This is a genomic window from Kitasatospora sp. NPDC008115 (assembly GCF_042957205.1).
Taxonomy (GTDB): domain Bacteria; phylum Actinomycetota; class Actinomycetes; order Streptomycetales; family Streptomycetaceae; genus Kitasatospora.
The window spans coordinates 57672-115342 of the sequence record NZ_JBIBHU010000021.1 but is presented as its reverse complement, the minus strand read 5'-3'; the positions used below and the strand labels follow the sequence as shown (position 1 = coordinate 115342).

At 73.7% G+C, this 57671-nt stretch carries 43 protein-coding genes and 1 pseudogene (2 of these 44 cut by a window edge); 12 read left to right on the top strand and 32 right to left on the bottom strand.

The window, feature by feature from the left end; genetic code table 11:
- Window positions 1-404: the start of a M16 family metallopeptidase gene (locus tag ACFZBX_RS25210; RefSeq protein ID WP_391536054.1), read on the bottom strand. The gene continues 952 nt to the left of window position 1, outside the view; only the first 404 of its 1356 coding nucleotides appear in the window; it begins with the start codon at window positions 402-404; its stop codon lies off the left edge, out of view.
- 261 nt (window positions 405-665) lie between these two features.
- Between ACFZBX_RS25210 and ACFZBX_RS25205 the strand changes: the two genes are divergently transcribed.
- The 6 genes from ACFZBX_RS25205 (at window position 666) to ACFZBX_RS25180 (ending at window position 7633) form a co-directional block, all read left to right on the top strand.
- Complete coding sequence (locus tag ACFZBX_RS25205) at window positions 666-3116, top strand: DNA topoisomerase (ATP-hydrolyzing) subunit A (protein WP_391536053.1); 2451 nt, start codon at window positions 666-668, stop codon at window positions 3114-3116.
- Between the two features lie 179 nt (window positions 3117-3295).
- On the top strand, window positions 3296-3589 hold the full coding sequence (locus tag ACFZBX_RS25200; protein WP_391536052.1) for a WXG100 family type VII secretion target: 294 nt from the start codon (window positions 3296-3298) through the stop codon (window positions 3587-3589).
- 33 nt (window positions 3590-3622) lie between these two features.
- The gene (locus tag ACFZBX_RS25195) at window positions 3623-4927 is read left to right on the top strand and encodes a hypothetical protein (RefSeq protein ID WP_391536051.1); all 1305 of its coding nucleotides are present in this window, start codon (window positions 3623-3625) and stop codon (window positions 4925-4927) included.
- Between the two features lie 10 nt (window positions 4928-4937).
- Entirely contained in the window at window positions 4938-5975 is a 1038-nt protein-coding gene (locus tag ACFZBX_RS25190; RefSeq protein ID WP_391536050.1) for a hypothetical protein, read from the top strand.
- 51 nt (window positions 5976-6026) lie between these two features.
- Window positions 6027-6701 carry a hypothetical protein gene (locus ACFZBX_RS25185; protein WP_391536049.1) on the top strand — a complete coding sequence of 225 codons (675 nt, stop codon included), beginning with the start codon at window positions 6027-6029 and terminating at the stop codon, window positions 6699-6701.
- 23 nt (window positions 6702-6724) lie between these two features.
- A complete protein-coding gene (locus tag ACFZBX_RS25180) occupies window positions 6725-7633 on the top strand; it encodes a sucrase ferredoxin (protein WP_391536048.1) in 909 nt (302 codons plus the stop codon).
- 59 nt (window positions 7634-7692) lie between these two features.
- Here the strand turns inward: ACFZBX_RS25180 and ACFZBX_RS25175 are convergent, their stop codons facing one another.
- The 4 genes and pseudogenes from ACFZBX_RS25175 to ACFZBX_RS25160 all read right to left on the bottom strand — a co-directional run bounded on the left by ACFZBX_RS25175 (window position 7693) and on the right by ACFZBX_RS25160 (window position 12693).
- Window positions 7693-9456: a cation acetate symporter gene (locus tag ACFZBX_RS25175; RefSeq protein WP_391536047.1), complete on the bottom strand. Its 1764-nt coding sequence runs from the start codon at window positions 9454-9456 to the stop codon at window positions 7693-7695.
- The gene (locus tag ACFZBX_RS25170) at window positions 9453-9779 is read right to left on the bottom strand and encodes a DUF485 domain-containing protein (RefSeq protein WP_391536046.1); all 327 of its coding nucleotides are present in this window, start codon (window positions 9777-9779) and stop codon (window positions 9453-9455) included. The genes ACFZBX_RS25175 and ACFZBX_RS25170 overlap by 4 nt, the downstream gene beginning before the upstream one ends.
- A gap of 288 nt (window positions 9780-10067) precedes the next feature.
- Window positions 10068-10541, bottom strand: a pseudogene (locus ACFZBX_RS25165) (response regulator); the annotation flags it as partial.
- Between the two features lie 40 nt (window positions 10542-10581).
- Window positions 10582-12693, bottom strand: a complete 2112-nt coding sequence (locus tag ACFZBX_RS25160) for a type IIA DNA topoisomerase subunit B (RefSeq protein WP_391536045.1) — start codon at window positions 12691-12693, stop codon at window positions 10582-10584.
- A gap of 539 nt (window positions 12694-13232) precedes the next feature.
- Here ACFZBX_RS25160 and ACFZBX_RS25155 point away from each other — a divergent pair.
- Window positions 13233-13466, top strand: a complete 234-nt coding sequence (locus ACFZBX_RS25155; RefSeq protein ID WP_391536044.1) for a hypothetical protein — start codon at window positions 13233-13235, stop codon at window positions 13464-13466.
- Between the two features lie 159 nt (window positions 13467-13625).
- Here the strand turns inward: ACFZBX_RS25155 and ACFZBX_RS25150 are convergent, their stop codons facing one another.
- From ACFZBX_RS25150 to ACFZBX_RS25120, 7 genes are all read right to left on the bottom strand, one after another.
- Window positions 13626-14435, bottom strand: coding sequence for a S1 family peptidase (locus ACFZBX_RS25150; RefSeq protein ID WP_391536105.1), 810 nt, complete (start codon window positions 14433-14435; stop codon window positions 13626-13628).
- A gap of 309 nt (window positions 14436-14744) precedes the next feature.
- Entirely contained in the window at window positions 14745-16397 is a 1653-nt protein-coding gene (locus tag ACFZBX_RS25145; protein ID WP_391536043.1) for an RNA polymerase sigma factor, read from the bottom strand.
- A 572-nt stretch (window positions 16398-16969) separates the two neighbouring features.
- A complete protein-coding gene (locus ACFZBX_RS25140) occupies window positions 16970-17848 on the bottom strand; it encodes a FadR/GntR family transcriptional regulator (protein WP_380750537.1) in 879 nt (292 codons plus the stop codon).
- Between the two features lie 163 nt (window positions 17849-18011).
- Complete coding sequence (locus ACFZBX_RS25135; RefSeq protein ID WP_391536042.1) at window positions 18012-18917, bottom strand: hypothetical protein; 906 nt, start codon at window positions 18915-18917, stop codon at window positions 18012-18014.
- A gap of 3 nt (window positions 18918-18920) precedes the next feature.
- Entirely contained in the window at window positions 18921-20582 is a 1662-nt protein-coding gene (locus tag ACFZBX_RS25130; RefSeq protein WP_391536041.1) for an ATP-binding cassette domain-containing protein, read from the bottom strand.
- A gap of 240 nt (window positions 20583-20822) precedes the next feature.
- Window positions 20823-21581, bottom strand: coding sequence for an NUDIX domain-containing protein (locus ACFZBX_RS25125; protein ID WP_391536040.1), 759 nt, complete (start codon window positions 21579-21581; stop codon window positions 20823-20825).
- 138 nt (window positions 21582-21719) lie between these two features.
- Entirely contained in the window at window positions 21720-23840 is a 2121-nt protein-coding gene (locus tag ACFZBX_RS25120; protein ID WP_391536104.1) for a glycogen debranching N-terminal domain-containing protein, read from the bottom strand.
- 620 nt (window positions 23841-24460) lie between these two features.
- Here ACFZBX_RS25120 and ACFZBX_RS25115 point away from each other — a divergent pair.
- Window positions 24461-25777, top strand: coding sequence for an alpha/beta fold hydrolase (locus ACFZBX_RS25115; protein ID WP_391536039.1), 1317 nt, complete (start codon window positions 24461-24463; stop codon window positions 25775-25777).
- Window positions 25778-25844: 67 nt separating this feature from the next.
- On the opposite strand, the gene ACFZBX_RS25110 is transcribed toward ACFZBX_RS25115, so the two are convergent.
- A complete protein-coding gene (locus ACFZBX_RS25110) occupies window positions 25845-27482 on the bottom strand; it encodes a DUF4192 domain-containing protein (RefSeq protein WP_391536038.1) in 1638 nt (545 codons plus the stop codon).
- A gap of 273 nt (window positions 27483-27755) precedes the next feature.
- On the opposite strand from ACFZBX_RS25110, the gene ACFZBX_RS25105 reads away from it, so the two are divergent.
- Both ACFZBX_RS25105 and ACFZBX_RS25100 read left to right on the top strand, forming a co-directional pair.
- The gene (locus ACFZBX_RS25105; RefSeq protein WP_391536037.1) at window positions 27756-29954 is read left to right on the top strand and encodes a RecQ family ATP-dependent DNA helicase; all 2199 of its coding nucleotides are present in this window, start codon (window positions 27756-27758) and stop codon (window positions 29952-29954) included.
- A gap of 326 nt (window positions 29955-30280) precedes the next feature.
- The gene (locus tag ACFZBX_RS25100) at window positions 30281-30955 is read left to right on the top strand and encodes a hypothetical protein (protein ID WP_391536036.1); all 675 of its coding nucleotides are present in this window, start codon (window positions 30281-30283) and stop codon (window positions 30953-30955) included.
- A gap of 189 nt (window positions 30956-31144) precedes the next feature.
- On the opposite strand, the gene ACFZBX_RS25095 is transcribed toward ACFZBX_RS25100, so the two are convergent.
- The 3 genes from ACFZBX_RS25095 to ACFZBX_RS25085 form a co-directional block, all read right to left on the bottom strand.
- Window positions 31145-31852, bottom strand: a complete 708-nt coding sequence (locus ACFZBX_RS25095) for a hypothetical protein (RefSeq protein ID WP_391536035.1) — start codon at window positions 31850-31852, stop codon at window positions 31145-31147.
- Between the two features lie 98 nt (window positions 31853-31950).
- Entirely contained in the window at window positions 31951-32661 is a 711-nt protein-coding gene (locus ACFZBX_RS25090) for a ribonuclease HII (protein WP_391536034.1), read from the bottom strand.
- Between the two features lie 166 nt (window positions 32662-32827).
- Window positions 32828-33532, bottom strand: a complete 705-nt coding sequence (locus ACFZBX_RS25085) for a TetR/AcrR family transcriptional regulator (protein ID WP_391536033.1) — start codon at window positions 33530-33532, stop codon at window positions 32828-32830.
- Window positions 33533-33693: 161 nt separating this feature from the next.
- Between ACFZBX_RS25085 and ACFZBX_RS25080 the strand changes: the two genes are divergently transcribed.
- Window positions 33694-35241 (top strand): MFS transporter, encoded by a 1548-nt coding sequence (locus tag ACFZBX_RS25080; protein ID WP_391536032.1) that lies wholly within the window; start codon window positions 33694-33696, stop codon window positions 35239-35241.
- Between the two features lie 128 nt (window positions 35242-35369).
- Here ACFZBX_RS25080 and ACFZBX_RS25075 read toward each other — a convergent pair whose 3' ends face one another.
- From ACFZBX_RS25075 to nrdR, 15 genes are all read right to left on the bottom strand, one after another.
- The gene (locus ACFZBX_RS25075; protein ID WP_391536031.1) at window positions 35370-37034 is read right to left on the bottom strand and encodes a DUF4153 domain-containing protein; all 1665 of its coding nucleotides are present in this window, start codon (window positions 37032-37034) and stop codon (window positions 35370-35372) included.
- 232 nt (window positions 37035-37266) lie between these two features.
- The gene (locus tag ACFZBX_RS25070) at window positions 37267-40437 is read right to left on the bottom strand and encodes an Ig-like domain-containing protein (RefSeq protein ID WP_391536030.1); all 3171 of its coding nucleotides are present in this window, start codon (window positions 40435-40437) and stop codon (window positions 37267-37269) included.
- Window positions 40438-40587: 150 nt separating this feature from the next.
- Window positions 40588-41505, bottom strand: a complete 918-nt coding sequence (locus ACFZBX_RS25065) for a carbohydrate ABC transporter permease (protein ID WP_391536029.1) — start codon at window positions 41503-41505, stop codon at window positions 40588-40590.
- On the bottom strand, window positions 41502-42494 hold the full coding sequence (locus tag ACFZBX_RS25060; RefSeq protein ID WP_391536028.1) for a carbohydrate ABC transporter permease: 993 nt from the start codon (window positions 42492-42494) through the stop codon (window positions 41502-41504). Before ACFZBX_RS25060 ends, ACFZBX_RS25065 begins: the two co-directional genes overlap by 4 nt.
- A 146-nt stretch (window positions 42495-42640) precedes the next feature.
- Window positions 42641-44056, bottom strand: coding sequence for an ABC transporter substrate-binding protein (locus tag ACFZBX_RS25055; protein ID WP_391536027.1), 1416 nt, complete (start codon window positions 44054-44056; stop codon window positions 42641-42643).
- 257 nt (window positions 44057-44313) lie between these two features.
- Window positions 44314-45525, bottom strand: a complete 1212-nt coding sequence (locus ACFZBX_RS25050; RefSeq protein ID WP_391536026.1) for a cytochrome P450 — start codon at window positions 45523-45525, stop codon at window positions 44314-44316.
- Window positions 45526-45647: 122 nt separating this feature from the next.
- Complete coding sequence (locus tag ACFZBX_RS25045; RefSeq protein ID WP_391536025.1) at window positions 45648-46892, bottom strand: cytochrome P450; 1245 nt, start codon at window positions 46890-46892, stop codon at window positions 45648-45650.
- A complete protein-coding gene (locus tag ACFZBX_RS25040; RefSeq protein ID WP_391536024.1) occupies window positions 46889-47566 on the bottom strand; it encodes an ATP/GTP-binding protein in 678 nt (225 codons plus the stop codon). The genes ACFZBX_RS25045 and ACFZBX_RS25040 overlap by 4 nt, the downstream gene beginning before the upstream one ends.
- Window positions 47547-47897: a DUF742 domain-containing protein gene (locus ACFZBX_RS25035; RefSeq protein WP_391536103.1), complete on the bottom strand. Its 351-nt coding sequence runs from the start codon at window positions 47895-47897 to the stop codon at window positions 47547-47549. The genes ACFZBX_RS25040 and ACFZBX_RS25035 overlap by 20 nt, the downstream gene beginning before the upstream one ends.
- A gap of 35 nt (window positions 47898-47932) precedes the next feature.
- Window positions 47933-48379, bottom strand: a complete 447-nt coding sequence (locus tag ACFZBX_RS25030) for a roadblock/LC7 domain-containing protein (protein WP_391536023.1) — start codon at window positions 48377-48379, stop codon at window positions 47933-47935.
- On the bottom strand, window positions 48379-50049 hold the full coding sequence (locus tag ACFZBX_RS25025) for a sensor histidine kinase (RefSeq protein ID WP_391536022.1): 1671 nt from the start codon (window positions 50047-50049) through the stop codon (window positions 48379-48381). The genes ACFZBX_RS25030 and ACFZBX_RS25025 overlap by 1 nt, the downstream gene beginning before the upstream one ends.
- A gap of 188 nt (window positions 50050-50237) precedes the next feature.
- Window positions 50238-50411 (bottom strand): Clp protease N-terminal domain-containing protein, encoded by a 174-nt coding sequence (locus ACFZBX_RS25020; RefSeq protein WP_391536021.1) that lies wholly within the window; start codon window positions 50409-50411, stop codon window positions 50238-50240.
- Window positions 50412-50630: 219 nt separating this feature from the next.
- Window positions 50631-50774, bottom strand: coding sequence for a hypothetical protein (locus ACFZBX_RS25015; protein WP_391536020.1), 144 nt, complete (start codon window positions 50772-50774; stop codon window positions 50631-50633).
- A gap of 308 nt (window positions 50775-51082) precedes the next feature.
- Window positions 51083-53965 carry a vitamin B12-dependent ribonucleotide reductase gene (locus tag ACFZBX_RS25010; protein WP_391536019.1) on the bottom strand — a complete coding sequence of 961 codons (2883 nt, stop codon included), beginning with the start codon at window positions 53963-53965 and terminating at the stop codon, window positions 51083-51085.
- Between the two features lie 214 nt (window positions 53966-54179).
- Complete coding sequence (gene nrdR / locus ACFZBX_RS25005) at window positions 54180-54677, bottom strand: transcriptional regulator NrdR (RefSeq protein WP_344345707.1); 498 nt, start codon at window positions 54675-54677, stop codon at window positions 54180-54182.
- 344 nt (window positions 54678-55021) lie between these two features.
- Between nrdR and lexA the strand changes: the two genes are divergently transcribed.
- Window positions 55022-55903: a transcriptional repressor LexA gene (gene lexA / locus ACFZBX_RS25000; protein ID WP_391536018.1), complete on the top strand. Its 882-nt coding sequence runs from the start codon at window positions 55022-55024 to the stop codon at window positions 55901-55903.
- Between the two features lie 128 nt (window positions 55904-56031).
- On the opposite strand, the gene ACFZBX_RS24995 is transcribed toward lexA, so the two are convergent.
- On the bottom strand, window positions 56032-57671 hold the 3' portion of the coding sequence (locus ACFZBX_RS24995; protein WP_391536017.1) for an ATP-dependent DNA helicase. The gene runs 493 nt beyond the window's last position; only the last 1640 of its 2133 coding nucleotides appear in the window; its start codon lies off the right edge, out of view; its stop codon occupies window positions 56032-56034.

Here is a 57671-nt window from a genome sequence, read left to right as displayed (position 1 = left end):
TCGCGCTGGTTCTCCATCGACGTCTCGTCGAGGGCCGCCAGCAGCGAGCCCATCCGGTCCGCCTCCAGCCAGAGCGCGAGCTCCAACTGGTGGGCCGGCATGGTCTCGAAGTAGTTGGTGCGCTCGAAGCTGGTGGTGCCGTTGAGCGAACCGCCGGCGCCCTGGACCAGCTCGAAGTGCCCGTTGTTGGAGACGTTGGCGGAGCCCTGGAACATCAGGTGCTCGAACAGGTGGGCCAGCCCGGTGCGGCCCTTCACCTCGTGCCGGGAGCCGACGTCGTACCAGAGGCAGACCGCGGCCACCGGGGTCAGGTGGTCCTCGGAGAGGACGACGCGCAGGCCGTTGGCCAGGCGGTGCTCGGTGATGGCGATGCCTCGCTGGGAGGCGGGGGCCGGGTTGGCCATGCGCTCGGGTCCTTCCCGTCGTCGATGTCGGGGTTCGTGTGGCGTCCCCCATTGTGGTGCAACGCGCGAACACGGCGGATGTGTCCGCGCGGACGGGGCGTTCGCCAGGGGCGGAAGAGGGGCGCTGGCCGGGGCTGTCGGCGGGAGGGTCCACAATGGGGGCGCCGAGCCCTGTTGACAGAACCGCCGACAGCCCCGGCCACAACCGCGCCGACGAGACGTGGACGAGACGCAAGCGAGACGTAAGGGAGCCCCGCCGCGATGGCCCGCCGCAGTTCGCAGACCCCGCCCCCCGGAGACTTCGAGGAGCGCATCCTCGACGTCGACGTCGTGGACGAGATGCAGGGCTCGTTCCTCGAGTACGCCTACTCGGTCATCTACTCCCGGGCCCTGCCGGACGCCCGGGACGGCCTCAAGCCGGTCCACCGACGCATCCTGTACCAGGCCAACGAGATGGGCCTGCGCCCGGAGCGCGGCCACGTCAAGTGCGCCCGGCTGGTCGGCGAGGTGATGGGCCGGCTGCACCCGCACGGCGACGCCTCCATCTACGACTCGGTCGTCCGGATGGCCCAGCCGTTCTCGATGCGGCTTCCGCTGATCGACGGCCACGGCAACTTCGGCTCGCTCGGCAACGACGACCCGCCGGCCGCGATGCGCTACACCGAGTCCCGGCTCACCGCCGCCTCGATGGCCCTGGTCGAGTCGATCCACGAGGAGACCGTCGACTTCGGGCCCAACTACGACGGCAGCGAGCAGGAGCCGCTCGCGCTCCCGGCCGCCTTCCCCAACCTGCTGGTCAACGGCGCCACCGGGATCGCCGTCGGCATGGCCACCAACATGCCGCCGCACAACCTCTCCGAGGTCGTCGCCGCCGCCCGCCACCTGATCAAGCACCCGAACGCCGACCTCGACACCCTCATGCGGTTCGTCCCCGGCCCGGACCTGCCCACCGGCGGACGGATCGTCGGCCTCTCCGGCATCCGGGACGCCTACGAGTCCGGCCGCGGCACCTTCAAGATCCGCGCCACCACGACCATCGAGGCGGTCACCGCCCGCCGCAAGGGCATCGTGGTCACCGAGCTGCCGTACAACGTCGGCCCGGAGAAGGTCATCTCCAAGATCAAGGACCTGGTCAACGCGAAGAAGCTCCAGGGCATCGCGGACGTCAAGGACCTCACCGACCGCGAGCACGGCCTGCGCCTGGTCATCGAGGTCAAGAACGGCTTCGTGCCCGAGGCGCTGCTGGAGCAGCTCTACAAGCTGACGCCGATGGAGGAGACCTTCGGCATCAACAACGTGGCGCTGGTCGACGGCCAGCCGCTCACCCTGGGCCTCAAGGAGCTGCTGGAGGTCTACGTCGACCACCGCTTCGAGGTGGTCCGCCGGCGCAGCGACTTCCGCCGCCGCAAGCGCCAGGAGCGGCTGCACCTGGTCGAGGGCCTGCTGGTCGCGCTGGTCGACATCGACGAGGTCATCGCGATCATCCGCTCCAGCGACAACGCCGCCCAGGCCAAGGAGCGCCTGATGGAGCGCTTCTCGCTGTCGGAGACGCAGACCGCGTACATCCTCGACACCCCGCTGCGCCGGCTCACCCGCTTCGACCGGGTCGAGCTGGAGCAGGAGCAGGCCAAGCTGACCTCCGAGATCGCCGACCTGACCGAGATCCTGGAGTCCGACAACAAGCTGCGCAGCGTCGTCTCCAACGAACTCGGCGCCGTCGCCAAGCAGTTCGGCACCGAGCGGCGCACCGTCCTGCTGGAGGCCGGCGCCGCGCCGGCCGCCTCGCTGGCCGTCCCGCTGGAGGTCGCCGACGACCCGTGCCGGGTGCTGCTCTCCTCCACCGGCCTACTCGCCCGCACCGCCGACGGCGAGCCGTTCGAGCTGTCCGAGAAGCGCGCCAAGCACGATGTGATCGTCTCCGCGGTGCCGACCACCGCCCGCGCCGACGTCGGCGTGGTCACCTCGGCCGGCCGGGTCCTGCGGCTTGCGGTCATCGACCTGCCGGGCCTGCCGCCCACCCCCTCGCCGACGCTGGCCGGCGGCGCCGCCGTCACCGAGTTCCTCCGTCTGGAGGCCGACGAGCGGGTCCTCGCGCTGACCACCCTGGACGAGTCCTCCCCCGGCCTGGCGCTGGGCACCGCGCAGGGCGTCGTCAAGCGGGTGGTCCCCGAATGGCCCGCCAACAAGGACGAGTTCGAGGTGATCGCGCTCAAGGACGGCGACGAGGTGGTCGGCGCGGTCGAGCTGCGCACCGGCGAGGAGGACCTCGTCTTCATCGCCTCCGACGCCCAACTGCTGCGCTACCCCGCCGGACAGGTCCGCCCGCAGGGCCGCCCGGCCGGCGGCATGGCCGGCATCAAGCTCGCCGACGGCGCCCGGGTGCTCTCCTTCACCGCCGTCGACCCGGCCGCCGACGCGGTGGTCGTCTCGGTGGCCGGCGCCTCCGGCACCCTGACCGGCGAGGCCCAGTCCTCCTGGAAGGTCACCCCCTTCGAGCAGTACCCCCGCAAGGGCCGCGCCACCGGCGGCGTCCGCTGCCAGCGCTTCCTGCGCGGCGAGGACGCCCTCGCCTTCGCCTGGGCCGGCCCCGCACCCGCCCGCGCCGCCACCGCCAAGGGCGCCCCGGTCGACCTCCCCGACCGCGACCCCCGCCGCGACGGCTCCGGCACCCCCGTCACCACCCCCATCACCACCGTCGCCGGCCCCGCCTGACCCGCCTGACCCGCACCACCCCGCAGGGGCGCCGGACCCACGTCCGGCGCCCCTGCGCCATTCACCCCAACCGGAATCCCCGCGTCAACTTCCCCGAACCGGATAACCGTTCGACCTCAATGGGTTAGGTTCGCACCAGAAGTGCCCACCCACCACCGAGCCCGAACGGAGACGGACCGTTGCCCGACGACTTCAGGATCGACCTGGCCCGCATGCGCACGGTCTCCAGCCGGCTCGGCGAATGCGGCAACCGCATGAGTTCCGTCGCCAAGCGACTGGAGAACCTGGGCAAGGGCCGACAGATGGGCACCGCGCGACTCGACTCCGCCTGCAAGCAGTTCGAGGACGAGTGGCACGGCGGCATCGGCCGGATGGCCAAGCTGGCCTCCGGGCTGCGCGACGGCCTCGATGTCACGCTCAAGAACTACAGAGACCACGAGCAGGGTGTCGCCAAGGGATTCGGCGCCACCTGACGCTGACGCGCCACCGACGGGGGAACAACCACCATGAGCGACCAGAACTGGCCGGGCCTCGGCTTCTGCCCGGCCCCCGGCGATCTCGGCGCGATCGCCCAGATGTACACCGACATCGACGCGGTGGCCCGCGAACTGGAGGAGCTCCGCACCTCCCTGGCCGGCATCGGCAGCACCGGCGGCGCCTGGGAGGGCGAAGCCGCCCGCGAGTTCGCCAAGAAGCTGGGCGAACTACCGAAGTACCTGGACAAGGGCCACAAGTCGATGGCCGCCTGCTCCCTGGCCCTGAAGACCTGGCACACCCAGCTCTCCGCCATGGTCACGGCCGGCCAGGGCATGGAGACCGAGGCCGCCGAGCTGCGCCGCCGCCTGGAGTGGCAGGACAAACAGGCCGCCGACCTCGGCCGTTCCCTGGACGCCCTCGTCCGACCCGGTGCCCAGCCCCCGGCCGCCGATGTCCTGGAACGCACCCAGGCCCGGTTCGACGCCGCCCACGAGGCCAGCCTCCGCGGCCACCAGCAGCTCGACGAGGTGATCGCCCGCGCCCGCAAACAGCTCGACGACCACCGCCAGAAGGCCGAGACCGCCGCCCGCGCCGTCCAGGAGGCCTCGAAGAACCACCCGCCGGACCCCAACGTGTTCAAACGCCTGCTGGACGGCGTGCAGCACGCCTGGCAGAACTCCATCGACTTCCTGGTGGACCACGCCGACCTGCTCTCCAAGATCTCGGCCGGCCTGGCGATAGCCGCCCTGGCGATCTCCTGGATCCCCGTCATCGGCCAGGTCGGCGGAGTCGTGCTGGGAGGCGCCGCGGTGCTCACGAGCGCCGGCGCGCTGATCGGACACAGCGTCGGCAAGTCCCGCGGCAAGGACGTGTCGTGGGCGGACATCGGCCTCGACTCGCTCGGGGTCATCCCCGGTGTCGGCGCGGTCCGGGGCTTCGCCACCGCCAGCCGCACGACCACCAAGGTCCTGGGCTCGGGCGCGGTCAACAAACTGGTCCGGGCACCACTGAAGAACTTCATCGATCCCATCAAGGCGAGCAAGGGCGCCTCGGCCTCCGAGCGGGTCACGGCCGCGGGCGGCAGCCTCTTCGGCATGACCTCCAACCCGCTGACGACCAAGGGCATCGTCGCCGGCCTGACCAAGCTGGGCCATCCGGTCGACCCGCGCCTGGTCACCATCCCGGTCAAGGCCACCGGCCTCGGCTACGGGCTGTACCACCGACTGACCCGGGACGACGACGGACCTTCCACTCCGCCGCCGCCGTACGTCGGCCCAGTGCCGCAACCCGCCCCGCGCCCCTCGCCCACGCCCTTCCTCGCCGCGGTCGCCTGACGGAGATCTCATGCCCGACTACCTCTACGTCACCCTCCCCGTCTCGGGAAGCCAACTGGCGCGCGTGCCCGAGGCCGTCGAAGCGGCAGAACGGGCCAAGGCGCTCTACGGGGTCAACCTGCTGGACGACGAGGTGGCCCGCCAGGTGGTCACCGATCACCTGGCGGCCCGTCGACGCGTCGACCTGGAGTGGCACACCGAGGTCGGCGCGCTGCTCGTGCTGGGCGGGATCGTGGTGGCGGCCGTGATCGGCAGCTCCCTTGCTTCGCCGGTCCAGGCGAAGCAGGTGGCCGCGCTGGTGGCGGCGGTCCTGGCGGTTCCGGTCGGCATCACGGTCTGGGCCGTCGGGGCCGGGAAGGGGGCGAAGAAGCAGCGGAACTCCGTCCACTTCACCACCTACACCGCACTGCTGGCACGGGCCCGGAGCGCCGGGCTGGACATCCGGATCCCCGACGAGTGGTTCGACGCGGCCGATCCCGCTCCGGCTCCGGCCCTCCGCCCGCCCTCGTCCCCGGCCGTGGCACCGGCAGCGACGTCGGCCATGGCGGCGCCGGTCGACACGCCGCCGGCGCCGTCCGAGGCCGAAGGCCTCCTGGTCGTGCCCATGGGAGAACTCACCGGAAACCCGGCCCTGGTCCGCATGGCGCGCGCCCTCGGCGCGGAGCACCGGATCGACCTCCTGGACGGGCGGGCCGTGCAGGCGATGCTGACCGCGCAGCGCCGGGCCGTCCGACGCTGGAGCATCTGGGCGGGGCTCGCCATCCTGGCCGTGGTGGCGGCCGGGACCACGGCCGCCATCGGCGCGACGCTCGCCCCCGGCTCACCGGAACGCTCCTCGACGTTCGCGGCGGCCGGAGCCCTGGCGGTGGCCGCCGTCCTCGCCACCGGACCGCTCCTGCTGGCGCTCCGTTCCTGGCGGCGAAGCGGGGTCCGGTCCCAGGCCGCGGCCTATCTCGACCTCCTGGTCGAGGCCCGCCGGCACGGCGTCCTCGTCCCCGCGCCCCCCAGTTGGCTGGACACCGGCAACCGGCTCCGGAAACCGTACTGACCCACAGGCCGCCCGGCCCCGGCTCACCTGACTCCCGAAAGCCCGAACACCATGACGGACACCCTCCAGATCCGATTCGTCGTCCCACCCGCCTTCCACGACCTCCCCGTGCTCGGCACCGAGGAGCAGGTCGCCGAGCAGCTCTGGGAGGTGGTCTGCGAAGTGCTGGCCTCCGAGGGCGACGACCTGCGCGCCCAGTGGGCGACCGTGCTCGCCGAAATGATTCCGTCGATGGCCGAGGCCGGAACGATCTACGCGGGGCTCTGCCTGCTGGACGTCGAGGGCCGGCCCAGCACCGCCTCGGTCGTCGCCACCCTGTCACCACTCGGCGGGCTCGCCGCCGCGCAGGCGGTGGACGGCCTGCGGGACGGGCTCTCCCGGGCGCGGCCGCAGGCCACCGTGACCGAGCTGGCACTGCCCGCCGGGCGGGCGGTGGCGGTGATCGACGGGGTCTCCACGACGGCCGGGGAGACAACCCTGGTCACCTCGGTCATCCAGGTCCACCTGCCGCTCCCGAACGAGTCGCAGCTGCTCTCGCTGGAGCTGAGCACGCCGTGTGCCGAGGACTGGGAACTGTACTCGGAGGTCTTCGCCGGGATCGTCCGCAGTGTCCACCTGGAGTTCGCCGACCTCCCGCTGTCGGACCCCTCCCCGGACCCCTTCCCGGCTCCCGTATCCGCCCCGGCCCCCGAGATCGAGTCGAGGATACGGGCCGCCTTCGGTTGAGCGGCAAGGGTAGCCTTACCGGGGTGAGCACCTGTGCGACGTTGTCGCGTGAACTGTCCGAGCCGCTGGCCGCCACGGCCGCGACGGCGACCACCTGGTTGCTGATCGAGCAGAACGGGCCGTGGGGGGCCAAGGCGCTCGGGGAGAGCCATCTGGATCCGGCGGTCGGGCGGGCGCTGGACGGGGCGGCGGCCGGGACCGGGGTGCGGGTGGCGTTGATCCGCCGGCCCGGGCGGCACGCGGACTGCCTGCCGACGGCGCGGCACGAGGTGATCGTGGCGCACACCGTGCCGGCCCCCGGCCGCAGCTGGGTGCGCCGCCACGAGGTGTCGGACCCTGCGGAGCTGTCGGCCCTCGACTTCGCGGCGCTGGGCGCCGGCGACCACGGGGGCCTCGGCGCGCCGCACGTCGGCGGCCCGATCGCCCTGGTGTGCACCAACGGCCGGCGGGACCGCTGCTGCGCCCTGCTGGGCCGCCCCCTGGCGGCCGACCTGGCCGCCGCCGGGCACAGCGAGGTGTGGGAGGTGACCCACCTGGGCGGCCACCGCTTCTCCCCCACCATGCTGGTGCTGCCGTACGGCTACGCGTACGGCCGGCTGACCGCCGAGTCCGCCAAGGAGGTGCTGGCGGCGACCGCGTCCGGCCACATGGTGCCGGAGTGGTCGCGCGGCTGTTCCGGCTGGGAGCGCCCCGGCCAGGCGGCCGACCACGCGGTGCGGCTGGCCACCGGCGAGACCAGGGCCGACGCGCTCACCGTGGCCCAGCACCCGGACGGCGCGGGCCGCTGGCGGGTCGGGGTCCGGCACGAGGACGGCCGGAGCTGGGAGGTCCGGGTGGTCGAGGGGGTCAGCGAGCCGCCCCGCCCGGAGAGTTGCGGCAAGGCGGCGGGCTCCCCGTCCCGGATGGAGGTCGCCTCCCTCCGGGAGCTGTGACGTGACGTGCGACGACCCCCGGCGGATGCCCGCCGGGGGTCGTTCGTCACCGGGGTCGCTCAGACCGCCCCGGCTCCGGTCAGCGCACGGACCTCCAGCTCGGCGTACCGGTCCGGGTCGGCCGGCTCGGGCGAGGTGAGGGTGCCGATCCAGCCGGCCAGGAAGCCGAGCGGGATGGAGACGACACCCGGGTTCTCCAGCGGGAACCAGTGGAAGTCCATCCCGGGGAACAGCGCGACCTTGGTACCGGAGACCACCGGCGAGAAGGTCACCAGCACCACCGCCGGGATCAGCCCGCCGTACACCGACCAGACCGCGCCGCGGGCGGTGAACCGCCGCCAGAACAGGCTGTAGAGCAGCACCGGCAGGTTGGCGGAGGCCGCGACGGCGAAGGCCAGGCCGACCAGGAAGGCGACGTTCAACTGCTGGGCGAAGAGGCTGAGCACGATCGCCACCGCGCCGATCCCGACCGCCGCGATCCGCGCGACCAGGACCTCGTCGTGCTCGGCGACCGTCGGCGCGCCGTCGCCCCCCGTCCGGGCGTCCGCCTCGGCGCGCGCCCGCCGGGAGGCCGGCACCACGGACCGCCGCCCGCGCGCACCCCGGCCGTCGTGCGAGTCACGCGTACCACGTGAACCGCGCGGCCCCCGCGGCCGGCCCCGCCAGGCGCCCGCCCAGATGTCATGGGCGAACGCCGCCGAGGAGGCCAGGGTGAGCCCGGCGACCACGGCGAGGATGGTCGCGAAGGCGATCGCCGAGATCAGCGCGAACAGCACCACCCCACCGGTCGAGCCGTTGCCGCCGCCGAGCACCAGGGCGAGCAGCGGAACGGCGGTGTTGCCGGCCGAGTTGGCCTGCCGGACCTCCGCCGAGCCGATCAGCGCGGTGGCGCCGAGGCCCAGCGCGATCGCCATCAGGTAGAAGCCGCCGACCAGTCCGATCGCCCACATCGTCGAACGGCGGGCGGCCCGCGCGGTGGGCACCGTGTAGAAGCGGGACAGGATGTGCGGCAGCCCGGCGGTGCCCAGCACCAGGGCCAGGCCCAGGCTGAAGAAGTCCAGCCGGCTGGTGAAGCTCTTGCCGTACTTCAGCCCGGGCTCCAGGTAGCGCTGCCCGGCGCCGCTGTGCTGGGCCGCCTGCCGCATCAGCTCGGCGACGTCCCCGTGGAAGCGGACCGCCAGCAGCACGGTCAGCACCACCGAGCCGGCCACCAGCAGGAACGCCTTGACGATCTGGATCCAGGTGGTGGCCCGCATCCCGCCGATGGTGACGTAGACGATCATCAGACCGCCCACCGCCACGATCGTCCAGGTCCGGGCCTGGGCGCTGTTGGTACCGAGCAGCAGGGCGACCAGGCTGCCCGCGCCGACCATCTGGGCGACCAGGTAGAACAGCGTGACGACCACGCTGGCGCCGCCGGCCGCCGCCCGGACCTTGCGCCGGCGCAACCGCAGCGCCAGCACGTCGGCCAGGGTGTACCGGCCGGCGTTGCGGACCAGTTCGGCGACCAGCATCAGCACCACCAGCCAGGCGACCAGGAAGCCGATGCTGTAGAGCACGCCGTCGTACCCGTACAGCGCGATCAGCCCGGCGACGCCGAGGAAGGAGGCGGCGGAGAGGTAGTCGCCGGAGAGCGCGAAACCGTTCTGCAGCGGTGTGAAGTCACGGCCGCCGGCGTAGAAGTCCTCGGCCGCGCCGCCGCCGCGGCGGCCGGCCCAGAAGGTGATCGCCAGGGTGACCAGGACGACGACGGCGAAGAGCACCACGGCCAGGCCGTGGTGGTCCCCGGTGGGGGCGACGGGGGGCGGGGTGGCGGCCCTCATCGCAGCTGGTCCTGGGTGTCCCAGCGCAACGACAGGGCGGCCCGGTCGCGCTTGGTGCGGGCGTTGCGGGCGTACAGCCAGGCCAGCAGGAAGGTGGTGGCGAACTGCAGCAGGCCGAGCAGCCAGGCGACGTTGACCGGGCCGGCGACCGGTCGGCGCATCAGCGCGGGGGCGGCCGCCTGGGCGGCCACGTAGAGCAGGTACCAGGCGAGGAAGACGCCGCTGACCGGGAAGACGAACGTCCGGTAGCTGTGGCGGATCCGCTGGAAGGCCGCACTCCGCTGGACGGCCCGGTACACCTCGGTGCTGTCGACCTCGGGCATCTCCTCCGGCACGGTCCGGGACACCGGTGCGGGGGCCGGTACCGGCAGCGGTTCCGGCAGTGGCGCGGACGCCGGCACGGATGCCGCTGCGGGCTCCGGTTCCGGTGCCCACCAGTCCAGTTGCCCTCCCGGCTCCGGGTTTCTCGTCTGCTGTTGTGGCACGGCTGCTCCTGGGCCGGGGGGTTGTGACCCGACCCATGATGGGGTCGCCCGAACCCCCCAAACTCCCAACGCAGATACGTTCACTCGATGAGGTGATCGATCATCCGACAGACGCTCATCCGACTACTACGGAGACCCGGTGATTCCGTTTCGGAAGGCGTACGCGACCGCTTGCGCCCGGTCCCCCACGCCGGTCCTGGCGAACAGGTCGTTGATGTGGGTCTTCACGGTGGCCGGGCCGACGTAGAGCCGCCGGGCGATCTCGGTGTTGGAGAGCCCCTGCGCGATCAGCCCCAGCACCTCCGCCTCCCGCGCGGTCAGCCCGTCCGGCGGCTCCCCGGCCGGCCCCGCTGTCGCCCCCGACCGGACGTCGGCGATCGCCCGGGCGATCTCCTCGGCGCCCGCGTCCTTGGTGAGGTAGCCGCGCGCCCCGGCCCGCAGCGCGGGGAACAGCGACTCGTCGTCGGCGTAGGTGGTGAGCACCACCACCTCGGTGCCCGGGTGCCCGGCGCGGATCCGCCGGGTCGCCTCGGCCCCGTCGCAGCGCGGCATCCGCAGGTCCATCAGCACCACGTCCGGCCGGTGCCGGGCGAGGGCCCTCCACCCACGGGTGGAGGGCCCTCGTCGCGCGGCGAACGGCTCAGGCGTCGATGCGCGAGCGGTCCAGGGTGGCCGCCGAGTCCACGATGAACTCCTTGCGCGGCGCCACGTCATTGCCCATCAGCAGGTCGAAGACCTTCTCGGCCTGTTCCAGGTCGCCCAGGTTGATCCGGCGCAGCGTGCGGTGGCGCGGGTCCATGGTGGTCTCGGCCAGCTGGTCGGCGTCCATCTCGCCCAGGCCCTTGTACCGCTGGACCGGGTCCTTCCAGCGCAGGTTCTTGCGCTGGAACTCCAGCAGCGTGGAGCGCAGCTCGGCGTCCGAGTAGGTGTAGTGGTACTTCTCCTGCCCGCGCTTGGGGTTGGTGAGCTCGATCCGGTGCAGCGGCGGCACGGCCGCGAAGACCCGGCCCTGCTCGACCATCGGCCGCATGTAGCGCTGAAACAGCGTCAGCAGCAGGCAGCGGATGTGCGAGCCGTCGACGTCGGCGTCGGCCATGAAGATGACCCGGCCGTAGCGGGCCTGGTCGATGTCGAAGGTGCGGCCCGAACCGGCCCCTATCACCTGGATGATCGCCGCGCACTCGGCGTTCTTGAGCATGTCGCTCACGGACGCCTTCTGGACGTTGAGGATCTTGCCCCGGATCGGGAGCAGGGCCTGGAACTCGGAGTTGCGGGCCAGCTTGGCGGTGCCGAGCGCGGAGTCGCCCTCGACGATGAAGAGTTCGCTGCGGTCCACGTCGTCGCTGCGGCAGTCGGCCAGCTTGGCCGGCAGCGAGCTGGTCTCCAGCGCGGTCTTCCGGCGCTGGGCCTCCTTGTGCTGGCGGGCGGCGACCCGGGTGCGGGCGGCCGCCACCACCTTCTCCAGCACCGCCCGGGCCTGGACCTTCTCGTCCTTCTTGCCGGAGGTGAGGAAGGCCTTGAGCTCCTTGGCGACGACGGCCGCGACGATCCGGTTGGCCGCCGAGGTGCCGAGCACCTCCTTGGTCTGGCCCTCGAACTGCGGCTCGGCGAGCCGGACGGTGACCACGGCGGTGAGGCCCTCGGTGGCGTCGTCCTTGGTGATGTCGTCCTCGGCGACGCGCAGCAGCTTGCCCGCGCGCAGCGCCTCGTTGACGGTCTTGGCCAGCGAGCGCTCGAAGCCGGTGATGTGGGTGCCGCCCTTGGGGGTGGCGATGATGTTGACGAAGGAGCGCAGCGTGGTGTCGTAGCCGGCGCCCCAGCGCAGCGCGATGTCCACCCCGAGGTGCCGGGTGACCTCGGTGGGCGTCATGTGCCCGAGGTCGTCCAGGACCGGCACGGTCTCCTTGAAGGTGCCCTCGCCGTGCAGCCGCAGCACGTCGCAGATCGGCTTGTCGGGGGCCAGGAACTCGCAGAACTCGGCGATGCCGCCGTCGTAGCGGAAGGTGCTCTCCTCGACCCGGTCGCTCTCAGTGAGCCGCTCGTCGCGCACGACGATGGTCAGGCCGGGCACCAGGAAGGCGGTCTGCCGGGCCCGGGCGTGCAGGTTCTCCAGCGAGAGCCGGGCGTCCTTGAGGAAGATCTGCCGGTCGGCCCAGTACCTGATCCGGGTGCCGGTGCGGGTCTTGGGCACCTTGCGGACCTTGGCCAGGCCGTTGGCCGGCTCGAACGGCGCGTCCGGGCTGGTCTCGGTGAAGATGCCGGGGGTGCCGCGGCGGAAGCTGATCGCGTGGGTGTGGCCGCCGCGGTCGACCTCGACGTCCAGGCGGGCGGAGAGCGCGTTGACGACGGAGGCGCCGACGCCGTGCAGACCGCCGGAGGCCGCGTACGAGCCGCCGCCGAACTTGCCGCCGGCGTGCAGCTTGGTCATCACGACCTCGACGCCGGACAGCCCGGTCTTCGGTTCGACGTCCACCGGGATGCCGCGCCCGTTGTCGCGGACCTCGACCGAGGCGTCGTCGTGCAGCACGACCTCGATCCGGTCGCAGTAGCCGCCCAGCGCCTCGTCGACGGAGTTGTCGATGATCTCCCAGAGGCAGTGCATGAGGCCTCGGCTGTCGGTCGAGCCGATGTACATGCCGGGGCGCTTGCGGACCGCCTCCAGCCCCTCCAGGACGAGCAGGTGCCGAGCGGTGTAGTTGGAACCGTCGTCGCCGGCCAGCAGAGCGGACGGCACGGTCGTTTCGGCACTCACGCGGCACTCTCCTCGGTCAAGTTCTGTCTCATCGGTCACATCCGGACGTGTCCGGAACGCCCGCCAGTGCAGCACATCGCACCGACAGCCGTTACCCCTGTGTGTGCGCACCCTTCCGCTGGGTGCACAGCACGGCGGGCCGGTCCCGCGCAGCTTGTACGCGCTGCGCGAACAAGGGCCGTGCCGGATTCGGGGCGCCGGGGCTCCATCTCCTCCCGGTACCACCGTTCCTGGCGGACCGTGGGACCGGTCACAGGCTCCGGAACTGCCGTTATGCAGGCTACCGGGGCCCGGGGCGGGGCTTATGCTCCAACCCAGCAGAGGATTATGCTACGCGGACTCCCACATCCGGTTCCGATCGGGCGTTCGAGCGACGGGCGGATCCTGGGATTCGGTACGCATGAACCACCGGCCCCCGGGGCACGTCCTCATCAACACAGCAGAATCCTCAGAGAAGAAAAGCCACGAGCGGGAACGTTTTCGGCCTGGTTGGATGTTGACCCTGGTACGACAGCTCGTCGAGCTAGAGAAGAGGCGACGTGACTACTGTTCTGACACCTGCGAGCCCGCTCACCGCGGCTGACCGCTGCGACCGCTGCGGCGCCCAGGCCTACCTGCGCGTCGTACTCGCCAGCGGCGGAGAGCTGCTCTTCTGCGCCCACCACGGCCGGAAGTTCGAGCCGGAGCTCAAGAAGATCGCCGTGGAGATACAGGACGAGAGCGGCCGCCTGGGCAGCACGACGTCCGCCACGGCCAACGACGACGAGCGCTGATTCCGGGCGCCCCAACAGGCCCAGCGTCGAGCTGTGTGTCCGGCCGCGCACCGCGCGTGACCGGGTGAGCCGGGTGACCGCCCCTTCGGGGGCCGGTCGCCCGGCTTCGTCGTTCCCGGACCGGCCCCTGCGGGCGGCCGGCACCGGGTGTTCGGCCGGCTACAGGACGGCGCGCACCGCGTCGGAGACCGAGGCGATCCGGGTGTAGACGCCCGGGTGGCCCGCCTCGGCGCAGCCCGTCCCCCAGGAGACCAGCCCGGCGAGCCGGCCGGCGACCACCAGCGGTCCTCCGCTGTCCCCCTGGCAGGCGTCCTTGCCGCCCTGCTGCTCACCCGCGCACACCATGCCCCGGGCGTCGAAGCGCCCGTCCGGGCCGCCCGGGTAGGCCTGGGCGCAGGTCTGGTCGGGGACGACCGCCAAGTCCACGCCGCGCAGTGCGGGCGAGTAGTCGCCGCGGCCCGTGGTGTCCCCCCAGCCGTACACCTGCGCCCGGTTCCCCGGCCGGTACGGCTCGGTCTCGCCCTGGCCGACCAGGTCGATCACCGGCCGGCTCCCCTGCGACTCGCCGAGGGTGACCACCGCGACGTCGTTCATGTTGGTGCTGAAGGAGTAGGCGGGGTGGACCCAGACGCCGCGCACCGCCACCTCGCGCCCCGCCGAGCCGCGCAGGTCGTCCCGGCCGACCACCACCCGCAGGCCGGGCCGGTCCACCGGGCGCCCGCTGGACTCGTCGTAGAAGCAGTGCGCCGCGGTCACCACCTTGGTCGGGGTGACCAGCGCTCCCCCGCAGAACTGCCCCGAGCGGCCCGGGCCGAACTGCTGGCGGCTGGCCAGCGCGACCACCCACGGGTGGTCGCCCGTGCTCACCGTCCCGCCGCCGACGATCCGGCCCTGCGGCCGGGCCTGGGCGGCCGGGGCCGCCGGGCCGAGGGCGAGCAGCGGCGCGGGCAGCGCGGCCAGCAGCGCCACGGCGGCGACCCGGCGCCGCCGGGACACCGGGCGGACGGCCCCGGGGGCGGCGACGGGTGCGACGGCGGGGGCGGGGGTCGGCAGGTCGGCGCGGGTGGGCGGCACCGTGTCTCCAGATGGCTCGGCAGCAGGCAACCGGCACAGCGTAGGCGCTCTGCTACGTTCCGCGACCGCTCACCGCCGCGCCGCCACCCGGAAGAGCGACATCGGCCACCCGGATGCTGACGCCCACCGGCTCCGAACGGCCGGAAGGCCCGGAGCACGGGGCTCCGGGCCTTCCGATCGGTACCGGCGGGCCGGTACCGGGGATCAGTCCAGGTAGTCGCGCAGCACCTGGGAACGCGACGGGTGGCGCAGCTTGGACATGGTCTTCGACTCGATCTGGCGGATGCGCTCACGGGTGACCCCGTACACCTTGCCGATCTCGTCCAGCGTCTTCGGCTGACCGTCCGTCAGGCCGAAGCGCATCGACACCACGCCCGCCTCGCGCTCGGACAGGGTGTCCAGCACCGAGTGCAGCTGCTCCTGGAGCAGGGTGAAGGAGACCGCGTCGGCCGGAACGACCGCCTCGGAGTCCTCGATGAGGTCACCGAACTCGCTGTCGCCGTCCTCGCCGAGCGGGGTGTGCAGCGAGATGGGCTCGCGGCCGTACTTCTGGACCTCGATGACCTTCTCCGGGGTCATGTCGAGTTCCTTGGCCAGCTCCTCCGGGGTGGGCTCGCGGCCCAGGTCCTGGAGCATCTGGCGCTGGACGCGGGCCAGCTTGTTGATGACCTCGACCATGTGCACCGGGATGCGGATGGTACGGGCCTGGTCGGCCATCGCGCGGGTGATCGCCTGGCGGATCCACCAGGTCGCGTAGGTCGAGAACTTGTAGCCCTTGGTGTAGTCGAACTTCTCGACCGCACGGATCAGACCGAGGTTGCCCTCCTGGATGAGGTCCAGGAAGAGCATGCCGCGGCCGGTGTAGCGCTTGGCCAGCGAGACGACCAGACGGAGGTTGGCCTCCAGCAGGTGGTTCTTGGCGCGGCGGCCGTCCTCGGCGATGATCTCCAGCTCGCGCTTGAGCTTGGGGGCGAGCTTGTCGGCGGCCGAGAGCTTGTCCTCGGCGAACAGGCCGGCCTCGATCCGCTTGGCGAGCTCGACCTCCTGCTCGGCGTTGAGCAGCGGGACCTTGCCGATCTGCTTCAGGTAGTCCTTGACCGGGTCGGCGGTGGCACCAGCGACGGCCACCTGCTGGGCCGGCGCGTCGTCCTCGTCGTCGTCGGAGAGGACGAAGCCCTCCGACTCCTCCTCGGGGGCGTCGCCCTCGGTACCGGGCTTGTCGCCCGGCAGGGCCGTCTCCTCGAGCAGCTCCTCCTCGCCGAGCAGCTCCTCGTCGCCCTTGGCCGTCTTGCCGGCCGCGGTCTTCTTGGCGGCGGCCTTCTTCGCCGGCGCGGCGGTCTTCTTGGCGGCGGCCTTCTTGGCCGGGGCGGCCTTCTTCGCCGGAGCCGCCTTCACCTCGGCGGCGGCCGGAGCCGTCGCCTCGGCGGTGATCTCGGCGGACACCGTGCTGACCGGCGCGGCGGCGGCCGCGACGGCCGGGGTGGAGATGGTCGCACCGGGCGCGATGCGCACGGGCGGCTTGGTCGGGGCCGACGACGCGGCCGGGGTCCGGGTGGTGACCGCCTTGGTCGCCGTGCGCTTGGCGGGGCTCTTGGCGGCAACGCTCTTGCGCTTGGCGCCGGCCGGTTCGGCCGCGCTGACCATGAGATCCACCCCCTCCTCAATCAGCACCTGGTTGAGGCTGCGCATGACGTTCTTCCACTTGGTGACCGGGATCTGGTCCGCCTCGAACGCCTGGCGCACGTCGTCACCGGCGATCTGCCCCTGGGCCTTGCCCCGCTCGATGAGCGCCAGCAGAGCCGCGGACTCGGCGATCTCGGGGGGAAGCGAACGGGATGTGCTGGCCGACACGAACAACCTCTCGGACGATGAGTGGACTCGAACCCGTACCGGCCGCCCGAGCGGGCGGGGAAGGAGATCGCGCGTCGGGCACGCGGTGTCGATTCCGACCGACTCGGGCTTGAGGACTGGGTTTGCAGGACGGCAGCAGCGCCGCAGACCAACACAGCATTCTGACATGTTGGGGTATTCCGGAGCTGCTTCCGCTCAGGACACATCGCTGCTACTCGTCAAGTGTTACGCATGGCCTTCGTGTCGCGGGTCACACCGGACGGCGGCCGCGGCCCGGGGCCGGCTTCCATCATCCCCCACCCGCGCCGAAGTCGTTCACCATGAGCACGACATTCCGAGTCGCGGTCCGGTCCGCTCCGCTCCGCTCCGGTCGGCACCGGTGCGCACCCGCAGGCGGGCGCCCGGCCCTGGACACGCGGAGGCCCCCCGGCTGCACCGTGGCGGCAGCCGGAGGGCCCGGGTCGCGGAGGAGGCGGCGGAAGGCCGCGGGACGGTCTCGGTCGGACGGATCATGACGGGGCGGTCCGTGGACGGGTCGCGGGGCGGGGGCTGCGGCGCCCGGACGCCGAACGGCCCGCTCAGTGCTCCCGGGGAGCCGGGACGGAGGGCTCGATCTCGGGGTGGACGGTGAGCAGCGCCCGCATCGCGGTCTCGGCGGCGGTGCCGTCGCCGGTACCGAGTGCGTCCACCAGCCGGGCGTGCAGCCCGACCGAGGGCTCCGAGGGCCGCTCGCAGGAGGTGGCCGGACCACCGGACACCTGGAGCGCGCAGGCGACGATCCCGGAGAGGTGCTCCAGCATCCGGTTGCCCGCGAGCTGGAGGACCAGACCGTGCAGCTCGGCGTCGGCCCGGGCGTAGGTGGCGAGGTCCGCCTGGGCGCAGGCGTGCCCCAGGATCTCGACCAGCTCGGCCAGCCGCTGCTGGACGTCCTCCCGGCCGTGGCCGGCGGCCAGCCGGGAGGCCAGCGGCTCGATCGCCCAGCGCAGCTCGAACAGCTCCCGGCGCTGCTCGTCGCGCTGCGGACCGAAGGCGCGCCACTCGATGATGTCCGGGTCCAGCAGGTTCCAGTCGCTGACCGGGCGGACCCGGGTGCCGACGTTGGGGCGGGCGCTGACCAGGCCCTTGGCCTCCAGCACCCGCAGCGATTCGCGGACGACCGTGCGGGAGACCTCGAAGCGCTGGCCGATCTCCTCGGGGACCAGCGGCCGGTCGGCGCCGAGGTCTCCGGAGACGATCATCTGGCCGAGCTGCTGGACGAGCTGGCCGTGCAGGCCGCGGCCGCGGCTGCTGGTGGTCTTGCGGCCGACCCGGGCGAGGTCCGACTCGGCGCCCTCCCAGCGGGGCGCCGGCGGGGTGGGCCGGTCGGCGTAGGCGAAGCGGTCCAGGTCGGCGGGGCCGGGGATGGCCCCGTCGGCGGAACGGGCGGGGGTCATGGTGGGGTGCGCAAGGGTGTTCACAGCTCCTTTGTCGGCGATCGGCGGGCGCAGCTTGAGAATTCTCGTGAAAAGCACACGAAAGGGTGATCGACCGTGACTGGATAATTGACTTCTTATCAGGGCGAAGCACGCATTGCGGTCACCCTTGGTCGATCTTGACGAACCGCCCCCGCCGGGCGGCGGCTCACAGCGCCCGGCGCCTGACCTGCACCGCCAGGGTGACCAGGAGCAACACGAGGCCCGGAGCCGCCAGCGCGGCCAGCAGCACCGGATCGGTCAGCACCGAGCCGCCGTCCGCAACCTGGCGGTCCCCGCCGTACACCCATCCGTACGCCCACTCGACCCCGGACCGGAACGGCAGCAGCTCCGCCGCCCGGGCCGGCCAGGCCGTACCGGTCCCCCGCAGCAGCAGCACCACCCCGGACTCCAGCAGCGGCGGCAGCGCGCAGAGCAGCAGCACCCCGGCGAGCGCGCTGCGGGTCAGCGCGGCGGTCAGCACCCCGGTGCAGCCCGCCGCGACCACCAGCAGGACGAACGCCAGCAGCGCGGCCGGCGCGCCGTGCCCGGCCCCCAGGGCCAGCGGCGCCAGCGCGTCCGGCAGCTCCCCGGGCCCGCCCAGGACGGTGGCGGCCAGGGCCCGCGCGACCCGCCCGGACAGCTCGGACGGGTCCGACCAGGCCGCGGCCGTCACCCCGGCGGGCAGCGCGAGGTGCACGGTCACCGCGTCGACCAGCAGGCTCACCAGGGCCAGCAGCGCCCCGGCCGCGCCGGTCACCAGCAGCTTGCCCGCCAGCAGCCGTACCCGGCGCGGATAGCCCACCTGCGAGGCCGCCAGCCCCGGGTGCCGCACCTCGTGCGCGTACGACAGCGCGCCCAGCACCCCGGCGCCCAGGGCCGCGAACGGCAGCGGCACCAGGGGCACCGCCGCCGTCAGCAGCCGCACCGCCGCCGGTCCGCCCAGGGCGCCGTCGGCCGATTGGGCCGCCAGCACGCCGGCGGCCACGGCGTCGCCGAGCACCACCAGACCGAGCAGCAGCCAGGTCGAACGCAGGCCGCGCATCCGGCGCAGCTCATAAGCCAGGACTCGCACGGTTCACTCGCTCCGAAGGTCAGAGGTCACGGGAACGACAACCCCGCCCCGGTCCGCCCCGGCGGGCCCGGCGGCGTCACCCGCGCCCTTCCGGGCGGCGGGCGGGACCTCGGCGGGCGGAGGCCCGACGGGCGGGTGGGCGACGGGCGGGTGCTCGGCGGGGTGCTCGGCGGGCCGGTGGGTGATCCGGCCCAGGCGGACGGTGTCGTCGGCCCTCAGGTCGGCGGCCTCGCCGGGGCGGCCCTCCACCGGGCGGACCAGGCCGGTCAGCCCGTCCCTGAAGAGCCGGTCCACGGCGACGGTCGGCGAGGGCGCCTCCTCCGGCCGACCGCCGTCCCGGGGCCGGCCCGCCCCGGTCGCTCCGGCCCCGGTTCCGTTCCGGCGGGGGACGGTCCGGATCCCGCTGCGGGCGGTGAGCGCGGACAGCGCGGTCGCGGCGGAGAGGCCGGCCGCAGCGGAGAGGCCGGCCGCGGCGGCGACCGGAAGCGCGAGGGTCGGCGCGGGGTCCCGCTCCCGGTCGGCGCCGGCCGGCCGGACCACCGTCCGCGCCGACGCCGCGTTCTCCGCCGCCGGTGCCTGAGCCGGTGCCGGTGCCTGAGCCGGTGCCGGTGCCTGCCCGGCCGTCACCGTCGCCGGCACCCGTTCCCCCGGGTGCTCCTCCGCCCGCTCCTTCGCCCCGTCCCCCGCCGGGCGGGCCTTCGACAGGCGGACCGGCCCGGGACCGGTCTGCACCTGGACCCGGCCCGACCGCCCGGAACCCGTCGGCAGGGCGGCCCGGGGGGCGGGCTGCTCGACCACCCGGTCGGCGAGTTCGTGCAGCAGGATGCCGTGCCGGTAGGCGAGTTCGCCGATCTCGGTCCGCCCGAGCCCGGTCACCGCGAGCTCCGTCCCGCCGCCCCGGCGGACCTGGGCGCCCTGGCCGGTCAGCAGGTCGGCGAGCCGGGCCATCTGCGGTCCCCGGACGGCGACTTCGGGCGTCAGCCGGGTCTGCCGGAACTCCGCCACCGGCTGGTCGGCCGCCATCCGGCCCTCGTCCAGGGTGATCACGCGGTCGGCGAACCGCGCGGCCTCCTGCGGGGAACGGGTGGTGACCAGCACCGTGCCGCCGGCGGCGCCGAACGAGCGCAGGAAGGAGTGGAACCACTCCACGTTGCGCGGGGAGAGCCCCTCGGTGGGCGCGTCCAGGAGCAGCGTGGGCGGCTCGCCGAGCAGCGCGGCGGCGAGCGCGAGCCGGCGGTGCATCCCGGGCGAGAAGGTGCGCAGCCGCTGGTCGGCGACCGCCGCGAGCCGGATCTGTTCCAGGAGTTCGTCGGCCCGCTGGGCCGGCACCCCGACCGCCGCGGCCAGCATCCTGAGGTGGCCCCTGGCCTTGCGCCCCGGGTGTCCGGCGCTGTCCGCCGCGCCGTTCGGGCCGCCCGGTCCGGCGAGGACCACACCGACCTCGCGCTCCGGGCGCCGCAGCCGGCGGTAGGTGCGGCCGGCGAACAATGTGACGCCCCGGCCGCGTTCGAGCTCCAGCATCAGCCGCAGCGCGGTCGTCTTGCCCGCCCCCTCGGGGCCGATCAGCGCCGTCACGGTGCCCGGGCGGGCCTCGAAGGTCAGATCCAGCACCGCCGGTGGAACGCCCCGTCGGTAGACCTTGGTCAGTCCGGTGATCTGGATCATCGCTGGCTGCTCCCATGCCCTCGGCCGGCCTGGTCCGTGCGGCGCAGGGTCGCGCCCGCACGGTTCCGCGCCAGCACATTAGGGGTCCGCGGCGGCGATTCCGGGCATTACGGGAGCGGCACGGGCACACCGCGCACACACCTCACCCGATCAGGGGACAATCCGATCCTGCGACCGAGACGCGGGAGCGGGTGTCGCGGCCGGGGCCGGGGCCGGGGTCGGGCCGTCGGCCGCGACGGCTCAGGACTCCGGGCGCAGCATCGGCGGGTTGAGCACATTGGCGCCGCCCGAGGTGAACAGCTGGGCCGGGCGCCCGCCCTGACGGGTCGTCGTCCCGCCGGAGGGCAGCAGGAAGCCCGGGGTGCCGGTCACCTTGCGGTGGAAGTTCCGCGGGTCCAGGACCACGCCCCAGACCGCCTCGTAGACCCGGCGCAGCTCGCCGACGGTGAACTCGGCCGAGCAGAAGGCCGTCGCGAGCGAGGAGTACTCGATCTTGGAGCGGGCGCGCTCCACCCCGTCCGCCAGGATCAGTCCGTGGTCGAAGGCGAGCGGGACGCCGTCGACCTGGTCGGGGTCGAGGAGTTCGGTCACCGGGGCCCAGCGGGCGCCGCTGGCGTCGCCGCCGGCGCGCGGGGTCGGCAGGTCGGGCGCGAGCACCAGGTAGGCCACGCTGACCACCCGCATCCGGGGGTCGCGCTGGGGGTGGCCGTAGGTGGCGAGCTGTTCGAGGTGGGCGCCGGCGGTGCCGGGTCCGACCGCGTCGTGGCCGGGGGTGGTGTGGGCGCGCAGGCCGGTCTCCTCGGCCAGCTCCCGCGAGGCGGCCTCGGCGAGCCCCTCGTCGGGGCGCACGAATCCCCCGGGGAGTGCCCAGTAGCCCTGGTAGGGCGGCTCGCCCCGGCGGACCAGCAGGGCACAGAGCGCGTGCTCGCGCACCGTCAGCACGACCAGGTCGACCGTGACTGCGAACGGGGGGAAGGCCGACGGGTCATAACGCGACATGGCGACGATCATAGTCGTCTCTCTGACGATAAGCACAGGCCCGCGTACGGACCGTGCTGTGGCGGCCCTTCCCGCCGACCGCCCCACGCGGGCCGGTGGAGTCCGGCCCGCGCGGGGCGGCGGGGGCGGAGGAGGGCGTCAGCGGGCCACCAGTTGGAGTTCGGCGGACGCCTCCTCGACCATCGCCACGCCGATCCGGCTGACCCGCACCGAGAACGGCTCGCCGGCCACCCGCAGGCCCGTCAGTTCCAGTTCCCCGAGCGGCGCGGTGCTGGCCGGGCGCACCAGCACCCGCCCGCCGGGGACGTCCGGCCGGACGCCGGCGAGCGCGAACACCGCGTGCGCGGCGCCGGCGGCCGAGACCGCCGCCGGCCGGCAGGCCCCCGGGTGCGGCACCGGCGGGCAACCGGGCGTCCACTGCTCCCCCGCGTACATCTCGGGCAGCCGGCCCTCGAAGTGGGCGGCGGCACCGAGCAGGCCCTCCAGCAGGGCCCCGGCCTCGTTCTCGTGGCCGGTCTCCGCGAGCCCGGCGATGGCGAGGGCGGTCTCGTGGACGCGCACCGCCCCGCTGCGGTGGCCCAGCGGGTTGAAGCGGGGCGACTTGGCGCTGAGCGTGCGCAGCCCCCAGCCGCTGTCGAGCTCGGGCGCGGCCAGCCGCTGGGCGAGCAGCCTGGTCTGCTCGCGGTCCAGCAGGCTCTCGTGCCGGCCGCCGTCGGCGGACAGGCCCGGGTCGAGGAGGTGGACCAGGGCGGCGGCGACGGCGGGCAGCGGCTGGCCGCCCGGGGCGAGCGCGGCGGCGGGGCGGCCGCCGGAGAGGTCGTCCACCCAGAACCGTTCGCGGAACCGTCGGCGCAGGGCGGCCGCCCAGCCGCGCCACTCCTCGGCGCCGGGCCGTCCGAAGGCCTCCAGGAGGTCGGCGCCGTGCAGGGCGGCCCGGTGCGCCTGGGCCTGCACCTCGGCCCGGGCCGGCACCGGCTGGGCCGACCGCTCCTCGACGGGGCGGCTCAGGTCGGTGACGAAGCCGTCCACCAGGCCCTCGCGCAGCGCGCCGAGCGCGCGCTCGGCGGCCGGGAGGAGTTCGGTCACCTCGGCCCGGGACAGGCCCCAGCGCCAGGCCTCGGCCAGCACGGTGACGAAGAGCAGGGTGGCCTCGGTGGCGGTGCAGGTCGGCGGCAGTTCGGGGCCGCCGTGCCGCAGCGCGCCGGGCAGCAGTCCCTCCGGCCGGCGCGGGCCCTGGCCGGGTGCGGCGGCCGGCTGCTGACGGCGGGCCAGGGCGCGCAGGGTGCCGGCGGCGAGCCGGGTGCCGAGCGGCAGGGTCAGCCGGGCCGCCCAGAGCGCGTCGGCCGGGGCGAGCCCGAACCGCCAGGGCGCGCCGGAGGCCAGGTAGAGGTCGGTGGGCCGGTCGGGGTCGGCGAACAGCAGCCCGCCGAGGGCGTCCAGGGAGCGCGACACCACCAGCGCCGCACGGGGGTCGTCGCAGCGCACCTCGGGCTCCGCCCACGGGAGCGGGACGCCGGTGCCGCGGCCGCCGGGCGGGCGCGGGCCGGGCGCCGTGGTCTCCAGCGCGGCCCGCAGCTCGACCGACCAGCGCGCGCCCGGCTGGACCTCCAGGTCCCAGCGCAGCACGCCGGCTCCGGCCAGCACCGCGTGCGGCGAGGGCAGGGCGCTGACCGTGGCGCTGTGCGTGGGGCCCGCCCAGCGCAGCCCGGCGGACTGCACCTGGCCGGGCAGGTCCGGGGGCCGGTGGCCGGCGGCGATCTCGCCGACCGGGCCGAGGTCGGTGGCGAGCGCGATCTCCAGCGGCAGCCGGGCCGTGCGGCTGCCGGCGTTGCGCACCGTGACCGTCTCCACGCCGTCGGCGTGGCGCAGCCGCTCCACGGTCAGCGCCGGGTCCGGGTCGAGGTCGCCGGGCAGGCGGACGGCGCCCAGGAAGCGGGCCTGGGCCGCCGAGGTCTGGGTGCCCTGGAGCGGGAGCGGCTCGACCCCGCCGAGGCGCAGCTCCATCCGGGCCACCACCCGGAGGCCGGAGCGGTAGAAGCCGTGCAGGCCGTGGCCGCGCAGCTGGCCGTCGGGGCCAGAGGCGGCCATCGCCGGCGCGTTCACGCACAGCACCTCGTGGTGGGTGGCGGCCGGCTGCGGGCGCGGCGGCGCGGGCCGGGCGTGGCCGCCGGGACCGGCCGGCTGGGCCTGGTCCGGTCGGCCGGCCGGTCTCGGCGCGCCGACCACGCTCTCGGCGTGCGCGGCCTGTGGTGGCCTCATCGCGGTCACCGGACTCTCCTCCCCTCGGCGGTCCGGTGGCCGGTCAGGGCCGATGGGCCGCGAGCATGTTCGATCGCGTGCGTGCTGGTTCCGGGCCGGCGGAAACCCCGCCGGCCGCTGTGCCGTGTCTGGCCGTACCCGGTACCGGGCCGTACCAAGCGGTGCCCCGCACCGAGTCGGCACCGGCCCCGCGTCGTTCCTTCCCGGACGTCGTCGCGCCCGGGTCCCGCCGTGCCCTCCGGCGCACCGCCGGGCCCGCGGCCCGCCCGCGCCGGTGACGGCGCGGTGCCGGGTGCGGCACGGCGTCCCGTCCCCCGAGGGCGGTCGGCGCCCGGGCGCAGGGCCCCCGGGGTGAACGCCGGAGACCGGCGACAGGTCACGCCCACCGGGCACCCGGGCCCGGTTCCCGTCCGAGTGCCGCGACCGCCGTCCGAACGGCTGCCGCTGCCGGTCCGTCGTGCCCGGCCGCACGGACCCGCCGGGTGGGCGGTCGCGGGCGGTGGCCGTCGGGGCGGCCCCGGGCCGCGGTCAGGATACGGTGCGGGGGTCGCGGCCCCGCCACCGGCAACCCCGGCCGGGGCCGACGCGACCGCTGTGACCAGCAGATACCGAGGAGTTGTATGTCCACCGCCAGCCGGCTGCCCGGGATTGCCTTCACCGACCACGTCTTCCGGGTGCCGCTCGACCACGCCGCCCCGGAGGGCGAGCAGATCGAGGTGTACGCCCGTGAGGTGGTCGCCTCGGGCCGTTCCGAGGACGCCGGCCTGCCGTGGCTGCTCTTCCTCCAGGGCGGCCCGGGCGGCAAGGCCGGCCGCCCGCTCGGCCGGGACGGCTGGCTGGAGCGCGCGCTCGACGACTACCGGGTGCTCCTGCTCGACCAGCGCGGCACCGGGCGGTCCACCCCCGCCACCCGGCAGACGCTGGCGCGGCGGGGCGGCGCCAAGGAGCAGGCGGAGTACCTGGCGCACTTCCGGGCGGACTCGATCGTGCGGGACGCCGAGCTGATCCGCCGCCGGCTGCTCGGCGAGGACCGGCGCTGGAGCGTGCTCGGTCAGAGCTTCGGCGGCTTCTGCACCCTCACCTACCTCTCGGTCGCTCCCGAAGGACTCGACCAGGCCTTCGTCACCGGCGGGCTGGCCGGCCTGCGCAGCTCCGCCGACGACGTCTACCGGGCCGCCTACCCGCGCGTCGTCCGCAAGAACGAGGGCCACTACGCGCGCTTCCCGCAGGACGTCGAGGCGGTGCGGCGGATCGCCGCGCACCTCGCCGACGCCCCCGCCGTCCTGCCCGACGGCGGGCGGCTCACCGTCGAGGCGTTCCAGGCGCTCGGGCTGCTGCTCGGCGGCGGCAGCGGCTCCGGGACCCTCCACTACCTGCTGGAGGAGGCCTGGGTGGAGGGCCCGGACGGCCCCGAGCTCTCCGACACCTTCCTCGCCGGCGCCCAGGCGCAGCTCTCCTTCGCCCAGGGCCCGCTCTACGCCGTCCTGCACGAGTCGATCTACGGCCAGCGCTCGGTCGACCCGGCCGGCACCGGCTGGTCCGCCGAGCGCGTCCGCACGGAGTTCCCGGAGTTCGACGCCCGGGCCGCGCTGGAGTCCGGTGCGCCGGTGCTGTTCACCGGGGAGATGATCTACCCCTGGATGTTCGACACCGACCCGGCGCTGCGCCCGCTGAAGGAGACCGCGGAACTGCTGGCCGCCCGCACCGACTGGGCCGACCTCTACGACCCGGCCCGGCTGGCCGCCAACGAGGTGCCGGTGGTGGCGGCGGTGTACCACGACGACATGTACGTCGACACCGCCGATTCGCTGGAGACCGCGCGGGCCGTGCGGGGGCTGCGGACGTGGGTCACCAACGAGTGGGAGCACGACGGCCTGCGGGTCAGCGGGGGCAAGGTGCTGGACCGTCTGATCGCGATGGCGCGCGGCGAGGCGTAGCCCGCCACCGGCAGCGGGGGCCGGGCGGGCCGGGCCCGGCCGCCCGCCCGCCGCGGCCGTGCGGACGTCACCGCGCATGACGCCCCACCGCCGCGCTGCCCGCGCCCCGCAGCCGGCCCCGACCGCAGCCGCCCGCCGGGAAGGGCTGCGGCCAGGACGCCGGGCGGGCGGTCCGTGCCGTGCGCAGGACCCGTCGGCGCTCCGGCGCCCGGCACCCGGCCGCCGGAGCGGTGCCGGCACGGGCGCCGACGGCCCCCGTGCACCGCGTCCGTACGGCGGTGGGCCCGGGGCGACCGCCATCGCCGGGAACGCCACCGGTGCCGTCCCGCCCGAACGGCTCCCGAGCCGGGCGGTCGGGCCGCTCGGCCCAGTCGATCGCCGTACCCTCCTCACCCGCCGCCGTGGCCGGACGGCCGCGCCGCCGACGGGCCCGGCGACGCGCCCTCCCGGCAGCCGGCCCGTCGGCGGCGGGGACCGGCGCCGGGGGCGGACCCGACGCCGGCCCGGAATCCGGCTCCCGGTCCCCGGCCGCTCCCCCGGCCGCCCCCTCGACCGTGCCCTCGGCCTGCTCTTCGGCCGCCGCCTCCCGTTCCTCCCGCTCCGTGCGGCGGCGGCGCTCCTCCGCCACGCTCGCCAGCAGCGCGTCCGGTGCGAAGCCGGCGTTCAGCGTCTCGTACAGCAGCTGCGCCAGCAGGTAGGAGGGGTGGCGGCGCAGCGTGTGGCCGAGCACCACCCGCGCGGTCGCGGTGTCGCCCGCGACCCACGAGGCCCAGGCCAGCAGGGTGAGCGGCGGCGCGGCGCAGCTCTCGTACGGCGCCACGCAGCGGGTGGCCAGGAACCGCCAGAGCCGCTGGGCGGGCGCGAGCTCGGCCGGCCTGGCGTACTCGGCCGCGCGGTCCCTGATGATCCGGTCCTGGAGCGCCAGCATCAGCCGCGCCGTCCGGTCCTCGTCGAGCGTCGTGGCCCCGGCCATGAACTCGGCCACGGCCGCGTCGAGCAGCGCGGCGTGCTCCCGCCGGTCGAGCGACAGCCGCCGCCCCGGCGACGGCCCTGCCCCGGCCCGGGCGAAGGCGGCCCGCAGGGCGTCCGCCCCGGGCGGGCCGACCGGGGCCAGCCCGGCCAGGATCTCCCTGCGGCTGCCGCGCGGCGCCAGGCCAGCGACGGTCGCCGCCACCGCGACCGGGCCGGGGCCGGGCGTCCGCCGGATCGGATGGCCCACCGGGTCGCAGCAGCCCTCCCGCGTGCAGAGGTAGGACCACCAGCGGCCCGCCGAGACGCACAGCGACTCCTTCACCCGCACCCCGCGGCCCTCGAAGGCCCGGTGCAACCACTCCGCCAGCGGACGCAGCCGCTCGGCCACCGGCGGTCCGTGCTCCCCGCCGGGCCGCGGCCCGGCGGGATCCTGGCAGAGGTAGAGGAGGACCTGGACCGGCCGCCGGTCCTCCCGCTCGGAGAGCCGGACGAGGAGGTCGGCCGTCTCCTCCGCGGCGGCCCGCCACTCCTCGGCCGACTCGGGGATGTCCAGCCGGATCACCCCGCCCTGGTGCAGTCCGGGCGGCTGGAGGCCGACCGCGACAATGCTGTCGTCGGGGTAGAAGCCGAGCAGGTACGGCAGGACCTCGGCCATGTCGGCCGGGCCCCGCATGGTGATCGGACGGCCGTCGGGGCCGTCGCCGAAGGGAAGGGAGATGCGTTCGTCGGTCATGGCGGGAAGGCTGCCGCAATTCTCCGAAGCCCCCGGAAAATTCCTCCAGGCCTGTGGATAAACCCGGCCTGTGAATAACTCCTCCCCCGATCGGCGTATCGCCGAGCCACTCTCCCGAGGGAAAAACTGCCGCCGTTCAGCAGACGAACGGATGAAACGACTCCCGGCCTCGCACTGTCCTCTCCCCCTCCTCACCCCGGCCTCACCCCCTCCGCGCCCCGTCCTCACCCCCGCCGTTCGCCCGTTGTCGGCTCCTCGGGGTTACATGGGGCCATGCAGCAGCCGAAGACCCACTCCACCGCCACCGCCGCCGACCGTGCCGAGGTCCGGGCGCGGGCCGAGGCCGTCCTGCGCGAGCTGGCCGGCCCCGGGGCCACCCTCCGCGAGGACCAGTGGACCGCCATCGAGGCCCTGGTCGTCGACCACCGCCGGGCCCTGGTGGTGCAGCGCACCGGCTGGGGCAAGTCCGCCGTCTACTTCATCGCCACCGCCCTCTTGCGGGCCCGCGGCGCCGGTCCGACGGTGATCGTCTCGCCGCTGCTCGCCCTGATGCGCAACCAGGTGGACTCGGCCGCCCGGGCCGGCATCCACGCCCGCACCATCAACTCCGCCAACACCGACGAGTGGGACGCCGTCCAGGCCGAGGTCGCCGCCGGGCAGGTGGACGTCCTGCTGGTCAGCCCCGAGCGGCTGAACAACCCCGACTTCCGCGACCACGTGCTCCCCAAGCTCGCCGCCTCCACCGGCCTGCTGGTGGTCGACGAGGCCCACTGCATCTCCGACTGGGGCCACGACTTCCGCCCCGACTACCGCCGGCTGCGCACCATGCTCGCCGAGCTCCAGCCGGGCGTCCCGGTGCTGGCCACCACCGCCACCGCCAACTCCCGGGTGACCGCCGACGTCGCCGAGCAGCTCGGCACCGGCGCGGGCGACGAGCACGCGCTGGTGCTGCGCGGCCCGCTCGACCGCGAGAGCCTCACCCTCGGCGTGCTGACCCTGTCCGACCCGGCGCACCGGCTGGCCTGGCTCGCCGACCACCTCGACCGGCTGCCCGGCTCCGGCATCGTCTACACCCTCACGGTCGCCGCCGCCGACGAGGTGACGGCCTTCCTGCGCGAGCGAGGCTTCACGGTGGCCTCCTACTCCGGCCGCACCGAGGACGCCGAGCGCCGCACCGCCGAGGCCGACCTGCTGGCCAACCGGGTCAAGGCGCTGGTCGCCACCTCGGCCCTCGGCATGGGCTTCGACAAGCCCGACCTCGGCTTCGTCGTCCACCTCGGCTCCCCCAGCTCCCCGATCGCCTACTACCAGCAGGTCGGCCGGGCCGGGCGCGGGGTCGACCGGGCCGAGGTGCTGCTGCTGCCCGGCCGCGAGGACGAGGCGATCTGGCGCTACTTCGCCTCGCTCGCCTTCCCGCCCGAGGAGCAGGTGCGCCGGACCATCGGCGCCCTCGCCGAGGCCGGCCGGCCGCTCTCCACCGCCGCGCTGGAGCCCCGGGTGGACCTGCGCCGCACCAGGCTGGAGACCATGCTCAAGGTCCTCGACGTGGACGGCGCCGTCCGGCGGGTCAAGGGCGGCTGGACGGCCACCGGCCGGAGCTGGGAGTACGACACCGCCCGCTACGCCAAGGTGGCCGCCTCCCGGGAGGCCGAACAGCGGGCGATGCGCGAGTACGCGTCCTCCACCGGCTGCCGGATGGAGTTCCTGCGCCGGCAGCTGGACGACGACCAGGCGGCGCCGTGCGGCCGGTGCGACAACTGCGCCGGGCCGCTGCACGGGCCGGAGGTCTCGGCGGAGGCCCTGGAGGCCGCCCGCGCCGCCCTCGGCCGACCGGGCGTCGGCGTCGAGCCGCGCCGGCTCTGGCCGACCGGCATGGACGCGCTGGGCATCCCGCTCAAGGGCCGCATCCCGGCGGGCGAGCAGGCCGAGACCGGCCGCGCGCTCGGCCGGCTCTCGGACATCGGCTGGGGCACCCGGCTGCGCTCGCTGCTCGCCGACCAGGCCCCGGACCGGCCCGTTCCCGGCGAGGTGGTGGACGCCCTGGTCACCGTGCTGGCCGACTGGGCGCGCGGCCCCGGCGGCTGGGCCGGCCCGGCGACGGCCGACGGCACCCGGCTGGAGCGGCCGGTCGGCGTGGTGACGATGGCCTCCGCCACCAGGCCGCAGCTGGTCGGCAGCCTCGGCGCCAGGATCGCCGAGATCGGGCGGCTGCCACTGCTCGGGCAGTTCGCGTACGCGACCGGGCAGCCGCCGCACGGGTCGCGCAGCAACAGCGCCCAGCGGCTGAACTCGGTGGCGGGCGCGCTGGTCCTGCCGCCGGAGACGGCCGCGGCGGTGGCGGCGGCGGGCGGCCCGGTGCTGCTGGTGGACGACCTGGTGGACTCCGGGTGGACGGTCACGGTGGCCGCCCGGCTGCTGCGCCGCGCGGGGGCGGGCGCGGTGCTGCCGCTGGTGCTGGGGCTCCAGGGCTGACCGCCGCCCCGCACCGCCGCCCGGCACAGCCCGGCCGACCCGACCGACCGCACCCGACCGACCGACCGCACCCGAACGGAGTAGTCACGGCCTCCGGGACGTCTCCGCGCCCGGCCGGGCCGCGGTCCGGCGGCGGCCGGGCCGGTTCCGGGCGGACGTGGAATATATCCGGCAGAATGTTGGCTTTCGGGCGGCGTTCATCATTTCATCGTTGCCGCTCCACCCCATCTGCCCTGAGAATTGGACCGTACCCCGAGCCCGGTCCCTTGGACCATGCCTCCGGCGTACGCAGGCACCCGCGCGTCCGTGGGTCGGGAAGGAGGGTCGTGATCAGCGGCATCGACCGAGGTCGTTATCCCCTCGCCCGGAGTTCGGCCCCCAGACGGGTGCTCGATCTGGAGACCTGGACGGACTTGGGGATCCCGCTGCTCCGCGACCCCCGCGAGTTCGTCCTGGAACTGCACCGGCTCCACCTGCCCCAGCCCGGCACGGTGGTGGTCGCCGTCCTGGACGCGCTGCACCGGGTGACCGCCTCGGCCTCGTTCGCGCCCTGGCCGCACGACGCGGACGGCTGGCTGCACCGCAACGCGATCCTCTCCCACCTGCGCCAGGTCACCGCGCACGACCTGCGGCTGCCCAGCCCGAGGCGGACGGCCGTCCTGCTGCGCTGCCGCGAGGGCGCGACCGGCTGGACGGAGCCGGACGGCGCCTGGATGTGGGCCCTGCGGGACGCGGCCGGCCTGCACGGGCTGCGCTGCGGGGCGTACGTCGCGCTGACCCCGGCCGGCTGGCAGATCCTCGGCGACGGACGGAGCGGACGCAATCCGCACGCGGGTTCGTGGGCGCAGGGGCCGGTCCACACCGTGACGGAGCTGGCGCCCCGCACGGCGCGGGACACCCCGCGCGGCCAGCGGTCACCGCGCTCCCGCCAGGCCGAGCGTCCATGGGGACCCGCCCGGGTCGCGGCGATCGAACCGGCCCGGCGCACCGGCACCCGCTGAGCGTCCGGCCACCGCCCGACCGCGCAGGGCGGCTCCGGGCCCGTCCCGCCAACGCCGACTCGACCACCAACGCCAACTCGACCGCCAGGGCCCGGATCCCGCACCCGGAGACCGGCGTGGGGCAGCGAAGAGGAAACGCCCCGGCCCGGTACCGGAAGGGGTACCGGGCCGGGGCGGCCGTCAGGGCTCTCAGGCAGGCATGCCGCGCGGGACCGGGGCCCCGGCGGCCGCGAGCGGCGCACCGGCCGGGGCGGGGCCGCCGCAGACCACCAGCAGCTCCTCCGCGCGCCGAAGCGCCTCGGCGTACGCCGCAGCGGCGCGGTCGGCCGGACCGCCGTTGACGACCAGCACGACCACCGGCCGGCGGACCGGGCGGGTCAGCCCGGCGTCCGCGTAGAACACGTCGCCGCCCTCGGCGAGCTGCGCCCAGTAGCGCTCCTCGCCGAAGGAGAGCTCGTGCACCTGCCAGGGGTGCGCCGCGCCGACCGTCAGCACCAGGACGGCGCCCGGGTCGCGGCCGGCGTCCAGCAGCAGGTCGACGGTCTCGTCCGCGCGGTCCAGCGCCTCCGCCTCGGCGGCGGGGACGTGCCGGACCTCGACCGGCGCCGGCCGTGGCGCGGGTCGCGGGGGGCTGGGCTTGGGGATCGGGTTCGGGCGCGGCGAAGGCCCCGGACGGTCCGCCCGTGCGGCCGCCGAACGCGGCGGCGCCGGCCGCGGCGGTGCGGGGCGGGGGCCCGGCACCGGGGCCGGCACGACACCGGCGGCCGACGGTACGGCGGTGGCCGCGCCGCCGGTGGCAGGCGCGCGGAGGGCTTGTGCGTCCGACTCACGGGGGCTGGGAACGCCGGGGCCCGGGAGGCTCTCGTTAATCTCCGGCTCCTCGGGGAAGACAGGCATACCCGGATATCTATCAAATGCCGGTCGGACGCGCACGGGCGCCCCACCTGTTGGGACCGCGGGCCCGTGGGCCGCCGCGGGAGTTTCCAGACGTACCGTCAGAAACCGAGCGCGAGCTGTTCGCCGACGGACTCCGCCGAGCCCGCCCCACCGGGCCCGGGAACCGTCCGGGTCCGCTTCAGATGGCGCCACCTGGGCAGTCCGTCGAGATAGGACCAGGAGAGGCGGTGGTGTTCGGTCGGCCCGAGTTCCTCCAGCGCGGCCCGGTGCACCGGGGACGGGTAGCCGGCGTTGTCGGCGAAGCCGAACTCGGGGTGCGCCTCGCCGAGATCGGCCATCAGGCCGTCGCGGTGGACCTTGGCCAGCACCGAGGCGGCGGAGACGCAGACGCACGACTGGTCGCCCTTGATCACCGTGCGCACCCGCCAGGGGCCGCCGAGGTAGTCGTGCTTGCCGTCGAGGATCACCGCGTCCGGCTCCACCGGCAGCGCCTCCAGCGCGCGGACGGCGGCCAGCCGCAGCGCGGCGGTCATCCCGAGCTCGTCGCACTCCAGCGCCGAGGCGTGGCCGAGCGCGTACGCGGTGACCCAGTCGGCGAGCACCGGCGCGAGCGCCTCGCGGCGGAGCCCGGTGAGCAGCTTGGAGTCGGTCAGCCCCTCCGGGGGCCGGCGCAGGCCGGTGACGGCCGCGCCCACGGTGACCGGCCCGGCCCAGGCGCCGCGCCCGACCTCGTCGAGGCCGACGACGATCTTGGCACCGGCGCGGCGCAGCGAGCGCTCGACGGAGTGCGTCGGCGGGACGATGGGCATGGCGGGGTCCGTTCAGCTGGTCGGCCTCCAGCCTATGCCAACCGCCCGCCCGCCAGGACCGGCCCGAACCGGCCCGGGGCAGCGCCCGGCAGCGCACCCCGGGCAGCGCACCCCGGGCGGGATCAGGGCCGACTCAAGGCCGACTCAGGGCCGGATCAGGGCCGGATCAGGGCCGGATCAGCGGGACCAGCACCTCGTCGACCAGCTGGCCCGCGAACTCGGGGCCGACCTGACGCCCACAGACCTTGACCCGGTACAGCAGCATCGCCGGGACGACGTCGGCGACCACCGGGGTGGCCGCGCCGGGCCGGACGTCGCCGCGTTCGGCGCCCCGCCGCAGGATGTCGAGGATCACGTCCTTGGTCGGCGCCAGCATCCGCCGGGTGATGAAGTCCTTGAACAGCTCCGCCTGGTCGTGGTCCAGCTCGGCCATCACCGCGCTCAACGCACCCCCCGCCCTGGAGCGCGCGACGGACACGAAACTCTCGACCAAGTGGTGCAGTTCCGCCCGGGCGGACCCGAGGGAAGGCGTGTCGGCAGGGCGTGGCAGAGTGGAGTCCAGGGCGTCGACGACGAGTTCCACCTTGGATGCCCACCGCCGGTACAGCGCGGCCTTCCCGGTCCGCGCGGCGCCGGCGACCCCCTCCATCGTCAGCCGCGCGAATCCGCCGGAGGTGAGCTGATCGAGCGTCGCTTCGAAGATCGCCGCCTCCAGCTCCTTCCCCCGCCGCCGCACCGGCCTGGCCAGGACCTCGGCAACGACCTGGACGGGGCAGGCGGCCCGCACGGCCTCGGGCGCCTTCTGCGCCGCCGGGCCGGACGGAAGGCCGGCCGAGAGGTCCGCCGCGAGGTGCCGCACCAACTGATCCATTGTCACCAACCCTAAGGAACGCTTGCGTTCACAATCTCGGCAACGCTATCGTCCACCCTAGTGAACGATTCCGTTCCTTCATAGCCCGCGGGACGCCGTCGGGCCACGCCGGACCCCAAGGTCCGCAGCACACGAAGCAGTAGCCAGCAGGGGGCATCAACTTGGCTATCTCCGACACGCTCAGCAAGAAAACCGCTTCACCAAGCAAAAGCAGCCCGAACAAGGGCATCACCCTGGCCGTCATCGCGGCCTCGCAGCTGATGGTGGTGCTCGACGCCACCATCGTGAACATCGCCCTGCCGCAGATCAGGGACGATCTGGGCTTCTCCACCACCAACCTGTCGTGGGTGATCAACGCCTACACGCTGACCTTCGGCGGCCTGCTGCTGCTCGGCGGACGCGCGGGCGACATCCTCGGCCGGCGCCGGGTCTTCATAGCCGGCACGCTGCTGTTCGGTCTGGCCTCGCTGCTCGGCGGCTTCGCCCAGGACGGCGGCATGCTGCTGGCCGCCCGCGCGCTCCAGGGCATCGGCGGCGCGATCTGCTCGCCGACGGCCTTCGCCCTGATCGCCACCAACTTCGACGAGGGGCCCGAACGCAACCGGGCCTTCGGCGTGTTCTCCGCGGTGGCCGGCTCGGGCGCCGCGATCGGCCTGCTGGCCGGCGGTGTGCTCACCGAGTACCTCGACTGGCGCTGGGTCTTCTTCGTCAACGTGCCGATCGCGGTCCTCATCGCCTTCGCCGCGCCGCGCTACATCGCCGAGTCGGAGCGCCACCCCGGCCGCTTCGACCTGCCCGGCGCGCTCACCTCGACGATCGGCCTGGTCGGCCTGGTCTACGGCTTCATCCGCGCCGCGTCGGACGGCTGGGAGGACCCGCTGACGCTCGGCTCCTTCGCCGTCGGCGCGATCCTGATGGTCGCGTTCGTGTTCATCGAGACCCGCACCTCGCAGCCGATCACCCCGCTGAAGCTGTTCGCCGACCGCAACCGCACCGGCGGTCTGGTGATGATGCTCTGCCTGGCCGCCGCCATGTTCGGCATCTTCTTCTACATCACCCTCTTCGTGCAGGGGCCGCTGGGCTACAGCCCGCTCAAGGCCGGCTTCGCGTTCATGCCGATCAGCGTCGCGATCATCGTGGCCGCCCAGGTCGCCTCCAGTCTGCAGGGCAAGTACGGCCCGAAGCCGTTCATGGCGGGCGGCTCGCTGCTGGTCGCGATCGGCCTCAGCTGGCTGACCTTCATCGATGCGGACAGCGGCTACGTGGACGGCGTCCTCGGCCCCACGGTGGTCTTCGGCTTCGGCATGGGCCTGGTCTTCGTCCCGGTGATGCTGCTCTCCGTCGCGGGCGTCTCCGGGCAGGAGACCGGCGCCGCCTCGGGTCTGCTGAACTCCATGCAGCAGATCGGCGGTTCGCTCGGCCTGTCGATCCTGACCACGGTGTTCGCGCGCTACGCGACCAGCGAGGCCGAGGTGCAGCTGCCCGGTTTCATGGCGACCGCCACGCCGGAGCAGCAGGCCTGGCTGATGGAGAAGCACGAGTTCCCGCAGGGCACCACCGCCGCCAACGAGGTGCTCGCGCAGGGCATCTCGCACGGCTTCATCGTGGGCGCCGCGATGGCGGTCCTGGCCTTCGTGGTCGCGGCCGTCGTGATCAAGGCCAAGGCCGCCGACCTGCCGTCGGACGCCGCCAAGGTCGCGATGCACTGACCGGCCGCCCGCCCGGGGGAGGCGGCCGGACGGACGAGGGGCCGGCCGGGAGCAGCACGCTCCCGGCCGGCCCCTCGCCGTTCCCGCGGTCACCCGGCCGATCCGGGCTCAGCCGGGCTCAGCCGGGCTCAGCCGCCGAAGGTGAACTCGTAGCGGAGCCCGACCCGGTCACAGGCATACTCCTGCCCCACGAGGCGGTCGGCCGGCGGGCGCTCGGCGAGGATGTCCCGGGCCCGCGCCCCGGCCAGGCTGGCGGCGTACCAGGGAGCGGGGCCGGTCTCCGCCAGGTCGGAGGCGATGACGCCGAGCGCGCAGGTCCGGTAGTCCCCCGGCAGCCGGTCCAGGGCCGGGACGGCGTCCGGCGAGAGGCCGCGGACGTTGCGCAGGTCGATCTGCCCGGTCCGCTCGAAGCGGGCCACGTTGTGCTCCGCGACCAGCGCGTCCGGCCCGATCAGGCCGTACCCGGCGGCGGCCAGCGCCGCGCTCAGCACCACCGCGCGCGGCAGCCAGCCGGCCGACGGGGTGAGGCCCGCCGCGATCAGCAGCACGAAGACCACGCCCAGCCAGAGCTCGACCGCCAGCACCCAGAGCCGCAGCGCGGTGAGCCCGGAGGCGTCCACGTAGAACCACATCCGCCCGAGCGCCGAGGCCACCACGACCAGGGTGAGCAGGCAGAGCGCGCCGAGCAGCAGCCGTGCGAGCCGGCGGTCGGTCCCGGTCGCGCGCGGCGCCCAGCGCTTGGCGAGCGCGACCACCACCAGGGTCAGCACGGTGATCACGAGCAGCTGCCAGAAGCCCTGCCGGGCGTACTCGGAGCGGCTCATCCCGGTCCGCTCCAGCACCGACTCCCCGCCGCCGAGCACCACCACCGCCTGCACCACCGCGAAGGCGCCGAACATCAGGTTCAGCGCGGCCAGCGGCAGCGCCCACTCCAGCCGGCCCCTGGCCCGGCCCGGCCGGACCGGCGTGCGGTCCCAGCGGCGGGGGCCGGCCGCGATGTGGGCGAAGCCCAGGGCGGTGGCCAGGCCGAGCACGAACAGGGCGACCCGGGGCGGGAGTTCGCCGAGGTCCAGGCTGGGCACGAGACTCCCGAGGACCTCGGCCATGGCCGCGTCGGCGCCGGCGAACAGGGTGCCGAAGACCGCCAGCAGCACGGCCGCCACCAAGACGCCCTTGAGCACCGGAGCCACCCGGCCGCGGGTGTTCCCGCCGCCGCGCAGGCTCCGCCGGGCCCACCCGAGCGCCGGCACGAGCTGCCAGAGCAGGCCGGGCAGCGCGAGCAGGACGCCGCTCCAGCGCCGCCCGCCGTGCAGCGCCAGCGAGGCCAGCCCGACGGCCCAGACCGTGCTCAGCACCACCGGCCAGCCGGCCTCGTACAGCGCCGGGACGGCGAGCAGGGCGAGCGCGAGCGCGCTCCACACGGCGGTCCAGACGCGCAGCCGGCGGCCCGCCGCGCGGGCGGCGATCCCGGCGCCGACGGTGGCGAGCGCCGCGCAGAGCAGCAGGTTGACGCCGAGTCCGTCCATCAGCAGCGCGGACGCCAGCAGACCGGTGAGCACCGCCGCCAGCACCGTCCGGCCGGTGGCCGGGGCCTTCCGGTCCGGGTCGCTGGGCCGCAGCCACGCGAACGGCCGCGGCGCGGGCACCTGGGGCGCGCGGTAGGGCCCGCCGGACCCGGGTCCGGGTCCATGGCCGAGGGCCGGGCCGAAGCCGGGCGCGGTCCCGGCACCAGCGCCGGCCCCGACGCCGCCGGGCGGCACTCCGTCCGCCGCCGGCGTGCTGAATCCGGACATGGTTTCCCCCTCAGAGGTCGGGTGGGCGTGCGGAAGCCACCCTCCGGGCGGTTCGCCGACGGGCACGCGGAACCACACCGGCAGGACACCGGGCACCACGGCCGAAGCCGACTGTAGACCATTCTGAACAAGTTCAAAAAGCCCGGACCCGGCCCCGTCACACCCCTGTGACAGAGCCGGGTCCGAGGTCCCGGCGCACTCCTGGACGCAGAACGGCTCCGCGCCGCCGCCGTCAGTACGTCCCGTACAGCGAGTACCGGAACGAGTCCTTCACGGCCGGCCCGAAGTCCGCCGGCCAGGTGCCGAACGGCACCACCGTGTTGCTGTAGGCGCCCTGTCCGGCGGCGCCCGTCGAGTAGTGCATGTTGTTGACCGTGGAGCTCGTCCCGTTGCTGTTGTAGACGAACCAGTACGAGGTGCCGGCGCTCAGCGTGAGGTCCAGCGGCAGCGAGTTCCACGCGTTGGCGGTCAGCGTCCCGGTCGCCGTGGTGGCCACCAGCGTCCCCGGCGAGCCGGCCACGTCGGTGTAGACGGCCAGCTGGTACCGGTTGTTGGGGGCCGCAACGACCGGACCGACGTGCACGCTCAGCGAGGTGAGCGCCACCGGGTCGGCGCCGGTCGTCACCCGGCTGCCGTTGAGGTGGTTGGAGTCGGTGTCGTCGGTCAGCGAGCCCACCTCGGGGTTGCCGATGGTCCGCGGCTCCGCTCCCCCGGTGGTGAACGTGAACGCGTACGGTGCCGCCGACGCGTTCCCCGAGAGGTCCCGCACGCCCTGGACGCTCGCGGTGTACCCGGTGGTCAGTGCGAGCGGGGCGGCCGGGGTGAACACCACCCCGTTCGCCGCCGGGTCGAGGCCGACCGTCCCCGCGACGGCCGCGCCGCCCGCCGTGGGCCGCAGGGTGACCGACCCGCCGGTCACGCTCGCCGGGTCGAGCGGCTCGCCGAAGGAGAACCGCACCGCCGTACCCGGCGCCACCCCGCTCGCGCCCGCGGCCGGCGTGGTGCCGGTCACCGTCGGCGCGGTGGAGTCATGGCCGTACTCGGCCGCGTACGAGCCCACCGCGCCGTCGAAGAACGCGTACGCCACGCCCTTCACCGTCTCGACCCGGTACGGCACCGGGTGGCCCCCCGACGTGATGCCGCCGAGCGTGCCGGAGGCCGCGTTGAACGGCAGCATCGCGCGCAGCCCGTTGGCGCCGCCGGTGATGTCGAAGGTCAGCGAGCCCCCTCCCCCGGTGGCCGCGTGCCAGGCGAGCTTCGCGAACGCCGAGCCGTTGCGCCCGTCCAGCCAGGTGAGCATCTGCCGCCCGGACACCACCGGCACGCCCCGCGCCTTGGCGGCGGCGATCACCGCGTCCGAGGCGGCGGAGGCGGCGAAGTCGGTGTGGAGGTTGGCGGTCAGCGCCGCGTAGTAGCCCTGCGCGCCGTACGCGGCGTCGAGCAGGGTGGTGACGGTGCCCGGGTACGACTGGCCGGACTCGTCGGTGAGCTGGGTGGTGGCCTGGTACGCGTCGATCACGCCGCCGTCGGTGTCGGCGAAGCGCATGATCTGCGCCGTGCCGTTGAAGTAGCCGGGCCGGTCCTGGGTGAAGCTCGACGGGTAGAAGTAGTAGTCGGTGTCCAGCCGGATCCCGTTGGCCAGCTTGGTCTTCGCCTGGGTGGCCCAGTCGTCCCACTCCACGCAGTGCGTCCGGCTGCTCGCCGGGTTCGGCAGCCCCGGGTACGCGGCCCGCCAGGCGGCCAACTGGTCCCGGTAGCGGCTCTGCAGGGCCGAAGTGGTGCCCCAGGGCCGGCAGTCGGTGGTGATGTGCACGCCGATCTCGAAGCCCTGGTCGTTGTACGCCTTGGCCTGGGCCGGGGTCAGCGGGTCCTCCGGGTAGATGTACGAGGAGCCGCGCACGCACTCCCAGTCGGCGACCGAGCAGCCGGGCGGGCTCTGCGCGAGGTAGCCGTCCCAGCGGCCGGCCGTGCCGCCGACGCCGTGGTCGTCGCCGGTCATCACCACCACGGCCTTGACGTCGCGCGGGAAGTACCAGAACCGGGGCAGCGGCTTGTCGCCGGAGGCCAGTTGGGTGAGCAGGTTGGCGAGCAGCCGCTGCTGCTCGTCGGCGATCGGGATCAGCGCCTTGTCCAGGTCGTTCCAGTCCGGTTGGCCGTCCGTGCCGAAGAACATCTCGCTGGCCTGGTAGCCGTCGACACCGTCGCGCTGCTGGCCGGCCCAGGCGGGGTTGCCCTGGCGGGTCTGCACCACGGACCTGGCGAGGTCGTAGCTGAACGCGGCCGCCCGGCCGGCGCCGGCGGCGCGCAGGGTGACCGCGGGGTTGGCGGTCGCGGTCGTCGCGTCGCTGTACAGGGTGGCGACGGCGGTGGCGCCGTTCAGCGCGTAGAGGTCGGCGGCGCCGTGGTAGCCCATGGTGGCACCCGTGATCCCGGTGCCGGGCGCCGCGCCGGTGTCGACCTTGAGGTAGGCGTCGGCGCGGGTGCCGGCCGCCGGGGTGAGACCGAACAGCGGCGCGAGCTGCTTGTCCGGACGCATCGCCACCAGCCGTCCACCGCCGTTGGTCCAGGTGCTGAAGAGGTTCGCCTGGGCGGCGGTGAGCGGCATCTCACCGAGCAGCACCACGTCGGCGGAGGCCAGCACGGTGCCGGTGACGGCGGAGATGTCCACCTGGCGGTAGGCGTTCAGCCCCTCCGCCTTGAGGATCTCCGCCAGGTAGCGGGTGTACGGGTTGGCCTGGCTGGTGACCAGCAGGACCGGGCCCTCCCCGCCCGGCCCGGCGCCCGGGACCTGCGGCGGGGCCACCTCGGCGGTGTACGTCGCGTAGATCGAGAAGCTCGTCGGGCTGGTGCTCACCGGGCCCACGGTGGCCGGCCAACTGCCGAACGGCTGCCCGCCGTTGCCGTAGGCGCTGGTACCGCCCGGGCGGTAGCGCAGGTTGTTGACGGACGGGCCGGAGCCGTTGGTGTTGTAGGCCAGCCAGTAGGGGGTGTTGGCGGCCAGGGTGGCCGTCACCGGGACGGTGTTCCAGCCCGGCCCGGCGATGGTCGCGGTGGCGCTGCTCGCCAGCAGGGCGCCCGGGCTGCCGCCGTCGTCCTGGTAGACCGCCGTCTGGAACCTGTTGCCGGGCGCGGCGTCCACGCTCTCCACGTAGACCGAGATGCTGCCGACCGTGCCGCCGGACGAACCGGTCACATAGCGCGAGGCGTTGAGGTAGTGGGAGTCCGCGGTGTCGACGGCGGTGCCGGGCTCGGTGCTGCCCAGTGTCACCGTGACGGCCGCCGCCGGGGGCGCGCCCGGTCCGACGGCCAGCGCCGCCGCCGTGGCGAGGGCCGCCAGCAGGCCAACGGCCCGGCGCCCCCACCACCCGCCGCCCCTGTCCCCGCCCCTGCCCGTGTTCGCCATGACCGCCCCCCTGTGTCACCTCGGCCGACTCCCCTCAACGGTGTACCGGCTGCCCGGCGACCGTGTCCACGAAATCGACACATTCGCCATGGAACGGCGTGAACCCCGACGCTCCCCGGCGGGGCCGCGCGGGCCCCGGGGAGAGCGGCGTCAGCCCTTGACCGATCCGGCCAGCAGCCCGCGCACGAAGTACCGCTGGAGCGCGAAGAACACCGCCAGCGGGATCACGATCGACAGGAACGCCCCCGCCGTGAGCAGCTCCCACCGCCCGCCGAAGGAGCCGGACAGCTGCGCCAGCCGGACCGTCATCGGCGCCACGTCCGGCGTGCCGCCCGCGAAGGTGAGCGCCACCAGCAGGTCGTTCCAGACCCAGAGGAACTGGAAGATCGCGAACGAGGCCAGCGCCGGGGTGCAGAGCGGCAGCACGATGGAGCGGAAGATCTTGAAGTGCGAGGCGCCGTCCACCACCGCCGCCTCCATCAGGTCGCGCGGCAGCAGGGCGATGAAGTTGTGCAGCAGGAAGATCGCCAGCGGCAGCGCGAACATGGTGTGCGCCAGCCAGACCGGCGCGTAGGTGCCCTTGAGGTCCAGCGCGGGCAGCAGCGTCAGCGGGCCCAGGTGCGCCCCGCCCGAGAACAGCTTGAGCAGCGGGATCAGCGCCATCTGGATCGGCACCACCTGGAGCGCGAAGACCACGAAGAACAGCGTGTCGCTGCCCCGGAACCGCACCCAGGCCAGCGCGTACGCGGCCATCGACGCCAGCACCAGCGGGAAGAGGGTGGCCGGCACGCTGATCGCCAGCGAGTTCACCAGGAAGGGCATCAGACCGGTGGAGACGCCGGATCCGCCCTCGAACAGCACCGTGTGGTAGTTGTCCAGGCCGAGGTCGGGATGGAGCAGGGCGTTCCACCAGCCGTCGGTGGTGACGTCCTGCTTGGGACGCAGCGAGGTGACCAGCAGACCGATGGTGGGGACGGTCCACAGCACCGTCACCGCGATCACGAAGACCGAGGCGAGCGGGGAGGAGAAGGCCTTCCGGACGGCGTTGCCGTCGCGCCGTACGCTCATCGGACCGCACGCTCCTTGCGCAGCTGGAGGATGTTGTAGGCCACCAGTGGCAGCACCGCGAGGAAGAGGATCACCGCCAGCGCGCTGCCCCGCCCGGTGTTGAACTGGACGAAGGACTGCGAGTACATCTCGTTGGCCAGCACCTGGGTGCCGAAGTTGCCGCCGGTCATGGTGCGGACGATGTCGAAGGCCTTCAGCGTGGTGATCATCACCGTGGTGAGCACCACCACCGTCGTGGTGCGGATCATCGGCACCGTGACGTACCAGAACAGCCGCACGCCCTGGGCGCCGTCCAGCCGGGCCGCCTCGGTGACGTCGTCCGGGATCGCCTTGATCGCCGCCGAGAGGACGACCATCGCGAAGCCGGTCTGCACCCACACCATCACGGCCATCAGCAGGAAGGTGTTGAGCGGCTGGGAGAGCATCCAGTTCGGCGGATCGTCCCAGCCCAGCGCGATCGCCGTCTGGCTGAGCAGGCCGATCTGCTGCTGCGAGGGGTCGCGCGCCTCGTAGACGAACTTGAAGATGATCGAGGCGCCGACCAGTGAGATCGCCATCGGCATGAAGATCAGCGACTTGTAGACCGCCTGGCCGCGCATCCGGTCCACCAGCAGGGCCAGGACGAGGCCGAGCACGGTGGCCGCCAGCGGGACGATCACCAGCCAGAGCAGGGTGTTGACCAGGACCTCGCGCATCGGGTCGTTGGTGAACGCCCAGCCGAAGTTCTCGCCGCCGACGAAGCGGCTGCTGTCGTCGTTGTACAGGCTCAGGTAGACCGTGCGGACCAGTGGCGCGATCAGGCCGACCAGCAGCAGCGCCACCGCCGGGCCGAGCAGGACCAGGACGGCCAGCGGGCGGGCGAGCCGACCGGAGGCGCGCCCGGCGGCCAGGAAGACCAGCAACAGGACGCCCAGGAAACCGGCGATCGCTCCGAAGCCGTTGCCGAACTTGACCATCGCGTCGCCCCAGGCGCCGGCGGAGAGGGACATGACGGGACGTCCTTTCCCAACGGAGGGCGGAAAACGGGAGTGGTGCCTTCCCGTACAGGGCGCGGCGGGGAGGGCACGGAGGGGCGGGCGGTGCGGGTGGGTGGTCCCGCACCGCCCTTCGGCAGGTGGTCCTGTGACGCGCGCCGCTACTGCGGCCAGGCGGCGTCGATGTCCGCGGCGGTCTTCTGGATCGACTGGCCCTCGGCGAACCAGGCGGTGAGCGACTTCCACTCCTGCCCGGAACCGACCGCGGCCGGCATCAGGTCCGAACCGTCGAACCGGAACGTCGCCGTCGGGTCGGTGAGCGCGTCGGCGGAGATCCGGTCGATCGGATCGGTGTACAGGCTCTTGTCCACGCCCTGGTTGGCCGAAACCCAGCCGGTCGCGGTCCGCACCCGGCTGCTCGCCCAGTCACTGCTGGACAGGTAGTTCTGCACCGCCTGCACCTCGGGCCGGCTCGCGAACGCGGTGAGGAACTCCCCGCCGCCCTCGACCGGGCTGGGCACCGACGGGTTCACCGCCGGCAGGCTGAAGGCGAAGATGTCGCCCTCAGGGCCGATCCTGGTGTCCTTGGGCCACTGCGCCTTGTAGAAGGACGCCTGCTGGAGCATGAAGCACTTGCCGGTGAGGATCGGCGTGCCCGCGTCCTGGAAGGTCGTGGTGGCGATCGACTTCACGTCACCGTAGCCGCCGTTGACCCAGGCCGGGTTCTGCATCCAGTCGGCGACCGTCCTCATCGCCGCGGTGATCCTCTCGTCGGAGAACTTCACCTGGTGGTTGACCCACTGGTCGTACACCTCGCCGCCGTGCGAGCCGAGGACCACCTCCTCCAGCCAGTCGGTGGCCGGCCAGCCGGTGGCCGTGCCGGAGGCGATGCCGCCGCACCACGGCTTGCCGCCGCCGGCCTTGGCGATCCGGTCGCTGAGCGCCATCAGGTCGGCCCAGGTCTTCGGCACGGTGTAGCCGGCCTGCTTGAACGACTTGGGCGAGTACCAGACCAGGGACTTCATGTTGGCGCTCATCGGCGCGGCGTAGAAGGTGCCGTTGACCGAGCCGTAGGTCTTCCAGATCGGGCTCCACTTCGCCTGGTTGGCCACCGTCTGCTCGGGCGGCTTGACCACCTTGCCGCTCTTGACCATCTGCGCCAGCAGGCCGGGCTGCGGGATGACCGCGAAGTCCGGGGCGTTGTTGCCGCTCACCCGCACCGGCAGCTGGGACTCGAAGTCGTTGCTGCCCTCGTAACTGATCCGGATGCCGGTGCACCTGCTGAAGTCCGCCCAGGACTTCTCCAGGTTGTCCGACTCGGGGCTGAGGATCGAGGCGAACACCGTCACCGTCCGGCCCGAGTGGCCGGCGTACGGCTGGTACTTGGCGCAGTCGCCGGACAGGGTCTGGCCGCCGCCCGACCCTCCCGAACTTCCGGAGCTGCCGGAGCTGTTGGTACAGGCCGCGGTCAGGGCCGCGACGGCCAGCAGGGCCACGGCGGCCGGCCGGCGGCGCCGGGCTGCGGATGCGGACGCGGGCACCGCGGTCGTGGACGGCACGGTCGGGGTGGGAGTCAATGCGGTCCTCCTCGCCAAGGCGTGAACGCTCGGCTGTACGACGGAACGACATTGCGCTGTACCGGAGTTCGACATTCAACGTTCGACATGGACGCGGCGGCCGGCCGATCCAAAGACGTTAACGCAGCCGCCACGTGCCGCCAAGGTCCGAACGCGGCCTTCACTCCCGTGTGCCCCAGTTGTGACCCGGAAGCCGGTTCGGCCCCGCCCGGGAGGACCGGTCGGGGCCGAACATCGCAAGGAGAAACGATTCGTCGTCAGAAAAGCCGGACCGGAAGCTCCTTCAGCGCGTTCACCACCAGCGAGCCGCTCGGCCGCAGCTCCTCGTCCGGCACCGCCGGCGAGAGGTCCGGGAACCGCTCGAACAGCGCCGGCAGCGCGATCCCCGCCTCCAGCCGGGCCAGCGGCGAGCCCGGGCACACGTGCGGGCCGTGCCCGAACGACAGGTGCCGGGCCGGGTCCCGGGTGACGTCGAACACCTCGGCGGTCACCCCGTGCTGCGCCGGGTCCCGGCCGATCGCGTTGTACGAGATCAGCACCGGCTCGCCGCGCGGGATCACCGTGCCGCCCACCGGCACGTCCTCGGCGGCGAACCGGAACAGGAAGTTGCTGGTCGGCGGCGTCCAGCGGAGCGACTCCTCCACCACCGCGTCCCAGCCGGCCTTCCCCTCCCGCACCAGCGCCAACTGGTCCGGGTGCGCGAGCAACGCCCGCACCGCGTTGCCGATGAGGTTCACCGTGGTCTCGTGACCCGCCGCGATGATCACCCGCAGGGTCGCCGCCGCCTCCGCGTCGGTCAGCGCCCCGCCCTCCGCGTCGGCCAGCAGCAGCACGCTCGCCAGGTCGTCGCCGGGGGCCGCGCGGCGCTGCGCCACCACGTCGTTGACGAAGGCGTTCAGTCCGGCGATGGTCGCCTGGATGCCCTCCGGGTTCGGCCGGGCGCCGAAGAACCGCTCGTAGAGGTCCCGCAGACGACCGTGCTCCGACTCCGGCACGCCCAGCAGCGAGCAGATCACCGTCATCGGCAGCGGGAAGGCGAAGGCGGACTTCAGGTCCACCACCGGCTCCCCCGCCGCCAGGGTGTCCAGCAGGTCACGCGTGATCGCCTCGACCCGCGGACGCATCAGCTCCACCTGGCGCGGGGTGAACGCGTGCGCCACCAGGGCGCGCAGCCGGCGGTGCTCGGCACCGTCGGTGGTCACCATGCTCGGACCCGGCACCGCCAGGCCGATCAGCGGCCAGGTCTTCGGCACGTCCCCGCGCTGGTACGCCGCCCAGTGCCGGGCGTCCTTCACCAGCCGGGCGTCGGTCAGCAGTTCACGGGCGGCGGCGTGCCGCGTCACCGCCCAGGCGGCGACACCGCCGGGCAGTTCCACCGGCACCACCGGTCCTGCGGCGCGCAGCAGCGCGCCCTCGGCGGCGTTGTCGCGCGCCAGCGGGTCGAGGACGATCGGAGCGGGGGCGGTCATCGGATACAGCTCTCCTTCGGTTCGGTCCTGCGGTCCCAAGGTCCAGCGGTCCCAAGGCCACCGGGGTCCAACGGCCCCGAGGCGCCCGGGGTCCTGCGGCCCCGGGTCCGGCCGTGCTCGCGTCAGCCCGCGTACCCCGGCGTGAACGACACCGGCAGCGCCACCAGCCCGCGCACCCAGGCCGACGGCCGCCACACCAGCGCGTGCTCGGCCACCGCCAGCCGCAGGTCCGGCAGCCGGTCCAGCAGCACCTCGACCGCCGTCGTCGCGATCACCTCGGCCGCCTCCTGCGCCGGGAACGGGCAGCCGTGCTCGCCGTACGAGTAGCTCAGGTACGCGCGGTTGCCCTCGGCCGGCCGCCCGTCCGCCTGGCGCACCGACGGATCGGCGTTGGCGCCCGCGAAGCCCAGCAGCAGCATGTCCCCGGCGGCGATCCGCTGCCCGCCCAGCTGGGTGTCCCGGACCGCCCAGCGGCCGGCGAAGATCTGCGTCGGGGTGTCCTCCCAGAGCGCCTCGTTCAGCGCCTGGCTGATGCTGCGCCGCCCGCCGGACAGCGAGGCGGCGAACCGCTCGTCGGTGAGCATCAGCCGCAGCGCGTTGGAGACCCAGTACGAGCAGGGCTGGTGGCCGGCGATCAACAGCACCCGCAGGTCCCGCATGATCTCCTCGTGGGTCAGGCCGGCCGGGTGCGCCAGCATCCGCGAGGCGACGTCGTCGCCCGGGTGGGCGGCCTTCTCCTCGACCAGCTCCAGCATCACCGCGAGCAGCCGCTGCGCACCGGCCGGCGCGTCCGCGCCGCCGTCCAGCATGGTCAGCAGGGCCTCGATGAGCACCGGCGCCTGCTCCTCGCTCAGCCCGAGCACCCGGCAGAGCACCAGCAGCGGCAGCCGGTGCGCGTACTCGGCGACCAGGTCGGCCTCGCCGCGCCCGGCGAACCCGTCGATCAGCCGGTCGGCGAGCTCCTCGCAGTGCTTGCGCAGCTCGTACGGGTCGACGGCCGCCAGCGCGTCGGTGACCGCCCGCGAGCGCCGGACGTGCTCCTCGCCCTCGGCGTAGAGGATCGACGGCGCCGGGGCCATCATCGGCTTCAGCGGCCAGTTCTCGGGGATCGCCGCCCAGCCCGTCCAGCGGGCGGAGTCCCGGCCGAACAGCTGCGGCCGGCCGGTCACCAGCTGGAGTTCGCGGTAGCCGATCACCAGCCAGGCCGGCACCCCGCCGGCCAGCTCCACCGGCGCGACCGGGCCGTGCGCGGCCCGCATCTCGCGGTAGACCTGGGAGGGGTCGGTCTGGAAGCGCGGCCCGTACAGCGGGACGGCACCGGCGTGCGCCGGGCAGCCCGGCGGCGGGGTGGCGGCGGGCTCGGTCACGGGGTGCTCTCCTCAAGGACGTCAAGGACGGGGACGGCGGTACCGGGGGCGGGACGACCCGCCGACTCGGCCTCGACCCGGGCGGTCAGATGGTGGACCAGCTCGATCAGCACCTGCTTGCCGGACTCCCGGTCCCGGGCGTCGCAGTCCACCAGCGGCACCCCGGGCGGCAGGTCGAGCGCCTCGCGGACCTGCTCCAGGGTGTGGGCCGGCTCGCCGAAGTTGTTGCGGGCGACGATGAACGGGGTGCCGTGGTGCTCCAGCCGGTCGATGGCGTACCAGGAGTCCTCCAGCCGCCGGGTGTCCACCAGCACGACCGCGCCCAGGGCGCCGCTGAACAGCCGGTCCCAGAGGAACCAGAACCGCTCCTGCCCCGGCGCGCCGAACAGGTACAGCACCTGGCTGGCGGAGAGGGTGATCCGGCCGAAGTCGAAGGCGACCGTGGTGGAGCGCTTGCCCCAGGCGCCGGTGGGGTCGTCGATCCCCTCGCCGGCCTTGGTCATGACCTCCTCGGTGTTCAGCGGACGGATCTCGCTGACCGCGCCGACCAGGGTGGTCTTGCCGACGCCGAAGCCGCCGACCACGACGATCTTCAGCGCGTTGTCGGCGGTGCGGCGCAGCGGCGTCCGCCCGCTCGGGCGCGCGTCCCGGCCCTCAGAGCTGTTGGAGTCCATGCAGTACCTGCTTCAGCGTGTCGAGATCGGGCAGCCGGGCCTTGGTGGGCGCGAACCGCGGGTGGCGGGCGGTGATCGACCCGGTCTCCAGCAGGTCGCCGAGGAGGATCTTCACCACCGACACCGGCAGCGCCAGCTCCGCGGCGACCTCCACCACGGCGGTCGGCGCCTCGCACATCCGCAGGATGCGCGCGTGCTCCGACTGCATGCCCGACGCCGGCTCCCGCTCGGCGACGATCAGCGTGACCAGGTCGAACGCGTTCTCCGGGGCCCGGCTGCGGCCCCTGGTGATGGTGTACAGGCGGTCCGGGTCGTCGTCCCGGCCCGGCATGACCGGCCGCCCGTCGGTGCTCCCCCCGCCCCCGCTCACGCCGGGGCGCTTCCGTCGGCCGCCCGGCCGTCCGGGCCCTCGGCGTCCTCCCGGGCCGGGGCGCTGAGGTGGACACCGATCTGCTCGATCAGGCCGTGCATGTTGTGGCCGACCACGCCGACGTCGGCGTCCTCGTCGGTGACCACGGCGAGGTGGGCGCCCTCGCCGGCCGCCACGATGCACAGCACGCCACCGTGGAACTCGGTCATCGACTGCCGCACCCCGCCGGTGCCGTCGCCGAACTCGATGGACGCGCCGTGCGCCAGGCTCTGCAGGCCGGAGGCGATGGCGGCGAGCTGGTCGGCCCGGTCGTTGCCGAGGCCGGAGGTGTGGCAGAGCTTGAGGCCGTCGGCGGAGAGCACCAGGGCGTGCCGGGTACCGGGGGTGTTGGTCAGCAGGTTTTCCAACAGCCAGTCGAGGTCGCGGTCGGTGACACTGCTCATCAGGAGTCCTTCTCGGTGACGGGGGAAACGTCGGACGCGGGGACGGGGGCGGCGGCGGACGGGGTGTCGGGGGCGGCCGGGGAGTCGTCCGTGGCCGGCACCGTGTCCCCGGCCGGCAGGGCGGCCCGGCGGAAGGCGCCGAACCGGGCGGCGGCACCCGCCGCGTCGGGCCGGGCGGACCGCTCGGCCGGGGCGGCCGCGGGGGCGGCCGAGCCGAGCGTCTGGCCGCGACGGCGCTGCGGCAGCCCGCTGTCCGTCACCCGCGCGGCGGGTGCCTGCGCGGGTGCCTGCGCGGCAGCGGCGGGCGCCGGGCGGGCCGGGGTGAGCGCGGGGCGCGCGGCCCGTTCGGCGGGCGCGGACACCGGCGCGGACGCCGGGGCCGGCGGCGCCGCGGGCTGGGTGACCAACTGCTGCGGGACCAGCATCACCACGCCGGTGCCGCCGCGCGCCGAGGGCCGGAAGGAGATCTGCAGCCCGTGCTTGCGGGCCAGCACCCCGACCACCGCGAGGCCGATCCGGGTGCCCGCCGACAGCGTGGTGAGGTCCAGCGGCTCCGCCGAGACGGCCTGCTCGGCACGGCGCAGCCAGCTGTCGCCCAGGCCCAGGCCGCTGTCCTCGACGGTGATCGCCAGACCGGCCGGCACCTCCTCGACGTAGACGTGCACCTCGGCCGGCGGGGCGGAGAAGTTGGTCGCGTTGTCCAGCAGTTCGGCCAGCGCGTGCATCACGCCCTCGGCGGCGAACCCGGCCACCGCGGCCGTGCTCGCGTTGTGCAGCCGCACCCGCTGGTAGGCCCCGATCCGGCCGAGCGCGCCGCGCAGCACCGATTCCACCGGGATCGGCTTGCCCCAGCGCCGGCCGGAGCGGGCGCCGGTGAGCACCGCGATGCTGTCGGCCATCCGGCCCGCCTGCGCGGTGGCGTGGTCCAGGCTGAGCAGGTCGCCGAGGACCTCCTCGTCGTGCCGGTGCTGCATCTCGCGCAGCTCCGCGTGCATGCTCGTGGCGAGCGCCTGGACCCGGCCGGCCGCGGTCGCGCAGACGGCCAGCGCGGCGGCCCGCAGCTTCTCGCCGCGGCCGATCTCCTCGGCGACGGCGCGCAGCAGCGCGCGCTGGGGGTGCTCGCGGTGGGCGGCCAGCGCGCTGTCCACGGTCGCGCCGGTGCGCAACCGCTTCACCACCTCGGGCAGCACCTCGTCGGCCATCCGGTCCAGGACGGCCCGCTCGGCGCGCTCCGCCTCGGCCTCGGCCCGGGCCCTGGCCGCGTCCGCGCGGGCCGCGGTGACCTGCTCCTCGGCCCGCCCGAGCGCGGTCCGCGCCTCGTCCCGCGCGGCCTCCGCGGCGGCGGCCCGCGCCTTGGCTCCCGCCTCGCCCTGCCGGGCCGTACCGGCGACGACCAGTGCCGCCATGGCCTCGTCGTCCTTGGCGGCCAGCTCGGCCTCCAGCCGCCGGGCCCGCTCGGTGGCGCTCCCGGCCTGCCAGACGGCGATCAGCCAGAGGACGGCGACCGCCGCCACGGCGGCCGCGGTCAGCGGCTGCCCGGCGTCGACCGCCCGCATCACCCCGACCGGCCCGGCCACCGCAGCCAGCAGGGCGGCCGCCGCCATCAGGGCCTTGGTGCGCACGTCGGGTCGACGGCGCGGCCCGCCGTCGGGGCTGGTGGGTTCTGTCATCGGTGCGGTGTCCTCGGCAGAAGGTCGGGCGAATGCGCGACCGCCCGGCCGACGTCGTGGAACGTCTCCGGGCGGTATTTCGGTTCACGCAGTCGGCCGATCATATCCATTCAGACGATGCACTCAACCGACAAGTTGACGGTCAGTCTCCTCCCGCAACGCTCCGTATAGCAATCCGCCCCTCCCGCTCACCCCGTCGACGCCTCCACCGCGCGCCGCACGGCGGCGAAGTCCAGGCCGTGGTCGGCGACCACCCGCGCGCCGAGCCCGCCGCCCTCGCGGAGCAGACCGAGCACCAGGTGACCGACCGCGATGTGACCGGACTTCAGCTGCAGCGACTCACGCAGCGACAGTTCCAGCACCTTCCTCCCCCGCGCACTGAACGGACTGCGCCCCGTCGGAGCGGAACCAGCCGCCGGCCCGGTGGAGCGGCAGCACACGACCGTCAAACACCAAAAGGCGGGGCGAGGACGCTATGTCCTCGCCCCGCCTTCAGCAGTGGCTCACCTCATCCGCAGAGCTGCGGACTCCGGCCATCAATGGCCGGGTGGCCCTGGGTGTAGGCCCAGCGCCACCCAGCATCACTTCTTCTTGCCGCTCGACGGCGTCTGCGCCAGCGCGCTGGCTGCCGCCGACTTCGCAGCCTTCGAAGCCTTCGGGTCGTTCAGGACCTTGGCTGCAGCCGAGGCTGCCTTCTTTCCGGTCTGCTTCGGGTTCGTAGCCATACGAATCACCCCCCTCCGGGCTGTTTTGCTTCGCAGCCCGGAACGTGATGTGATGCAAGTTCTGACGCGAGCAGGACATCACGTTCCTGGTTGCAGCGCGCCCGGCCCCCTACAGGGCCGGGCGCTTGCCATTCCGGCAGCTCTCGCCGCCGGAAGCTCATGGGCCAGCGTCCCCGCGCCCCTGGCTAGCGCACGATCCGGCCAACGTTCGAGGTGGGGGCGCCCGCCTGGGGCTGGCGCCCCCACCTCAAAGGCCTCGTGTCAGATCAGGAACCGCCGTGTAGCACTTGATGCGGTTCCGCCTGCCATCAGCTGCAGCCGCTGGTGGAGCCGCAGCCCTCGCAGAGGTAGCAGCTGCCGGCGCGGCGCATCTTGGTGCCGCAGGAGAAGCAGAGCGGCGCGTCGGCGTTCAGGCCCAACTGGATCTCGATCAGCTCGGTCGAGTTGTGGGCCTGGGCCGGGGTGGCCTTCGGGGCCGGGGCCGGGGCGGCGGCCGGCTTGGCCGCGGGGGCGACCGGGGCGGTCTGGGCGAGCGTCTCGGTGTCCAGCTCCTCCTCGGCCTCCAGCGGCTCGTAGGACCCGGTCTCCAGGTGGCGCTGGCGCTCCTCGACGGAGTGGATGCCGAGCGCCGAGCGGGTCTCGAACGGCAGGAAGTCCAGCGCCAGGCGGCGGAAGATGTAGTCGACGATCGACTGCGCCATCCGCACGTCCGGGTCGTCGGTCAGACCGGCCGGCTCGAAGCGCATGTTGGTGAACTTCGAGACGTAGGTCTCCAGCGGCACGCCGTACTGGAGGCCGACCGAGACGGCGATGGAGAAGGCGTCCATCATGCCCGCGAGGGTCGAGCCCTGCTTGGACATCTTGAGGAAGACCTCGCCGAGGCCGTCGTCCGGGTAGGAGTTGGCGGTCATGTAGCCCTCGGCGCCACCGACCGTGAAGGAGGTGGTGATGCCCGGGCGGCCCTTGGGCAGGCGCTTGCGGACCGGGCGGTACTCGACGACCTTCTCGACCGCGGCGGCCGGGGCCTCCTCGGCCTTCTCGTCCTTCTTCTTGGCCGAGAGCGGCTGGCCGACCTTCGAGTTCTCGCGGTAGATGGCGAGCGCCTTGACGCCCGTCTTCCACGCCTCGAAGTAGATCTCCTCGACGTCCTCGACGGTCGCGGCGGCCGGCATGTTCACCGTCTTGGAGATGGCGCCGGAGATCCACGGCTGGATCGCGGCCATCATCCGGACGTGGCCCATCGGGGAGATGGAGCGCTCGCCCATCGCGCAGTCGAAGACCTCGTAGTGCTCGGACTTCAGGCCCGGCGCGTCGACCACGTTGCCGTGCTCGGCGATGTGGGCGACGACCGCCTCGATCTGCTCGTCCTGGTAGCCGAGGCGCTTCAGGGCGCGCGGCACGGTGCCGTTGACGATCTGCATCGAGCCGCCGCCGACCAGCTTCTTGAACTTGACCAGCGCGAGGTCCGGCTCCACGCCGGTGGTGTCGCAGTCCATCATCAGGCCGATGGTGCCGGTCGGGGCCAGCACCGACGCCTGGGCGTTGCGGAAACCGTTCTGCGCGCCGACCCGGAGCACGTCGTTCCAGGTCTCGGTGGCCGCGGCCCAGACCGGGGCGTCCAGCCCGTCGAAGGAGACGGCGGCCTTCGAGGCGTCCGCGTGCTGCTTCATGACCCGCTGGTGCGGGGCCGCGTTGCGGGCGTAGCCGTCGTACGGGCCGACGACGCCGGCCAGTTCGGCGCCGCGGCGGTAGGCGGTGCCGGTCATCAGCGAGGTGATGGCGCCGGCCAGGGCGCGGCCGCCCTCGCTGTCGTAGGCGTGGCCGGTGGCCATCAGCAGGGCGCCGAGGTTGGCGTAGCCGATGCCCAGCTGGCGGTAGGCGCGGGTGGTCTCGCCGATCTTCTGGGTCGGGAAGTCCGCGAAGCAGATGGAGATGTCCATCGCGGTGATGACCAGCTCGACGACCTTGGCGAAGGCCTCGGCGTCGAACGAGTCGTCGTCGCGGAGGAACTTCATCAGGTTGAGCGAGGCGAGGTTGCAGCTGGAGTTGTCCAGGTGCATGTACTCGGAGCAGGGGTTGGACGCGTTGATCCGGCCGGACTCCGGGCAGGTGTGCCAGTGGTTGATGACGGAGTCGTACTGGATGCCCGGGTCGGCGCAGGCCCAGGCGGCCTCGGCCATCTTGCGGAAGAGCCTCTTCGCGTCGACGGTCTCGATGACCTCGCCGGTCATCCGGGCGCGCAGGCCGAATTCGGTGCCGTTCTCGACGGCGGTCATGAATTCGTCGCTGACCCGGACCGAGTTGTTGGCGTTCTGGTACTGGACGGAGGTGATGTCGTCCCCGCCGAGGTCCATGTCGAAGCCCGCGTCGCGCAGCGCGCGGATCTTCTCCTCCTCCTTCACCTTGGTCTCGATGAAGGCCTCGACGTCCGGGTGGTCGACGTCCAGGACGACCATCTTGGCCGCGCGGCGGGTGGCGCCGCCGGACTTGATGGTGCCGGCCGAGGCGTCGGCGCCGCGCATGAAGGAGACCGGTCCGGAGGCGTTGCCGCCGGAGGACAGCAGCTCCTTGCTGGAACGGATCCGGGAGAGGTTCAGGCCGGCGCCGGAGCCGCCCTTGAAGATCATGCCCTCTTCCTTGTACCAGTCGAGGATCGACTCCATGGAGTCGTCGACGGACAGGATGAAGCAGGCGGAGACCTGCTGGGGCTGCTTGGTCCCGACGTTGAACCAGACCGGCGAGTTGAAGCTGAACACCTGGTGGAGGAGGGCGTGGGTCAGCTCGTGCTCGAACACCTCGGCGTCGTCCGGGGTGGCGAAGTAGCCGTTCTTCTCGCCGGCGGCGCGGTAGGTGAGCACCACGCGGTCGATGATCTGCTTGAGGCTCCACTCGCGCTGCGGGGTGCCGACGGCGCCGCGGAAGTACTTGGACGTGACGATGTTGACGGCGTTCACCGACCAGAAGTCGGGGAACTCGACGCCGCGCTGCTCGAAGTTGATCGAGCCGTCACGCCAGTTGGTCATGACGACGTCGCGCCGCTCCCAGCGGACCTCGTCGTACGGGTGCACGCCAGGAGTGGTGTAGATGCGCCCGATCCGCAGGCCGCCCTTGGGGGCCTTGCCGGCGCCGCTCCTGGCCGCCGTCTTGTCGGACTTCGACCCGCGTGCGGAACCGCTCGTGGTGTCTGTCACTTCTGTTCCTCCTCCTGGTTGGGCAAACGCCCGGAGTGCCCCGAAAAATCCGGGCACGGCTGGTTCGCTCTTCCGGTGTGCGGGCAGGCGGGAGTCCTCGCCGACCGCGCACGGTTTGTCATGGTCTGTGCGCCGTTTTCGGGCACACGTCGGCCCTTGCGGGGGCCGGGGGTGCTGCCGACCCCGGAAGGGGCCGGTGAAGGGGCCGGGCCGGCTAGGGCGCGGCGGCGGCGACGGGCACGGGGGTGCCGTCCGCCTCGGGGGCGGGCCGCTCGGCGCGGAGTTCCGCGATGGCGGCCTCGAAGTCTTCCAGTCCGTCGTACGCCTGGTAGACGCTGGCGAAGCGCAGGTAGGCGACGACGTCGAGTTCCTTCAGGGGGCCGAGTATGGCCAGCCCGACGTCATGGGTGGTGAGCTCGGCGTTGCCGGTGGCCCGCACGCACTCCTCGACCCGCTGCCCGAGCTGGGCGAGGGCGTCCTCGGTGACCGGGCGGCCCTGGCAGGCCTTGCGGACGCCGGAGATGACCTTCTCCCGGGAGAACGGTTCGGTGACGCCGCTGCGCTTGATGACCATCAGGGCGGCCGTCTCCACCGTGGTGAAGCGGCGGCCGCAGTCCGGGCACTGCCGGCGACGGCGGATGCAGCTGCCGTCCTCGGTGGTCCGGCTGTCGACGACGCGGCTGTCGGAGTGCCGGCAGAAGGGGCAGTGCACCTGAGGATCCCTCCCTGGCAGGACGTGCGGACTGGTCGAGTCTATGCGATCCCGGGGCGCTGGTAGCAACCCGATCTTGAGGCCTCGACCACAAGTACTGGGCCACGGAGAGGACTGTAGCCACTACATCTAGGTCTGTGGCGGAAGTAGACCCACTGGCGTGTCGGCGCGGACTAGGATTCCGGGGAAGCCTTGGGGTCGAACATTTAATCGATGTACAACAAAGCCTTGATCGAGTCAGTCAACTCCCGAATAATTCACTCGAACGTGTGTTTGGCGCAACCTTTCGATACGAGGTGCGTTGGGCTGGAAAAAGGAGAGGACAGCCGTCGAGAGGGGCCGCCGTGAACACCGTCGAAACCAACACCATCCCGGTGCAGGAACACTCCCAGCTCAAGGTGGGGCAGCGCACCACGAATCAGCAGAGTGTGGACATCAGCATGGACCGTAGCGAAGACCATCGCCCCCCGGGCCCGGGCCTTTCCGGCGTCGGCCGCGTTCCGGACCAGCCCATCGAGCACTCCGCCGTCCTGGACGACGGCCTCCCCGCGCCGGCCCGTTCGGCGCCCGGCCGACCGCCCGGCATCCGCACCGACGAGGCCGGGCTCACCGAGCGCCAGCGCCGGGTGATCGAGGTCATCCGGGATTCGGTGCAGCGGCGCGGCTACCCGCCGTCCATGCGCGAGATCGGCCAGGCCGTGGGCCTGTCCAGCACCTCCTCGGTGGCCCACCAGCTGATGGCCCTGGAGCGCAAGGGCTTCCTGCGCCGCGACCCGCACCGCCCGCGCGCCTACGAGGTCCGCGGGGTCGAGGTGGCCCGGCCGAACACCGCCGAGACCGCCGGCCGCCCCTCCACCTCGTACGTGCCGCTGGTCGGCCGGATCGCCGCCGGTGGCCCGATCCTGGCCGAGCAGACGGTCGAGGACGTCTTCCCGCTGCCGCGCCAGCTGGTCGGCGAGGGCGAGCTGTTCGCGCTCACCGTGCGCGGCGACTCGATGATCGAGGCGGCCATCTGCGACGGCGACTGGGTCACCGTCCGCCGCCAGCCGGTCGCCGAGAACGGCGACATCGTGGCCGCGATGATCGACGGCGAGGCCACCGTCAAGCGCCTCAAGCGCGAGGACGGCCGGATCTGGCTGATGCCGCACAACCCGGCCTACGAGCCGATCAACGGCGACAACGCCACCATCCTGGGCAAGGTCGTGGCGGTCCTGCGCCGGCTCTGACCGCCCGCCCCGGCGCCCCCGCGCCGAGGCCCTCGCCCCGACACCCTCGAAACCCTCACCCCCGGCTCTGACAGGAAGGGGCTCCCCGCACACCGCGCGGAGCCCCTCCGGCCCGTCCGGGCCCCGTCTCAGCCCCGCTTCACCACCGGCCGCACCGGCGCCGCCGAGGCGTCGATCGCCGCCAGCGAGCGGCGGACCTGGTTGCGGTCCGTGGTGTACCAGAACTCCGGCATCGAGGAACGGAAGAAGCCGCCGTACCGCTTGGTCTCCACCCGTGGGTCGAGCACGGCCACCACGCCCCGGTCGTCGGCGGCGCGCACCAGCCGGCCCGCGCCCTGCGCCATCAGCAGCGCCGCATGGGTGGCCGCGACGGCCATGAAGCCGTTCCCGCCGCGCTGTTCGACGTCCTTCTGCCGGGCGCTCATCAGCGGGTCGTCCGGACGCGGGAACGGGATCCGGTCCATCACCACCAACTGGCAGGCCGACCCGGGCACGTCCACGCCCTGCCAGAGCGACAGCGTGCCGAACAGGCAGGTGGTCGCGTCCGAGGCGAACTCCCGGATCAACTCGCCCAGGGTGTCCTCCCCCTGGAGCAGGATCCGGTGGTCCAGCCGCTCCCGCATCGCCTCGGCGGCCGCCTGGGCACCGCGCATCGAGGAGAACAGGCCGAGCGTCCGCCCGCCGGCCGCGCCGATCAGCTCCTCCAACTCGTCCAGCATGTCCGGCCGTTCCGGGTCGCGCCCGGGATCGGCCAGGTGCCTGGCGACGTACAGGATGCCCTGCTTGGGGTACTTGAACGGCGAGCCGACGTCGATCCCCCGCCAGTGCGGCACCGGCTCGTCACCGAAGCCCGCGCCCGCCGCCTCCGGGTTGTCCCCCGGGGTGCGGACGTCCGGCAGCCGGGCCTCGGACGGCAGGCCGACCGAGGCGGCCACGCCGTTGAAGTCCCCGCCGAGCTTGAGGGTGGCCGAGGTGAGCACCACCGAGCGCTCCTTGTACAGGCCCTCGCGCAGCAGCCCGGAGACGCTCAGCGGGGCGACCCGCAGCGAGGCGGTGCCGAGACCGTAGCGGTCGCTGCGCTCGATCCAGACCACGTCGTACTCGGAGTCCTGGAGCAGCCGGTCGGTGGTCTCGTGCAGCGCCTCGGCGGCGGCCATCGCCTGCTTGCGGACGGCGTCCTCGTCGCTGAGCCCCTTGTCCCTGGTCTCGCCGAGCGAGGTGATCACCTGCCGGGAGGCGTCCCGGATCGCGGTGACGGCGTACCCGAGGTACTCGGGCAGCTCCTCCACCCGGCCGGGCTGGGCGGTCTCCATCAGGCCGTGGTAGTTCTCGGCGGCGGCCTGGAGCGCGTCCACGGCCTTCTCGTTGGCGAGCCGGGCGGCCCGCTTGACCGCCCGGTTCACCGCGCCGACGGTCAGCTCGGCGGTGGCCGCGCCGGTGACCCGGTTGACCAGCTCATGGGCCTCGTCGATGATCAGCAGCCCGTGCTCGGGCAGCACCGGCGCGCCCTCGATCGCGTCGATCGCGAGCATCGCGTGGTTGGTGACCACCACGTCGGCGAGCTTGGCCCGCTCGCGCGCCTTCTCCGCGAAGCACTCCTGCCCGTACGCGCAGCGGGTGGCACCCAGGCACTCCTTGGAGGTGACCGAGAGCTGGGCCCAGGCCTTGTCGGAGACGCCGGGGGTCATGTCGTCCCGGTCGCCGGTCTCCGTCTCGTCCGCCCAGTCGCGCAGCCGGAGCACCTCCTTGCCGAGCTTGCCGGACGGGC

Bases quoted from the DNA above. Each gene is read 5' to 3' on its own strand.
- ACFZBX_RS25205 (WP_391536053.1), top strand. From the start codon at position 666: ATGGCCCGCCGCAGTTCGCAGACCCCGCCCCCCGGAGACTTCGAGGAG.
- ACFZBX_RS25195 (WP_391536051.1), top strand. From the start codon at position 3,623: ATGAGCGACCAGAACTGGCCGGGCCTCGGCTTCTGCCCGGCCCCCGGC.
- ACFZBX_RS25190 (WP_391536050.1), top strand. From the start codon at position 4,938: ATGCCCGACTACCTCTACGTCACCCTCCCCGTCTCGGGAAGCCAACTG.
- ACFZBX_RS25185 (WP_391536049.1), top strand. From the start codon at position 6,027: ATGACGGACACCCTCCAGATCCGATTCGTCGTCCCACCCGCCTTCCAC.
- ACFZBX_RS25175 (WP_391536047.1), bottom strand. From the start codon at position 9,456: ATGAGGGCCGCCACCCCGCCCCCCGTCGCCCCCACCGGGGACCACCAC.
- ACFZBX_RS25170 (WP_391536046.1), bottom strand. From the start codon at position 9,779: ATGCCCGAGGTCGACAGCACCGAGGTGTACCGGGCCGTCCAGCGGAGT.
- ACFZBX_RS25130 (WP_391536041.1), bottom strand. From the start codon at position 20,582: ATGATCCAGATCACCGGACTGACCAAGGTCTACCGACGGGGCGTTCCA.
- ACFZBX_RS25125 (WP_391536040.1), bottom strand. From the start codon at position 21,581: ATGTCGCGTTATGACCCGTCGGCCTTCCCCCCGTTCGCAGTCACGGTC.
- ACFZBX_RS25120 (WP_391536104.1), bottom strand. From the start codon at position 23,840: ATGAGGCCACCACAGGCCGCGCACGCCGAGAGCGTGGTCGGCGCGCCG.
- ACFZBX_RS25115 (WP_391536039.1), top strand. From the start codon at position 24,461: ATGTCCACCGCCAGCCGGCTGCCCGGGATTGCCTTCACCGACCACGTC.
- ACFZBX_RS25110 (WP_391536038.1), bottom strand. From the start codon at position 27,482: ATGACCGACGAACGCATCTCCCTTCCCTTCGGCGACGGCCCCGACGGC.
- ACFZBX_RS25105 (WP_391536037.1), top strand. From the start codon at position 27,756: ATGCAGCAGCCGAAGACCCACTCCACCGCCACCGCCGCCGACCGTGCC.
- ACFZBX_RS25095 (WP_391536035.1), bottom strand. From the start codon at position 31,852: ATGCCTGTCTTCCCCGAGGAGCCGGAGATTAACGAGAGCCTCCCGGGC.
- ACFZBX_RS25090 (WP_391536034.1), bottom strand. From the start codon at position 32,661: ATGCCCATCGTCCCGCCGACGCACTCCGTCGAGCGCTCGCTGCGCCGC.
- ACFZBX_RS25085 (WP_391536033.1), bottom strand. From the start codon at position 33,532: ATGGATCAGTTGGTGCGGCACCTCGCGGCGGACCTCTCGGCCGGCCTT.
- ACFZBX_RS25075 (WP_391536031.1), bottom strand. From the start codon at position 37,034: ATGTCCGGATTCAGCACGCCGGCGGCGGACGGAGTGCCGCCCGGCGGC.
- ACFZBX_RS25070 (WP_391536030.1), bottom strand. From the start codon at position 40,437: ATGGCGAACACGGGCAGGGGCGGGGACAGGGGCGGCGGGTGGTGGGGG.
- ACFZBX_RS25065 (WP_391536029.1), bottom strand. From the start codon at position 41,505: ATGAGCGTACGGCGCGACGGCAACGCCGTCCGGAAGGCCTTCTCCTCC.
- ACFZBX_RS25060 (WP_391536028.1), bottom strand. From the start codon at position 42,494: ATGTCCCTCTCCGCCGGCGCCTGGGGCGACGCGATGGTCAAGTTCGGC.
- ACFZBX_RS25050 (WP_391536026.1), bottom strand. From the start codon at position 45,525: ATGACCGCCCCCGCTCCGATCGTCCTCGACCCGCTGGCGCGCGACAAC.
- ACFZBX_RS25040 (WP_391536024.1), bottom strand. From the start codon at position 47,566: ATGGACTCCAACAGCTCTGAGGGCCGGGACGCGCGCCCGAGCGGGCGG.
- ACFZBX_RS25035 (WP_391536103.1), bottom strand. From the start codon at position 47,897: ATGCCGGGCCGGGACGACGACCCGGACCGCCTGTACACCATCACCAGG.
- ACFZBX_RS25030 (WP_391536023.1), bottom strand. From the start codon at position 48,379: ATGAGCAGTGTCACCGACCGCGACCTCGACTGGCTGTTGGAAAACCTG.
- ACFZBX_RS25025 (WP_391536022.1), bottom strand. From the start codon at position 50,049: ATGACAGAACCCACCAGCCCCGACGGCGGGCCGCGCCGTCGACCCGAC.
- ACFZBX_RS25015 (WP_391536020.1), bottom strand. From the start codon at position 50,774: ATGGCTACGAACCCGAAGCAGACCGGAAAGAAGGCAGCCTCGGCTGCA.